Origin of the sequence: Pseudomonas sp. LB-090624 (genome assembly GCF_003205205.1) — a bacterium.
Lineage (GTDB): Bacteria > Pseudomonadota > Gammaproteobacteria > Pseudomonadales > Pseudomonadaceae > Aquipseudomonas.
This window is the reverse complement of sequence record NZ_QJRL01000001.1, coordinates 226126-283239: the sequence shown is the minus strand read 5'-3', so window position 1 is coordinate 283239 and position 57114 is coordinate 226126. Positions and strand designations below refer to the sequence as shown.

Annotated in this window: 50 protein-coding genes, 1 tRNA gene and 1 pseudogene (2 of these 52 cut by a window edge); 31 read left to right on the top strand and 21 right to left on the bottom strand. The window is 63.1% G+C overall.

Annotated features, from left to right (window positions below; genetic code table 11):
- The 4 genes from DMX11_RS01365 to rpoE form a co-directional block, all read right to left on the bottom strand.
- Positions 1-1330, bottom strand: the 5' portion of a protein-coding gene (locus DMX11_RS01365; protein WP_371921780.1) for a DegQ family serine endoprotease. It extends 71 nt beyond the left edge of the window; only the first 1330 of its 1401 coding nucleotides appear in the window; the start codon lies at positions 1328-1330; the stop codon falls past the left edge of the window.
- A 209-nt stretch (positions 1331-1539) separates the two neighbouring features.
- Complete coding sequence (locus DMX11_RS01360) at positions 1540-2505, bottom strand: MucB/RseB C-terminal domain-containing protein (protein ID WP_110742719.1); 966 nt, start codon at positions 2503-2505, stop codon at positions 1540-1542.
- 12 nt (positions 2506-2517) lie between these two features.
- Entirely contained in the window at positions 2518-3108 is a 591-nt protein-coding gene (locus DMX11_RS01355) for an RseA family anti-sigma factor (protein ID WP_110742718.1), read from the bottom strand.
- Positions 3109-3139: 31 nt separating this feature from the next.
- Positions 3140-3721 (bottom strand): RNA polymerase sigma factor RpoE, encoded by a 582-nt coding sequence (gene rpoE, locus DMX11_RS01350; RefSeq protein WP_003252049.1) that lies wholly within the window; start codon positions 3719-3721, stop codon positions 3140-3142.
- A 435-nt stretch (positions 3722-4156) separates the two neighbouring features.
- On the opposite strand from rpoE, the gene nadB reads away from it, so the two are divergent.
- Positions 4157-5761, top strand: coding sequence for an L-aspartate oxidase (nadB, locus tag DMX11_RS01345; RefSeq protein WP_110742717.1), 1605 nt, complete (start codon positions 4157-4159; stop codon positions 5759-5761).
- A 178-nt stretch (positions 5762-5939) separates the two neighbouring features.
- Here the strand turns inward: nadB and DMX11_RS01340 are convergent, their stop codons facing one another.
- Together DMX11_RS01340 and DMX11_RS01335 are read right to left on the bottom strand one after the other, a co-directional pair.
- Complete coding sequence (locus tag DMX11_RS01340) at positions 5940-6398, bottom strand: protein YgfX (RefSeq protein ID WP_110742716.1); 459 nt, start codon at positions 6396-6398, stop codon at positions 5940-5942.
- Entirely contained in the window at positions 6382-6636 is a 255-nt protein-coding gene (locus DMX11_RS01335; protein WP_110742715.1) for a succinate dehydrogenase assembly factor 2, read from the bottom strand. The genes DMX11_RS01340 and DMX11_RS01335 overlap by 17 nt, the downstream gene beginning before the upstream one ends.
- Positions 6637-6769: 133 nt before the next feature.
- On the opposite strand from DMX11_RS01335, the gene DMX11_RS01330 reads away from it, so the two are divergent.
- Entirely contained in the window at positions 6770-7711 is a 942-nt protein-coding gene (locus DMX11_RS01330) for a folate-binding protein YgfZ (RefSeq protein WP_110742714.1), read from the top strand.
- 54 nt (positions 7712-7765) lie between these two features.
- Positions 7766-8572 (top strand): HDOD domain-containing protein, encoded by an 807-nt coding sequence (locus DMX11_RS01325; protein WP_110742713.1) that lies wholly within the window; start codon positions 7766-7768, stop codon positions 8570-8572.
- A gap of 46 nt (positions 8573-8618) precedes the next feature.
- Here the strand turns inward: DMX11_RS01325 and DMX11_RS01320 are convergent, their stop codons facing one another.
- Positions 8619-9998 carry a sensor histidine kinase gene (locus tag DMX11_RS01320; RefSeq protein ID WP_110742712.1) on the bottom strand — a complete coding sequence of 460 codons (1380 nt, stop codon included), beginning with the start codon at positions 9996-9998 and terminating at the stop codon, positions 8619-8621.
- On the bottom strand, positions 9991-10662 hold the full coding sequence (locus DMX11_RS01315; protein ID WP_110742711.1) for a response regulator: 672 nt from the start codon (positions 10660-10662) through the stop codon (positions 9991-9993). Before DMX11_RS01315 ends, DMX11_RS01320 begins: the two co-directional genes overlap by 8 nt.
- A 200-nt stretch (positions 10663-10862) precedes the next feature.
- On the opposite strand from DMX11_RS01315, the gene DMX11_RS01310 reads away from it, so the two are divergent.
- The 5 genes from DMX11_RS01310 to DMX11_RS01290 all read left to right on the top strand — a co-directional run bounded on the left by DMX11_RS01310 (position 10863) and on the right by DMX11_RS01290 (position 16274).
- A complete protein-coding gene (locus DMX11_RS01310) occupies positions 10863-12152 on the top strand; it encodes an OprD family porin (RefSeq protein WP_110742710.1) in 1290 nt (429 codons plus the stop codon).
- A gap of 44 nt (positions 12153-12196) precedes the next feature.
- The gene (locus DMX11_RS01305; protein ID WP_110742709.1) at positions 12197-13177 is read left to right on the top strand and encodes a tripartite tricarboxylate transporter substrate binding protein; all 981 of its coding nucleotides are present in this window, start codon (positions 12197-12199) and stop codon (positions 13175-13177) included.
- A gap of 96 nt (positions 13178-13273) precedes the next feature.
- A complete protein-coding gene (locus DMX11_RS01300) occupies positions 13274-13732 on the top strand; it encodes a tripartite tricarboxylate transporter TctB family protein (protein ID WP_110742708.1) in 459 nt (152 codons plus the stop codon).
- A gap of 3 nt (positions 13733-13735) precedes the next feature.
- Complete coding sequence (locus DMX11_RS01295; RefSeq protein WP_110742707.1) at positions 13736-15250, top strand: tripartite tricarboxylate transporter permease; 1515 nt, start codon at positions 13736-13738, stop codon at positions 15248-15250.
- Positions 15243-16274 carry an AbrB family transcriptional regulator gene (locus DMX11_RS01290; protein ID WP_110742706.1) on the top strand — a complete coding sequence of 344 codons (1032 nt, stop codon included), beginning with the start codon at positions 15243-15245 and terminating at the stop codon, positions 16272-16274. Before DMX11_RS01295 ends, DMX11_RS01290 begins: the two co-directional genes overlap by 8 nt.
- Before the next feature lie 120 nt (positions 16275-16394).
- Here the strand turns inward: DMX11_RS01290 and ung are convergent, their stop codons facing one another.
- Positions 16395-17087 carry a uracil-DNA glycosylase gene (ung, locus tag DMX11_RS01285; RefSeq protein ID WP_110742705.1) on the bottom strand — a complete coding sequence of 231 codons (693 nt, stop codon included), beginning with the start codon at positions 17085-17087 and terminating at the stop codon, positions 16395-16397.
- Between the two features lie 126 nt (positions 17088-17213).
- Here ung and DMX11_RS01280 point away from each other — a divergent pair, with 126 nt between their 5' ends.
- Entirely contained in the window at positions 17214-18320 is a 1107-nt protein-coding gene (locus tag DMX11_RS01280) for an enoyl-CoA hydratase/isomerase family protein (protein WP_110742704.1), read from the top strand.
- A gap of 41 nt (positions 18321-18361) precedes the next feature.
- On the opposite strand, the gene DMX11_RS01275 is transcribed toward DMX11_RS01280, so the two are convergent.
- A complete protein-coding gene (locus DMX11_RS01275; protein WP_110742703.1) occupies positions 18362-18808 on the bottom strand; it encodes a hypothetical protein in 447 nt (148 codons plus the stop codon).
- Between the two features lie 212 nt (positions 18809-19020).
- Between DMX11_RS01275 and DMX11_RS01270 the strand changes: the two genes are divergently transcribed.
- The 7 genes from DMX11_RS01270 to DMX11_RS01240 all read left to right on the top strand — a co-directional run bounded on the left by DMX11_RS01270 (position 19021) and on the right by DMX11_RS01240 (position 25902).
- Positions 19021-20502 (top strand): diguanylate cyclase, encoded by a 1482-nt coding sequence (locus DMX11_RS01270; RefSeq protein WP_110742702.1) that lies wholly within the window; start codon positions 19021-19023, stop codon positions 20500-20502.
- Positions 20495-20707: a cysteine-rich CWC family protein gene (locus tag DMX11_RS01265; RefSeq protein ID WP_110742701.1), complete on the top strand. Its 213-nt coding sequence runs from the start codon at positions 20495-20497 to the stop codon at positions 20705-20707. Before DMX11_RS01270 ends, DMX11_RS01265 begins: the two co-directional genes overlap by 8 nt.
- 8 nt (positions 20708-20715) lie before the next feature.
- A complete protein-coding gene (locus DMX11_RS01260; protein ID WP_110742700.1) occupies positions 20716-21408 on the top strand; it encodes a pseudouridine synthase in 693 nt (230 codons plus the stop codon).
- Between the two features lie 357 nt (positions 21409-21765).
- Positions 21766-22653, top strand: coding sequence for a (R)-3-hydroxydecanoyl-ACP:CoA transacylase (gene phaG, locus DMX11_RS01255; protein WP_110742699.1), 888 nt, complete (start codon positions 21766-21768; stop codon positions 22651-22653).
- 112 nt (positions 22654-22765) lie between these two features.
- A tRNA-Gly gene (locus DMX11_RS01250) sits at positions 22766-22839 on the top strand.
- 211 nt (positions 22840-23050) lie between these two features.
- Positions 23051-24757, top strand: a complete 1707-nt coding sequence (locus DMX11_RS01245; RefSeq protein ID WP_110742698.1) for a SulP family inorganic anion transporter — start codon at positions 23051-23053, stop codon at positions 24755-24757.
- Positions 24758-24891: 134 nt separating this feature from the next.
- Positions 24892-25902, top strand: coding sequence for a DUF4917 family protein (locus DMX11_RS01240; protein ID WP_110742697.1), 1011 nt, complete (start codon positions 24892-24894; stop codon positions 25900-25902).
- Between the two features lie 32 nt (positions 25903-25934).
- Here the strand turns inward: DMX11_RS01240 and DMX11_RS01235 are convergent, their stop codons facing one another.
- Both DMX11_RS01235 and DMX11_RS01230 read right to left on the bottom strand, forming a co-directional pair.
- Complete coding sequence (locus DMX11_RS01235; protein ID WP_110742903.1) at positions 25935-27149, bottom strand: SAM-dependent methyltransferase; 1215 nt, start codon at positions 27147-27149, stop codon at positions 25935-25937.
- 214 nt (positions 27150-27363) lie between these two features.
- A complete protein-coding gene (locus DMX11_RS01230) occupies positions 27364-27963 on the bottom strand; it encodes a TPM domain-containing protein (protein WP_110742696.1) in 600 nt (199 codons plus the stop codon).
- A 186-nt stretch (positions 27964-28149) separates the two neighbouring features.
- Here DMX11_RS01230 and bglX point away from each other — a divergent pair, with 186 nt between their 5' ends.
- From bglX to DMX11_RS01200, 6 genes are all read left to right on the top strand, one after another.
- Positions 28150-30441: a beta-glucosidase BglX gene (bglX, locus tag DMX11_RS01225; RefSeq protein WP_110742695.1), complete on the top strand. Its 2292-nt coding sequence runs from the start codon at positions 28150-28152 to the stop codon at positions 30439-30441.
- Between the two features lie 140 nt (positions 30442-30581).
- Positions 30582-32339 (top strand): ATP-binding protein, encoded by a 1758-nt coding sequence (locus DMX11_RS01220; RefSeq protein ID WP_110742694.1) that lies wholly within the window; start codon positions 30582-30584, stop codon positions 32337-32339.
- A complete protein-coding gene (locus tag DMX11_RS01215; RefSeq protein ID WP_110742693.1) occupies positions 32333-33667 on the top strand; it encodes a sigma-54 dependent transcriptional regulator in 1335 nt (444 codons plus the stop codon). Before DMX11_RS01220 ends, DMX11_RS01215 begins: the two co-directional genes overlap by 7 nt.
- Positions 33668-33945: 278 nt before the next feature.
- Complete coding sequence (locus DMX11_RS01210; protein ID WP_110742901.1) at positions 33946-35265, top strand: MFS transporter; 1320 nt, start codon at positions 33946-33948, stop codon at positions 35263-35265.
- A 495-nt stretch (positions 35266-35760) separates the two neighbouring features.
- Positions 35761-36126, top strand: coding sequence for a heme utilization protein (locus DMX11_RS01205; protein WP_110742692.1), 366 nt, complete (start codon positions 35761-35763; stop codon positions 36124-36126).
- Between the two features lie 118 nt (positions 36127-36244).
- Complete coding sequence (locus tag DMX11_RS01200; RefSeq protein ID WP_110742691.1) at positions 36245-36850, top strand: flavin reductase family protein; 606 nt, start codon at positions 36245-36247, stop codon at positions 36848-36850.
- On the opposite strand, the gene DMX11_RS01195 is transcribed toward DMX11_RS01200, so the two are convergent.
- Positions 36851-37084 carry a hypothetical protein gene (locus tag DMX11_RS01195; protein ID WP_110742690.1) on the bottom strand — a complete coding sequence of 78 codons (234 nt, stop codon included), beginning with the start codon at positions 37082-37084 and terminating at the stop codon, positions 36851-36853.
- A 134-nt stretch (positions 37085-37218) separates the two neighbouring features.
- Positions 37219-37512, bottom strand: coding sequence for a putative quinol monooxygenase (locus tag DMX11_RS01190; RefSeq protein WP_110742689.1), 294 nt, complete (start codon positions 37510-37512; stop codon positions 37219-37221).
- Positions 37513-37714: 202 nt separating this feature from the next.
- On the opposite strand from DMX11_RS01190, the gene DMX11_RS01185 reads away from it, so the two are divergent.
- Positions 37715-38635, top strand: a complete 921-nt coding sequence (locus tag DMX11_RS01185) for an AraC family transcriptional regulator (RefSeq protein WP_110742688.1) — start codon at positions 37715-37717, stop codon at positions 38633-38635.
- A 58-nt stretch (positions 38636-38693) separates the two neighbouring features.
- On the opposite strand, the gene DMX11_RS01180 is transcribed toward DMX11_RS01185, so the two are convergent.
- Positions 38694-40331, bottom strand: a complete 1638-nt coding sequence (locus DMX11_RS01180; RefSeq protein WP_110742899.1) for a 5-guanidino-2-oxopentanoate decarboxylase — start codon at positions 40329-40331, stop codon at positions 38694-38696.
- A gap of 113 nt (positions 40332-40444) precedes the next feature.
- On the opposite strand from DMX11_RS01180, the gene DMX11_RS01175 reads away from it, so the two are divergent.
- The gene (locus DMX11_RS01175; RefSeq protein WP_110742687.1) at positions 40445-41320 is read left to right on the top strand and encodes a LysR substrate-binding domain-containing protein; all 876 of its coding nucleotides are present in this window, start codon (positions 40445-40447) and stop codon (positions 41318-41320) included.
- Between the two features lie 34 nt (positions 41321-41354).
- On the opposite strand, the pseudogene DMX11_RS01170 reads toward DMX11_RS01175, so the two are convergent.
- Positions 41355-41520 (bottom strand): annotated as a pseudogene (locus tag DMX11_RS01170) (NAD(P)-dependent oxidoreductase); the annotation flags it as partial.
- A gap of 303 nt (positions 41521-41823) precedes the next feature.
- On the bottom strand, positions 41824-42693 hold the full coding sequence (locus DMX11_RS01165; RefSeq protein WP_110742686.1) for an oxaloacetate decarboxylase: 870 nt from the start codon (positions 42691-42693) through the stop codon (positions 41824-41826).
- A gap of 439 nt (positions 42694-43132) precedes the next feature.
- On the opposite strand from DMX11_RS01165, the gene DMX11_RS01160 reads away from it, so the two are divergent.
- Positions 43133-44584: an MDR family MFS transporter gene (locus DMX11_RS01160; RefSeq protein WP_110742685.1), complete on the top strand. Its 1452-nt coding sequence runs from the start codon at positions 43133-43135 to the stop codon at positions 44582-44584.
- Positions 44585-44767: 183 nt separating this feature from the next.
- On the opposite strand, the gene ttgR is transcribed toward DMX11_RS01160, so the two are convergent.
- Positions 44768-45400: an efflux transport transcriptional regulator TtgR gene (gene ttgR / locus DMX11_RS01155; RefSeq protein WP_110742684.1), complete on the bottom strand. Its 633-nt coding sequence runs from the start codon at positions 45398-45400 to the stop codon at positions 44768-44770.
- 259 nt (positions 45401-45659) lie between these two features.
- Here ttgR and ttgA point away from each other — a divergent pair, with 259 nt between their 5' ends.
- The 6 genes from ttgA (at position 45660) to DMX11_RS01125 (ending at position 54703) form a co-directional block, all read left to right on the top strand.
- Positions 45660-46814, top strand: coding sequence for a toluene efflux RND transporter periplasmic adaptor subunit TtgA (gene ttgA, locus DMX11_RS01150; RefSeq protein ID WP_110742683.1), 1155 nt, complete (start codon positions 45660-45662; stop codon positions 46812-46814).
- 3 nt (positions 46815-46817) lie between these two features.
- Positions 46818-49970, top strand: coding sequence for a multidrug efflux RND transporter permease subunit TtgB (ttgB, locus tag DMX11_RS01145; protein WP_110742682.1), 3153 nt, complete (start codon positions 46818-46820; stop codon positions 49968-49970).
- Positions 49967-51421 carry an AdeC/AdeK/OprM family multidrug efflux complex outer membrane factor gene (locus tag DMX11_RS01140; RefSeq protein WP_110742681.1) on the top strand — a complete coding sequence of 485 codons (1455 nt, stop codon included), beginning with the start codon at positions 49967-49969 and terminating at the stop codon, positions 51419-51421. The genes ttgB and DMX11_RS01140 overlap by 4 nt, the downstream gene beginning before the upstream one ends.
- A gap of 278 nt (positions 51422-51699) precedes the next feature.
- Positions 51700-52956 carry an OprD family porin gene (locus tag DMX11_RS01135; protein WP_110742680.1) on the top strand — a complete coding sequence of 419 codons (1257 nt, stop codon included), beginning with the start codon at positions 51700-51702 and terminating at the stop codon, positions 52954-52956.
- Positions 52957-53155: 199 nt separating this feature from the next.
- Complete coding sequence (locus DMX11_RS01130; RefSeq protein WP_110742679.1) at positions 53156-54079, top strand: LysR family transcriptional regulator; 924 nt, start codon at positions 53156-53158, stop codon at positions 54077-54079.
- Between the two features lie 111 nt (positions 54080-54190).
- The gene (locus DMX11_RS01125; RefSeq protein WP_110742678.1) at positions 54191-54703 is read left to right on the top strand and encodes a DUF962 domain-containing protein; all 513 of its coding nucleotides are present in this window, start codon (positions 54191-54193) and stop codon (positions 54701-54703) included.
- A 64-nt stretch (positions 54704-54767) separates the two neighbouring features.
- Here DMX11_RS01125 and pcaC read toward each other — a convergent pair whose 3' ends face one another.
- The 3 genes in view from pcaC to DMX11_RS01110 are tightly spaced (at most 11 nt apart) and all read right to left on the bottom strand, a layout consistent with a single transcriptional unit that may run on beyond the window.
- Positions 54768-55160 carry a 4-carboxymuconolactone decarboxylase gene (gene pcaC, locus DMX11_RS01120; RefSeq protein ID WP_012273983.1) on the bottom strand — a complete coding sequence of 131 codons (393 nt, stop codon included), beginning with the start codon at positions 55158-55160 and terminating at the stop codon, positions 54768-54770.
- A gap of 10 nt (positions 55161-55170) precedes the next feature.
- Positions 55171-55962, bottom strand: coding sequence for a 3-oxoadipate enol-lactonase (gene pcaD, locus DMX11_RS01115; RefSeq protein ID WP_110742677.1), 792 nt, complete (start codon positions 55960-55962; stop codon positions 55171-55173).
- A gap of 11 nt (positions 55963-55973) precedes the next feature.
- Positions 55974-57114, bottom strand: partial view of a 3-carboxy-cis,cis-muconate cycloisomerase gene (locus DMX11_RS01110; RefSeq protein WP_110742676.1) — the 3' portion only. The gene runs 212 nt beyond the window's last position; 1141 of the gene's 1353 nt are visible here — the last part of the coding sequence; the start codon falls outside the window, past its right edge — the gene reads right to left on this strand; the stop codon is at positions 55974-55976.

Here is a 57114-nt window from a genome sequence, read left to right as displayed (position 1 = left end):
TTTTCGGCAGTTCCTTGGCGATTTCGGTGAACTCCTTGGCCGAACCGATGGCCTGGTTGTTCAGGTGGCTGATGACGTCGCCCGGGCGCAGGCCAATCAGCGCAGCCGGGCCATCCTGGACTTCCTTGATGACCACGCCGCCCTTGAGCTCAAGGGATTTCTTCTGCTCGGCGGTCAGGTCGGCTACCGATACCCCCAGGCGGTTGCTGCTGCGCTCGGCGGTGCCTTCGGCGCCGGTACCGATCTCGGCATCGTCATCCGGCATTGCACCCACGGCAACTTCCAGGTTCTGGCGCTTGCCGTTGCGGATGATTTCCAGCTTGGCCTTCTCACCGTCCTTGAGGCTACCGACCAGATGCGGCAGGTCCGCCGACATGACGATCGGCTGGCCGTTCATGCTCAGGATCACGTCACCCACCTGCAGGCCGCCCTTGGCTGCGGGGCCGTCTTCCAGCACCTGCGCCACCAGGGCACCAGCCGGTTTGTCCAGGCCGAAGGATTCAGCCAAGTCCTTGTTGACCTCCTGAATCACCACGCCCAGCCAGCCGCGGCTGACCTTGCCGTCCTTCTTGAGCTGGTTGGAAACGTCGATTGCCACGTCGATCGGGATAGCGAACGACAGGCCCATGAAGCCGCCGGAACGGGTGAAGATCTGCGAGTTGATACCCACCACTTCGCCCTTCATGTTGAACAGCGGGCCGCCGGAGTTACCCGGATTGATGGCCACGTCGGTCTGGATGAACGGTACGTAGGTGTCATTCGGCAAGGTACGGCCCTTGGCACTGACGATACCTTTGGTCACGGAATGGTCGAAGCCGAACGGCGAACCGATGGCCAGTACCCACTCGCCTACCTTGAGCTTTTCGGAATCACCCAGCTTCACGGTAGGCAGGTTCTTGCCCTCGACCTTCAGCAAGGCCACGTCGGTACGTGGATCGGTGCCGATCAGCTTGGCCTGCAGCTCACTGCGGTCCGACAGGCGAACGATGATCTCGTCGGCGTCGGCCACCACGTGATTGTTGGTCAACACGTAGCCATCGCTGGAAATGATGAAGCCCGAGCCCAGCGACATCGCCTCACGCTGACGGTCACCGCGCGGCGAGCGAGGCTGCTGGGGCATGTTGCGCTCGAAGAACTCGCGGAACATTGGCGGCAGGCCTTCCAGGTCCGGCATCTGGCCCTGGGCGACACGGCGGTCCGGTAGCTTCTGCTTGGTACTGATGTTGACCACCGCCGGCGAGGCTTGCTCGACCAAGGTGGTGAAGTCCGGCAGGGCTTCCTCGGCCTGGGCGCTGAGCACCTGGCCGAGCATCAGCACGGCGGCGAACATCGTTAGGTAGGATTTCAAGCGTGGTATTGACATACGGCTCCCGTCACAACGAGCGGTAGTTTAGAAAGGCCCCTGCACAAAGCAGGAAAGGCCAGGCTCCTGAGAGCCTGACCTATAGGAAATTTACCGATGGATTGCAAATGACAATGCTTTAATTTCATTTCAGCCGCATGTCCGCCTGCCTTGGCACAGCCCGCAAAGGCCCGCCTTTACTGGCGTGCCTGAGCGTCCTGAGGGCGCATCGAGAGGGCGACGCGTTCTGCCGTACCCAGCGGAATTTCGCCGACCACGGTCACCATCACCTTACCCTTGGGGGTGTTAAGGCGACGTGAAACCGCCGAAGTCGGGCCCAACTGGGTGCGCACGTCGGTACCGCCATCATCATTTACCGGCTCGAGAAACACCGAGAAACGCGCCAGGCCGTCGTCATACATCAAGCTGCTGACCGAACTGTTGCGCTTGGGGTCGCTGCGCATGGAGCTGTTGACCAACTCGAAACCCGGGGGCAGCCAGTCCGAACGCCAGCCGGCGACGCTATCGTTGCCGGCAGCCGTGACTTGCCGCACTGGCTTGCACCCTGCCCCGGGACGCATGTCGGCATCAGTGGGCAGTTCGTCAGTATCAAGGCGGGTCATCTGGAAGCGCTCCAGCAACTGCCCTTTGTCGTTGAGCATCAACGAGCGTAGCGGCAGGCCGGTCTTTCGATCCAGGTGCAATTCGAAAGCATAGCGATGCTGGTCCCGCGGGGTCAGGGTGACAATCACGGCGTCGCGCCCGGCGACCCGTGACTTGCCCGCCACGCTCAAGTCGTACCAGCTCATCAGTTTGAGCGGATCAAGCACACGTGAGGCGGTGTCCGGGGGTGCCGAGACACTGCTGGCCAAGGCCCCGCTGACGCATTCCACCTTGCCATCCACGCGCACGATTTCCTGGGCGGCGCCATCGAGCTGCAACAGCCGCTCACTGACCTTGCCGCCTTCGACCCTGTGCCAGATGTCGTGGGAGGAGAAGCTGCCGTTACGTTCGTAGACAAAAGAGCCTTGATAGCTCTGTTTTTGCTCGGCCTGTGCCAGCTTGTTCAGCCACTCGCTCGCCTCGGGCGAAGAATTGGCCGCCAACGCTGGCACCGTCATGCAGCTGCCAATCAGCAGCGACAAGAGAGGTAGCGCGCGCATGATCCTCCTTACTTAACGGTTTTCCAGGCTAGCGGCGCGAGCGTAGGGCAATGCGGTTTCAGTGCCCTTCAGCGCAGACTCCTGGGCATGCTGGCGCAGGTAGCCTGGCAGACGCTGATCCCAGCCGGCCTGGTTCTGCAGCACGCCGTTGGCCATCGGCCCGGTCGGTTGCTCACTGCTTTCACTATAGCCTGCCAAAACGGCTGGGCCCTGTGCTTGTGGCACGCTCAGGCCCTGCTGAGCAGGTTGCTGGGCAGCCAGCTCGGCGCCAGTGATCTCGTCCTGGTTGTACATACGTACGCCAGCCAGCACGGCCACGGTAACCGAAGCAGCAACCGCCAGACGGGCAATGCTGCGCCAAGGCCCTTTATTGACCTTGGCCGGCACGGCTTCGTCAGCCAGCGCGGCAGATACCGCCGAAGCGAGATCCAGGTTAGGCAGCAGCAGCTCCTTGTGCATGGCTGCGCGGGCAACCTGGTAACGCGACCAGGTAGCACGGGTTTCGGCATCGTCGACGGCATTCAACACCCGACGCAATTCCAGTTCGTCCGCTTCGTTATCCATCACCGCGGACAGCGATTCCTGCAAAGCTTCACGACTCATGGCGGTTCCTCTCTTGGCTGTCGCCGCTGTCTCAGGTTTCCTGCAACAACGGCTGCAGGGCTTTGTCTATGGCCTCCCGAGCGCGGAAGATTCGAGAGCGCACGGTACCCACCGGGCATTGCATGACACTGGCAATGTCCTCGTAACTCAGTCCGTCGAACTCGCGCAGGGTCAATGCCGTGCGCAGGTCCTCTGGCAGTTGCTGGATGGTCCGATGGACGGTGCCTTCGATTTCATCCCGCAACAACGAGCGCTCTGGGGACTCGAGATCCTTGAGGCCATGATCGCCGTCGTAAAACTCCGCATCCTCGGAGCTCACATCACTGTCTGGCGGCCGTCTTCCACGGGACACCAGGTAATTCTTCGCCGTGTTGATGGCGATGCGGTACAGCCACGTATAAAACGCACTGTCGCCGCGGAAGTTGCCAAGCGCACGGTAGGCCTTGATGAAGGCTTCCTGTGCTACATCCTGGGCCTCGTGGGTATCGTGAACGAACCGCACGATCAACCCGAGAATCTTGTGCTGATACTTCAGCACCAACAGATCGAACGCTCGCCTGTCACCACGCTGCACGCGCTCGACAAGCTGCTGATCCTCTTCCTGGGTTAGCATGAACACTCCTCAGTGAACTCGAAGGAGCGTTGCATCAGCCATCGTTCAGGCTTGCAACCATAGACTCGGGCTTTGCGCAAAAGTTCTCCCCTCCAAGCAAGTTTCCTGCTGCCCTTGGTCGGCTAGCACGGAAGACGCGGCGCGGTCACGGCCGGCTACGTCGATAATCAGGTTTCGAATACGCAGGGGTCAGCCCGGTTAGGCCTGCCGCCCTGCGTCGCCGCGGCAAATTGTGGCGTGCGGGCAGCCTTCATAGGATTTCCGGCCATGTCGGAAAGTTCCCACAAAGGTTGACGCAACCTGGCAAGTGGCATGGAAATTGGCCACCCGGGGCTGCTATAAAGGCAACCCGGCCCAGTTTAACGATAGTTTCACAATGCCATCGGCGCGTGACTATTGTGCCGTGCCCCTTCCAAAGATTACTAGTGTCCCGACATGAGCCAACAATTCCAACATGATGTCCTGGTGATCGGCAGCGGTGCCGCCGGTCTCAGCCTGGCACTTAACCTCCCCAGCCACCTGCGCGTAGCCGTGCTGAGCAAGGGCGACCTGGCCAATGGCTCGACGTTCTGGGCCCAAGGCGGTGTCGCCGCCGTGCTGGACAATACCGATACCGTGCAGTCGCATGTCGAGGACACCCTCAATGCCGGCGGTGGCCTGTGCCATGAAGACGCGGTGCGTTTTACCGTCGAACACAGCCGCGAAGCCATCCAGTGGCTGATCGAGCAAGGTGTACCCTTTACCCGCGATGAGCACTACAGCGTCGACGATGGCGGCTTCGAGTTCCACCTCACCCGTGAGGGCGGCCATAGCCACCGACGCATCATCCATGCTGCCGACGCTACCGGTGCGGCAATCTTTACCACGCTGCTGGAACAGGCTCGCCTGCGCCCGAATATCCAGTTGCTGGAACAGCGCGTAGCAGTCGACCTGATCACCGAACGGCGCCTTGGGCTGCCCGGCGAGCGCTGCCTGGGTGCCTACGTGCTCGACCGCAACACCGGTGAGGTGGACACCTTCGGCGCGCGATTCACCGTACTGGCCACGGGTGGCGCGGCCAAAGTCTACCTCTATACCAGCAACCCCGACGGTGCTTGCGGCGACGGCATCGCCATGGCCTGGCGGGCCGGTTGCCGGGTGGCGAACCTGGAGTTCAATCAGTTCCACCCGACCTGCCTGTACCACCCGCAGGCGAAAAGCTTCCTGATCACCGAAGCCCTGCGTGGCGAGGGCGCCCTGCTGCGCCTGCCCAACGGTGAACGCTTCATGCCGCGCTTCGACCCACGCGAAGAGCTGGCTCCGCGAGACATCGTCGCCCGCGCCATCGACCACGAGATGAAGCGCCTGGGCGTGGACTGCGTGTACCTGGACATCACCCACAAGCCGGCCGACTTCATCAAGAGCCACTTCCCCACCGTTTACGAGCGTTGCCTGGGATTCGGTATCGATATCACCCGCCAGCCGATCCCGGTGGTGCCAGCGGCGCACTACACCTGCGGCGGGGTGATGGTCGACGAGCGTGGCCACACCGACGTGGCGGGCCTGTATGCCATTGGCGAAACCAGCTTCACCGGCCTGCACGGTGCCAACCGCATGGCCAGCAACTCGCTGTTGGAGTGCTTCGTCTATGGCCGCGCCGCTGCTGCCGACATCGAGGCGAACCTGGAGCAAGTGGCCATGCCCAAGGCCCTGCCCGGCTGGGACGCCAGCCAGGTTACCGATTCGGACGAGGATGTGATCATTGCGCACAACTGGGACGAGCTGCGGCGTTTCATGTGGGACTACGTGGGCATCGTGCGCACCAGCAAGCGGTTGCAGCGGGCGCAGCATCGCATTCGTTTGCTGCTGGATGAAATCGACGAGTTCTACAGCAACTACAAGGTCAGCCGCGACCTGATCGAGTTGCGCAACTTGGCGCAGGTGGCCGAATTGATGATCTTGTCGGCGATGCAGCGCAAGGAAAGCCGCGGACTGCACTACACCCTGGATTACCCAGGGATGCTGGACGAGGCCAAGGACACCATCCTCAGCCCGCGCTGAAAACCGCGTCGCGGCCTTCGCGGGCCTGTCCCGCGAAGGGGGCCGTGCGGTGCATGGCACCCGCCTCGCCGGTGTTCGCGGGGCAAGCCCGCTCCCACAGAGCCCCTGCCAAATCATTAAGGTATGTTTTGTTCGATGAACGCGGGCGTGCCCGCGATGAAGCTAAGCCGAGGTCGATCTAGGCCCGGCTCACCGCAGCCCAGCGCCGCCGGCTGAACTTCAACCGTACCCGCAAGCGCCGATGCTCGTCAGCCCCTAGCGCATCCTGCGGTATGCACTGGCTCTCCCCCACCCTTCGGCCCACCCGCTCAAAGCGCAGAACCACCAACCGTGGCAACGCTACGCTATCCCGGCACAACCGCACCGGCTGCCAGCCACAACCACGGCTGAACACCTGCCAGCCGCGCGCATCACGGCGCAGGCCGACAATGGCATGCTCATGGGTCAGAAGAATTCGTCGAGGAATCGCCCAGCCAGCGTGGGCGATACAGATGCCAACAACAGACAAAGCCAGCCAGGCCGGCAACGGGCTCGTCCATACAGCAAGCCAGGCGAGCACCTGGCAAGCCATGTAGGCCGCCAGCAACAGGCGCGAGCCTTGCCAGCGGCATTCAAAGCAATCACTTGGGCTGGACACGGTCCAGAATGATGCGGACCATGCGTTGCAGCTCCGGGTCCTCGGACTCGGTGCGCTCCATGAACCAGCCGAACATGTCCTGATCCTCGCAGCTCAACAGACGCACATAGAGTTCGCGGTCGGTTTCGTTGAGGCTGGGGTAGACTTCCTGGGTGAAAGGCACCAGCAGCACGTCCAGTTCCAGCATGCCGCGGCGGCTGTGCCAGAAAAGCCGGTTGAGTTCAGTTTGTTCGACCATGGGGCCCTCCTCGAATGGCCCGCCAGTATACAGCCAGCCGAGCGAAGCGACACCGGGCGTTGGTCTAGTCACCTACCTATTTTGTTACCGGCGTTCTATGATGGCCGCCAGTCTTTAGCCACCGCGATGACCCATGGCCGATTCCGCTTTCTTCTGCCCCCTGTCCCACGAGGGCATTCTCGCCGTCCGCGGCTCCGATGCAGGCAAGTTCCTGCAAGGCCAGCTGACCTGCAACATCAACTACCTCAGCCAGGAATATGCCAGCCTTGGCGCCCGCTGCATGGTCAAGGGGCGCATGCAGTCGAGCTTCCGCATCTTGCCCGAAGGCAATGGCTACCTGCTGGCCATGGCCAGCGAACTGCTGGACGCGCAACTGGCCGACCTGAAGAAGTACGCCGTGTTCTCCAAGGCCACGCTGACCGACGAGAGCCCCGCCTGGGTGCGCTTCGGCCTGCAGGGTGGCGCAGCGGCACTTCAGGCCCTGGGGCTCGATGTGCCTGCTGCCGCTGGCAGTACCGTACGCCATGAAGGGCTGATCGCCATTACCGTGTCCCCTGGCCGCGTAGAGCTGTGGGCACCGGCAGACAACGCCGAGCCGGTGCGCCAGGCGCTTGCTGCCGCCCTGCCCGAAGGCAGCCTCAACGACTGGCTGCTGGGCCAGGTTCGCGCCGGGATCGGCCAGGTCATGGGGCCAACCCGTGAGCTGTTCATCCCCCAGATGATCAACCTGCAAGCGGTCGATGGTGTCAGCTTCAAGAAGGGCTGCTACACCGGCCAGGAAATCGTCGCGCGCATGCAGTACCTTGGCAAGCTCAAGCGTCGTCAGTATCGCCTGGCCCTGGACCAGCAGGCCATCCCTGCCCCAGGGGCCGAAATTTTCTCGCCCACCCATGGTTCGTCAGTCGGTGAAGTGGTGATTGCTGCCGGCAACGGCGCAGGCTGCGAACTGCTCGCGGTACTCAGTGCCGAGGCTGTCGAAGACGACAACCTGCACCTGGGCAGCCTGGAAGGCCCTCGCCTGCAAGTGCTGACCCTGCCTTACGAACTGGACCGCGACCGAGAAATCCAGCGCTGACCAGCCTGCCCCGCCCTGCGGCGGGGCCGCACCACCACTGCGGTAGACACGCCCATGAACAAGCTGGCCGAGATGGTTCAAGCACAATTGCTCGACGCCATCGAAAAGGATGACCTGGTCCTGCCAACCCTGCCCGAGGTCGCCTTGAGCATCCGCGAGGCGGCAGAAGACAGCGAGATCAGCGTAGCGGCCCTGAGCAAGGTGATAGGTCGCGACGCGGCCCTTTCAGCGCGCCTGATCAAAGTCGTCAACAGCCCGCTGCTGCGCGCGGCGGTCGAGGTTACCGACCTGCACACTGCGATCACGCGGCTGGGCATCAACTACAGCTGCAACCTGGCCATTGGCCTGGTAATCGAGCAGATCTTCCACGCACGCTCGCCGGCAGTTGAACAGAAATTGCGGGATATCTGGGTCAACAGCTTGGAAGTGGCAGGTATCAGCTACGAAATATGCCGCCGCTACACCCACCTCAAGCCGGACCAGGCCACCCTGGGCGGGTTGGTCAACCAGATTGGCGCCTTACCGGTGCTGATCTATGCCGAAGAGCACAATGAGCTGTTGTCCGACCCGGTATGCCTGCATTACGTGATCGAGCAGATCCAGCCAGTGCTGGGTGACAAAATCCTCAAGCTGTGGGAGTTTCCGGAGCAGTTGGTCAACTTGCCAAGCCAGATGCAGGACCTGGACCGGCAGACCGACAAGGTCGATTACATCGACATCGTGCAGATCGCCCGCTGCATCAGCCAACGCGGCCGCAACCGGCCGTTGGCAGCACTGCCGGCCTACCGCCACCTTGGCCTGCCGTTCGGTACCGAGCTGGAGGTAGATGAGTTACTCGAGGCGCGGAGCATGTTGCGCTGAGCCGTGTAAGCCGATGCTGGCGCCAGGGCCCAGCACAGGCAACCCGTCAATCAGCGATAAAGCTCACCCGCACCCGCAATCCACCCTTGGCCCCATCATGCAGGCTCACCTGCGCCAGGTGCGCCCGGCAGATCTCACCAACGATCGCCAGCCCCAACCCGCTGCCCTGCGCACTCTTGCGGTAGAAGCGCTCGAACACCCGCTCGCGCTCGGCCTCGGGAATCCCCGGCCCGTCATCCTCCACCTCCAGCACGGCCGGCGCCAAAACCCGCAAAATCACGTTACCGCCCGCGGGCGTATGCGCCAAGGCATTGTCCACCAGGTTGCTCAACAATTCGTTGAGCAACGTCGGCTCCCCTTTCAGCCACACCGGCGCCTCGGCCTCCAGCGCCAGCGCCACCCCGCGCTTGTGCGCCAGTGGTGCCATGGCCATGCCCAGTTCCCGTGCCAGCTGGCTCAGGTCCAGACGCTGGGCACCGCCTTCGGCTATCGCCCGGGCGCCGTTCTCGACCCGCGCCAACGACAGCAACTGATTGGCCAGGTGGGTCAGGCGATCGGTTCCCTGGGCCGCAGACTCCAGGGTCTGCCGCCACTCCTGCGGCTCGGACGAGCGCAAGCCCAGTTCGACCCGCGCCTTGAGGGCCGCCAGCGGTGTACGCAGTTCGTGGGCCGCATCGGCGATGAACTGCGCCTGGCGCTCGAACTGGCCGCGCAAGCGTTCGGTAAAGTGGTTCAAGGCCCGCACCAGCGGGCTCAACTCCCGTTGCACCTGCACCACCGGCAACGACCGCAGGTCGTCCGGCTGGCGCTCTTCCACTGCCGTACGCAGGCGCTCCAGCGGCCGCAATGCAGCACTTACGGCAAACCACACCATCACCAGCGCGCCCAACGCCAGCATTCCCAGGCGCAGCAGGGTGTCAGCCATCAACCCACGGGCCATGCGCACCCGTGCTTCCTCGGTCTCGGCTACGCGAATTTCCGCCATGCCGTTCATGTTCGGCTCGCTCACCGGCTTCAGCAAGCTGACCACGCGGACGTCCTGGCCCAGATAAGTGGCGTTGTAGAACCGCGCCAGCGCCGGGTAGTCGTCGGTACGCGGTGTGCCCGGCGGCGGCGGCGGCAGGTTCTCGTAGCCGGAAATCAGCCGCTGCTTGATATCCAGCACGGTGTAGTAAATGCGCCCGGCGCTGTCGTAGGCAAAGGTGTCCAGGGCCACATAGGGCACGTCCGCGCTCAACGACCCATCGCGCTGCGAAAGGCCGGCGGCGATGGTCCGCGCCGAGGCGAGCAAGGTGCGGTCATACGCCGTGTCGGCGGCCTCACGGCCGTTCCAGTAGGCACTCAGGCCGCTGGCCAGCATCAGCACCACCAGCAGCAACGCCAGGTTGCCGAGCAGGCGCCCGCGCAGGCTGCCATTGTCACGCATCACGGTGCTCGAGCAGGTAACCCAGGCCGCGGAAGGTGACGATGGCCACGGGTTGGCCATCAAGCTTCTTGCGCAGGCGGTGGATGTAGATTTCGATGGCGTCGGGGCTGGCCTCTTCGTCCAGGCCGAATACCTGGGCAGCCAACTGTTCCTTGCTCATCACCCGGCCCGGGCGGGCGATCAGCGCTTCCAGCACACTCTGCTCCCGCGAGGTCAGGGTCAGGTTTTCTGCGCCCAGGGAAAAGCGCCGGGTGTCCAGGTCATACACCAGCGGACCACAGCGCTGCTGGCGCTCGCCACCCAGCACGCTGCGCCGCAGCAGAGCCTTGACCCGGGCTTCAAGTTCGGTCAGCTCGAACGGTTTGGCCAGGTAATCGTCCGCGCCCAGGTTCAAACCATGGACCCGGTCCTTGACGTCGCTGCGTGCGGTCAGCATCAGCACCGGCAAGGTCTTGCCACGGCCCCGCAGACGCGCCAGCACCTCGAAACCGTCCATGCGCGGCAGGCCGACATCCAGCACGGCCACCGCATATTCCTCGCTGGCCAGGGCCAGGTCGGCAGCCACGCCGTCATGCAGCACATCCACGGTCAGGCCGTGGCTTTTCAAGGCTTGAGCAACGCTTTCGGCCAGTTGCAGGTGGTCTTCGACCAGCAGCACACGCATCGGATTCTCCTGCTCGGGTGGGGCGGTGGCGCGGAGTGTACCGCTGTCATGAAGCCTGTGAAGCCCCTTGTAACAAACCTTTCACGCTGAAAGGTTAGCGAAAGGTTCGTTGCCTAGCATCGCACCACGGTCGCGCTTCGCGCCGAAAAAAGCACCAGCAAGGTGCAACGAATAAGAACAATAAAACGGAGTCATCGACGATGCTGTCATCGCAGCCGCAGGCGTTCGCGCCTACCCGTTCGTTTGCCACACGCCCCTCCGCCATCGCCAGCGCCCTTGCGCTTGCCGGTGTCGCCCCAATGAGCCAGGCCGCCTTCTTCGAAGACAGCACGGCCACCTTCGAAACCCGCAACATGTACTTCAACCGCGACTTTCGCGACGGCACAAGCGCGCAACAATCCAAGCGCGACGAATGGGCCCAGGGCTTCATGCTCAATTTCGAGTCGGGCTACACCGATGGCACCGTAGGCTTCGGCCTGGACGCACTGGGCATGCTCGGCATCAAGCTCGACTCCAGCCCCGACCGCACCGACACCGGCCTGCTGCCGACCCACGATGACGGCAAGGCTGCCGACGAATACTCCAAACTTGGCCTGACCGGCAAGGTGAAGATCTCGCAGACCGAACTGAAGATCGGCACGCTGATCCCGGAACTGCCGACCTTGCAGCCCAACGATGGGCGCATCCTGCCGCAAACCTTCGAAGGCGGCCTGCTGACCTCGAAGGAAATCAAGGGCCTGACCTTCACCGGCGGGCGCCTGGACAAAGCCAAGGACCGCAACGACACCAACTGGGAAGACCTGGCCCTGAACAACAAGAACGGCCGCTTCGGTGGCTCGTTCAGCGCCGACAACCTGGCCCTGGGTGGCCTCGATTACCAGTTCACCGACCGCATCACCGGCAGCTACCACTTCGCCCAGCTCGACGATATCTACCGCCAGCACTTCATCGGCATGGTCGCCACCCAGCCGTGGGGCCCGGGCACCTTTGGCGCCGACCTGCGCCTGGCGCTCAGCGACGACGCTGGCGCCGCCAAGGCCGGCGACATCGACAACACCACGGTCAACGGCATGCTCAGCTACACCCTGGGCGGGCACAAGGTCAGTGCCGCCTGGCAGCAACTGTCCGGCGACAGCGCCTTCCCGTATGTCGATGGCGCCGACCCGTACCTGGTCAACTTCGTCCAGATCAACGACTTCGCCGGTGCCGACGAGCGCTCCTGGCAGGCGCGCTACGACTACAACTTTGCCGCCCTCGGTGTACCGGGCCTGACTTTCATGACGCGGTATATCAGCGGCGACAACGTCAGCCGTGCCGCCGGTGGTGAAGGCAAGGAGTGGGAGCGCAACACCGAACTGAAGTACGTGGTACAAAGCGGCCCGTTGAAGAACGTCGCCGTGCGTTTGCGCAATGCCACCTTCCGCTCCAACTTCGCCCGCGATGCCGACGAAGTGCGGCTGCTGGTGAGCTACAGCGTGGCCCTTTGGTAAGCCAATAGCAGTAACCCGATAACAACAACTCACGGAGATCGACGATGACCTTTTCACTGCGCCGCCTCGTCCTCGCTACCGGCTGCCTGCTGTTGGCCGGCAACGCCCTCGCTGCCGAACCGAAACGCCCCGAATGCATCGCCCCTGCCTCGCCTGGCGGTGGTTTCGACCTGACCTGCAAGCTGGTGCAAAGCGCGCTGGTGCAGGAAAAGATCCTCAGCAAGCCGATGCGTGTCACGTACATGCCCGGCGGTGTCGGCGCGGTGGCCTACAACGCCGTGGTCGCCCAACGCCCGGCCGACGCCGGCACCTTGGTGGCGTGGTCCAGCGGCTCGCTGCTGAACCTGGCCCAGGGCAAGTTCGGCCGCTTCGACGAGAACGCAGTGAAATGGCTGGCGGCCGTCGGCACCAGCTACGGCGCCATCGCCGTGAAAAGCGATTCACCCTACAAGACCCTCGATGACCTGGTCGCGGCGCTGAAAAAAGACCCGAGCAAGGTCGTGATCGGCTCCGGCGGCACCGTCGGCAGCCAGGACTGGATGCAGACCGCATTGATCGCCAAGGCTGCCGGTATCAACCCGCGCGACCTGCGTTATGTGGCCCTGGAGGGCGGTGGCGAAATCGCCACGGCACTGCTGGGCGGGCATATCCAGGTCGGCTCTACCGATATTTCCGACTCCATGCCGCACATCCAGGCCGGCAACATGCGCATCCTCGCGGTGTTCTCGGAAAACCGCCTGGACGAGCCGGAGATGAAAGACATCCCCACCGCCAAGGAACAGGGCTACGACATCGTATGGCCAGTGGTACGTGGTTTCTACCTGGGGCCAAAGGTCAGCGACGAGGACTACGCCTGGTGGAAGCAGTCGTTCGACAAGATGCTGGCCTCGGAAGACTTCGCCAAGTTGCGTGACCAGCGCGAGCTGTTCCCGTTCGCCATGACCGGCGAAGAACTGGACGGCTATGTGAAGAAGCAAGTGGCTGACTACAAGGCGCTGGCCAAGGAATTTGGCCTGATCCAGTAAGCCTGCCGGATTCACCACGATCCCTGTGAGAGCGGCCTTGCAGCCGCTCTCACAGGATTTGCATCTCGCTTGCGCGTTCCCAACGAGGATTTCTTCATGATCCTGCAACGCATCTTCGCCCTGGCCCTGCTGGCGGTGTGTGCCGCCTTGGCCGTCATGGCCTGGCCCTACCAGGCAGCATTCTCCTACGAACCAGTAGGCCCGCGCGCCTACCCACTGCTGATGCTCGGGCTGATGGGCCTGGGCCTGCTGTACCTGGTGTTCCGCCCCACGCCAATCGTGCGCAAGGACGACGAACCGGAGCTGGACCGCGAGACCCTGATCAAGATCGCCGCCTGTGTCGGCTTGCTGGTCATCTTCGCAGCCACCTTCGAGCTCCTCGGCTTCATCCTCAGCGCCATCCTCGTTGGCCTGCCCATGGCGCGCCTGTATGGCGGCCGCTGGCTGTCAAGCGCCGTCGTGGTGGTGTGCATGAGCGTCTTCCTCTACTGGCTGTTCGACCGCGTGATGGACGTGCCCCTGCCCCTTGGCCTGCTGAGCGTACTGGAGAACTGACACATGGATACCTTGAGCTACCTGGGCCAGGGCTTCGGCGTCGCCTTGTCCCCCTACAACCTGGTCACCGCCCTTTCCGGCACCCTGATCGGCACCGTGGTTGGCCTGCTGCCCGGTCTGGGCCCGATCAACGGCGTGGCACTGCTGATTCCCATCGCCTTCGCCCTGGGCCTGCCGCCTGAGTCGGCGCTGATCCTGCTGGCCGCAGTCTACCTGGGCTGCGAATACGGCGGGCGCATCAGCTCGATCCTGCTGAACATCCCGGGCGAAGCCTCGACTGTGATGACCACCCTCGACGGTTACCCCATGGCCCGCCAGGGCCTGGCTGGCGTGGCACTGTCGCTGTCGGCCTGGAGTTCGTTCATCGGCGCCTTCATCGCCACCTGCGGCATGGTGCTGTTTGCCCCGCTGCTGGCGAAATGGGCCATCGCCTTCGGCCCGGCGGAATACTTCGTGCTGATGGTGTTCGCCATTGTCGCCCTTGGCGGCATGGCCGGTGACAAGCCGCTGAAAACCTTCATCGCCGCACTGATCGGCCTGTTCCTGTCGGCAGTCGGCATCGATGCCAACAGCGGCGTGTACCGGTTCACCGGTGACAGCGTACACCTGGCCGATGGCATCCAGTTCGTGGTGCTGGTGCTGGGCCTGTTCTCGATCAGCGAAATCCTCCTGCTGCTGGAAAAGACCCACCACGGTCACCAAGCGGTCAAGGCTACCGGGCGCATGCTGTTCAACTTCAAGGAAGCTGCGTCGGTGTTCGCGGTCAACATCCGCTGCGGGCTGCTGGGCTTCGTCATGGGTGTTCTGCCAGGTGCCGGGGCAACACTGGCGAGTGCCGTGGCCTACATGACCGAAAAGCGCATGGCCGGTGAAAAAGGCACTTTCGGAAAAGGCGATGCCCGTGGCCTGGCTGCCCCGGAAACCGCCATTGGTGCATCCTGCTGTGGCGCACTGGTGCCCATGCTGACCCTCGGGGTACCGGGCTCCGGCACCACAGCGGTGATGATCGGTGCACTGACCCTGTACAACATCACCCCCGGACCGCTGCTGTTCGAACAACAGCCAGACATCGTCTGGGGCCTGATCGCCTCGCTGTTCATCGCCAATATCATGCTGGTGATCCTCAACATCCCGATGATCCGCATCTTCACCCGCATCCTCGCCGTGCCGAACTGGGCGCTGGTGCCGGTAATCGCCATCATCACCGCGATCGGCGTTTATGCCGTGCATGCCACCACCTTCGACCTGTTCCTCATGGTCGGCATCGGCATCATGGGCTATATCCTGCGCAAGCTGGACTTCCCGCTGTCGCCGATCCTGCTGGGTTTCATCCTCGGCGGGCTGATGGAGCAGAACCTGCGCCGGGCGCTGTCGATTTCCAACGGTGAGCTGGGCATCCTCTGGTCCAGCCCGATCAGCATGTCGGTCTGGGTGCTGACCCTCTGCATGCTGACCCTGCCGCTGCTGCGCACCTGGCGTAAACGCGCCCAGCAGCGTCGGGCCATGGCCGATGCCTGATCGGTCTTTCCCGCTGTTCGTTGCGACCGGGCTGGTCGGCCTTGCTGGCGGTCTTGCCGCCAGCAAGGTCGGCTGGCCTTTGCCATGGATGGTCGGTTCGCTGCTGACGATCATCCTCGTGCGCTGCCTGACGCCCTGGCAACTCCCGGAAATCCCCAATGGCCGCAAATGCGGTCAGTGGATCATCGGTGTCGGCATCGGCCTGCACTTCACCCCGGCGGTGATCGAGCAGGTGGCCAGCCACTTCGCGCTGATCTTCTTCGGTGCGCTGTTCACCACCCTGTCCAGCGTGATCAGCGTGTGGCTGCTGCGGCGTACCGGTGAAGACCGCGCCACGGCGTTCTTCGCCAGCATGCCCGGCGGCTCGGGGGAAATGGTCAACCTTGGCGCACGCAACGGCGCGGTGCTCAGCCAGGTCGCAGCGGCGCAAAGCCTGCGGGTGCTGGCCGTGGTGCTGTGCATACCGGCGTTGTTCAAGTTCCTGCTGGGTGATGGGGTACCGCTGAACCACGCAGGTAGCGTGAGCTGGGGCTGGCTGGCACTCATTGCTCCGCTGGGTGTTGCGGTGGCATTGCTCTGGCAGCGCTTGCGCCAGCCCAACCCATGGCTGTTCGGGCCATTGCTGGTGGCGGCCACGGTCAGCCTGGCGGGCAACCTGCAAATTGCGCTGCCCAATGGCGCCAGCCAGCTTGGCCAATGGTTGATCGGCAGTGGCCTGGCCTGTCACTTCAACCGTGCGTTCTTCCGCCGCGCCCCCTCGTTCCTGGGGCGTACGCTGGTGGCAACCGCGTTGTGCATGGCGATTGCCGGCTGTGCGGCCTGGGTGTTGAGCGTGATGACTTCACTGGACTTGCGTTCGCTGACGCTGGGAATGATGCCAGGCGGGATTGCCGAGATGAGCCTGACGGCAGAGACCCTGCAGTTGTCGGTGCCACTGGTGACGGCGCTGCAGGTGATGCGGCTGCTGTTCGTACTGTTTCTGGCGGAGCCTTTGTTCCGCGCATGGAACGCCAAAGCGCGATGACTGTGCCGGCCTTTTCGCGGCTAACCACGCGCCCACAGGGACCGCATAACGCCTGAGCCCTGCGCAGTACCTGTGGAAGCGGGCTCACCCACGATAAAGCGGCCCGCTATGGCAGGGCCATCACAGCGGCGGCAGTGCCCAGTTGATCGGCGCCAGCCCTCGCTGTTCGAGGAAACTGTTGGTCCGGCTGAAATGCCCACACCCCAGGAACCCGCGGTAAGCCGACAACGGCGACGGGTGCACCGACTTCAGCACCAGGTGCTTGGTGCCATCGATCAGCTTCTGCTTGCTCTGGGCATGCGCGCCCCACAGCAAGAACACCACATTCGGGCAGTGCTCGCTGACTACCTGGATAATGCGGTCGGTAAAGAACTCCCAACCCTTCTTGGCATGCGACGCCGCATTCGCACGCTCCACCGTCATGGTGGTGTTGAGCAGCAACACGCCCTGCTCGGCCCAGCTCTGCAGGTAGCCATGGTTGGGTATCGGAATATTCAGGTCGCGGTGCAACTCCTTGTAGATATTGACCAGCGACGGCGGCGTGGCAACGCCCGGTTGCACCGAGAAGCACAGGCCATGTGCCTGGCCTGGCCCGTGGTAAGGGTCCTGGCCAAGGATCACCACCTTGACTTGGTCCAGCGGTGTCGAGTTGAGCGCGTTGAAGATCAGCGGCCCTGGTGGGTAGATCTCCTTGCCGGCAGCGTACTCGCCACGCAGGAACTCGCGCAGCTGATGCATATAGGGCTGGTCGAATTCGCCGCGCAACGCAGCCTTCCAGCTCGGTTCGAGTTTGATGCGATCGTCGTCAGTCATGGGGCCTTCCATAAACAATGGCGCGACACTAGGTAAGCCCTACCCGCTTGTCAAACGATCCGACCGACGACCGGCATGATCGGCCAGGCAAGCCATACTTGGGCCATGACTTGCGCGAGGTAGTTCATGGCCATTCATTGCGAGGTACTCACCGGCGCCGATGGCGCCCGCATCGGCATCGCGACCCTGGATGCACCCAAGGCGCTCAATGCCCTGAACCTGCCGATGATCGAGGTGCTGGGCGAGCAACTGCACAGCTGGGCCCGCGATCCCGGCATCGTCTGCGTACTGCTGCGCGGCAACGGGGCCAAGGCCTTTTGTGCAGGGGGTGATGTGCGCGCCCTGGTACAGGCCTGCCGCGACCACCCCGGCAGCGTGCCACCGCTGGCGGCTACCTTCTTCGCTGCCGAATACCGGCTGGATCATGCCTTGCACACCTACCCCAAGCCGCTGCTGTGCTGGGGCCACGGGCATGTGCTGGGCGGTGGCATGGGCCTGCTGCAGGGCGCCAATGTGCGCATCGTCACCCCCAGCAGTCGATTGGCCATGCCGGAAATCAGCATCGGCCTTTATCCGGACGTAGGCGCCAGCTGGTTCCTGGCCCGGCTACCGGGCAAGCTTGGGCTGTTCCTCGGCCTGACCGGGGCACCGATCAATGCCCGCGACGCCCTTGACCTGGGCCTGGCTGACCGCTTTCTGGGTGAATATCAGCAGGAAGCACTGATCGAGGAACTGTTGCAACTCAACTGGCAGGAACAGACCGCCCTGCAACTGAACAGCCTGCTCAAGGCCGAACAGCATCGTGCCTGGGCCGAGTTGCCGGCAGCCCAGTGGCTGCCGCGCCGACAAATAATCGACTCATTGCTCGATGTGGCCGATGCAGCAGCGGCGTGGCGCGCACTGGAAGCGCTCAAGCAGCATGACGATCCGCTGCTGGCGGAGGCCGGCCAGCGGCTGCATGAGGGTTGCCCGCTCACGGCGCACCTGGTGTGGGAGCAGATCCGCCGAGCGCGCCATTTGTCATTGGCGCAGGTGTTCCAGATGGAATACAGCATGACTTTGAACTGCTGCCGCCACCCGGAGTTCAGCGAAGGCGTGCGCGCCCGCTTGCTGGACAAGGACAACCGGCCGCGCTGGCATTGGCCGGATGTGGCGCAAGTGCCGGCAGCGGTGGTGGAGGCGCACTTTGCCAAGGCATGGGAGGGGCGGCATCCGCTGGCGGACATGGGGTGAAGTTGGCCAAAAAGGGGCGCGGAGCGCGCCCCTTCATTCACCTAGCGCTGCCAGTTGCCACCCCGCCCCTGGCCACGCCGCCCGTCCCAGCGCCCGTCACCATTGCGCTGCCCATTGGAATGCCACTCACCATGCTGGTACCGCTGGCTGCCGTCGCGATAATCGTGCCGGTCCCGGCCACCCCGGTAGTCATTGCGCTGGCGGTTACCGTAGTCGTTGCGCGGGTTACCGTGCCACTGGTTGATTCCCGGCTGCGGATGCGAGCGGTAATAAGGCGCCGGCGCCGAACGGTAGTAGCGCGGCGCCGGCTGATAGTAATAACGCGGTTGTGGCGCCACGTAGTAACGGTCATAGCGGTAATAACCCGGCGCGACATAGCGGTCGGTGGAGTAATAGTCCGAACGGTAATAGCCCCCGCTCTCGTAATAGGGAGCGCAGGCGGCAGTCATCAGCCCCAATAGGGCTATCAACAGGATTCGATAGGACATGGCGGCCTCCTGGACCGCTGGAGTGCCCGAACAGCGGCGCTGGCGAGCGTCGACGCGAAACGCGTTCATCGACACTGAATAAGACAGTCCCGCCGGGGTGCAGTGCCATTTACGCAACAAATTGATACAGGTGCGATGGTCCCGAAAAACTTGCAGTCATTTCCCGGTCATCTCACTAGAATGAGCGGCTTGGCACATATCATGGGAAGATCATGCCCTCACGTTCCGCTCTGTTCTCGCAGCGCTCGCTGATTCTTACCCTGTTGCTGCTGTTGGCCTGCGGCTTTCTGGCCACGTCACTGATCAGCTACTTCGCTTCGCGCAGCGCCATCCGCGACGGCATCATCAATACCGAACTGCCGCTGACCTCCGACACGGTCTATTCGGAAATCCAGAAGGACCTGATCCGCCCGGTGCTGATCGCCTCGATGATGGCCCAGGACACCTTCCTGCGCGACTGGGTGTTGTCCGGTGAACAGGATACCGCGCGCATGACCCGCTACCTGGGGGAGGTCATGGGCAAACAGGACACCTTTACCTCGTTCTTCGTATCTGACCGTACCCTCACCTATTACCAGGCCAAGGGCGTGCTCAAGCAGGTCGAACCGGGTGCCTGGCGCGATGCCTGGTACTTCCGCCTGCGCGATCTCAAGGCGCCCTATGAAATCAACGTCGACCTGGACATGGCCAACCATGACAGCCTCACCGTATTCATCAACTACCAGGTGCATGACTACCAGCACCGCTTCATCGGCGCCGCCGGGGTCGGGCTCAGCGTATCCTCAGTGGTCAAGCTGATCGACCAGTACCAACGCCGCTACCAGCGCTCGGTGCTGTTCACCGATGCCAAAGGCAAGGTCCTGCTGACCGGTTCCGAAGGTGGCCCGCATGGGTTGAGGGTGGGCCAGGCGCTCAGCGACAACACCGAATTGAATGACCTGCTGGCCGAGCAGCCGGTGCCCGGCGAAGGCAGCCACGAGTACCGCGACAGCGGTAACCGCAGCCACTTCCTCAATGTGCGCCAACTGCCCGAGCTGAACTGGTACCTGCTGGTGGACAAGCGTGAAACCGGCGCCCTCGACCGCATCCGCCACTCCCTGTACCTGAACCTTGCGATCTGCGCGATGATCACCTTGGTGGTGCTGGCGCTGGTGCATGCCATGGTCCGCCGCCACCAGGCCGCCACCGAAGCCCTGGCAACCCTCGACAGCCTGACCGGCCTGCCCAATCGGCGCAGCTTCGACCTGCTCGCCGCACAGGCCCTGCTCGAGGCCCAGCGCGACAGCGGCCCGCTGGTGGCCTTGCTGATCGACCTGGACCACTTCAAGGCGCTCAACGACAACCACGGCCACCTGGCAGGCGACGAAGTGCTGCGCCAATTCGCCAATGTGCTGCAAGGCAGCCTGCGCCAGTCAGATATACTGTGCCGCTGGGGCGGTGAGGAATTCATCGTGCTGCTGCGTGAAACCGAAGGGCGGCAGGCCATCGAGGTGGCGGAAAAGATTCGTCGGCGCACCGAACAGCTGACCTTCAGTTACGACGACAGGCCGCTGCGCCTGACCACCAGCATTGGCCTTAGCAGCCTGCAACCCGGGGATACCCTGCACGCCCTGCTAACCCGCGCCGACCGCGCGCTTTATCGTGCCAAGCAGGCCGGTCGCAACCGTGTCTGCAGTGAAACCCGCCATGACTGACCAGCAACACTGCCCCGCTTGCGGAGCCCTTAACCAATGCAACCTGGCCGACCCACGTCGCGCCACCCAGGCCTGCTGGTGCTACAGCGTCAGCATTGACCCGGCCGTGCTCCAGGCCCTGCCTGCCGAATTGCGCGACAAGGCTTGCCTGTGCCCGCGCTGCGCCGCTGTTGAAGACCAACTCCGCCCGTCCGCCAACCACTGACCATTTCAATGCGCCTCGACCGTTTCCTCGCCAACCTGCCCAGCCACAATCGCCAGCAAGCCCGTTTGATGCTGGCGCAGCGCCGTGTGCGGGTGGATGGCCAAGTGGTCAGCGACCCACTGACCGAAGTGCGCGAATTCAGCCGTATCGAACTGGACGACAAGCTGTTGCAGCTCGGCCGCCCGGCCCGCTACCTGATGCTGCACAAGCCGGCAGGCTGCGTCAGCGCCACCCATGACCTGCAACACCGTACCGTGCTCGACTTGCTGCCGGCGGCGTTACGTGATGATCTGCACATCGCCGGGCGCCTGGACTTCAACACGACCGGCCTGATGATCCTGACCAACGATGGGCAGTGGTCGCGACGCCTGACCCAGCCGGCCACCAAGCTGCCCAAGCATTACCTGGTCGAGACCGAGGACGAGATTGGCGAGCACTATGTCGCCAGCTTCCGTGAAGGGTTCTACTTCGCGTTTGAGGGGCTCACCACCCAACCCGCCCAGCTGGATATTCTTGGCCCGCGTCAGGCGCGGCTGGCGATCGTCGAGGGCCGTTACCATCAGGTCAAACGCATGTTCGGGCATTTCAACAACAAGGTGGTGCGGTTGCATCGCGAAAGCATGGGGGCGATCCGGCTCGACCCTGCGTTGGTGCCTGGGGCTTTTCGCGAACTTACAGTCGGCGAAATAGCGACTGTCTAGGTCCGCGAACGGGCAGGAACAGACTGCACGCGCTCGTCGTACGACCGCTCAGCGACAAAAGTCACATTTTCCCCCGAACGGCACTTGCGGGATCCGCGACCCACTGCTTGAATCCAAATCGTCAGTCCGCATGTGACCACCAAGTCACAGTCACGGATCTGCACACTTTTTGCCGGCCACCCAGGGCCTTGATGCCTTGGGGCACGGCGAATTGCCCGCCAAAAACAATACCGTCGACGCATGTGCCAAGGATCGACACAGGGCCCCCCGGTTACTCTTCAGGCGAATGCCTACCTGTCATAAAGAACGTGCACCCTAGGTGACGCGAATGCCCTTTTTGCGCCAGGAGTCGATGACATGAGGCCAGAAATCGCTGTACTTGATATCCAAGGTCAGTATCGGGTTTACACGGAGTTCTATCGCGCGGATGCGGCCGAGAATACGATTATCCTGATCAACGGCTCGCTGGCCACCACCGCCTCGTTCGCCCAAACGGTACGTAACCTGCACCCGCAGTTCAACGTTGTACTGTTCGACCAGCCCTATGCGGGCAAATCCAAGCCGCACAACCGCCAGGAAAGGCTGATCAGCAAGGAAACCGAGGCGCATATCCTCCTCGAGCTGATCGAGCACTTCCGGGCCGACCACGTGTTGTCGTTCTCGTGGGGTGGTGCAAGCACACTGCTGGCGCTGGCGCACCAGCCGCAGTGCGTGAAGAAAGCCGTGGTGAGTTCGTTCTCGCCGGTGATCAACGAACCGATGCGCGACTACCTGGATCGCGGTTGCCAATACCTGGCCGCATGCGATCGCTACCAGGTGGGCAACCTGGTCAACGACACCATCGGCAAGCACTTGCCATCACTGTTCAAGCGCTTCAACTACCGCCACGTCAGCAGCCTGGACAGCCACGAGTATGCGCAGATGCTCTTCCACATCAACCAGGTGCTGCAACATGACCTGGAGCGGGCGCTGGAGGGTGCGCGCAATATCAACATCCCGGTGCTGTTCATCAATGGTGACCGCGATGAATACACCACGGTCGAGGACGCGCGGCAGTTCGGCAAGCATGTGGGGCGCAGTCAATTCAGCGTGATCCGCGATGCGGGCCACTTCCTGGATATGGAGAACAAGGCCGCCTGCGAGAACACCCGCAATGTCATGCTGGGGTTCCTCAAGCCGACTGTGCGTGAAACCCGTCAACGCTATCAGCCGATACAACAGGGGCAGCATGCATTGGCCATCTGAGCACCTCGGCACTCTGTAGCTGATACCCGCAGGTTATGGGGTGCCGACAAGCTTTTTTTATAACGTGGGCTTCTAATTCGTGGAGAGTTCTGGTAAAAAGTGACGCGCAGACGCGGGTATAGTTTAGTGGTAAAACGAAAGCTTCCCAAGCTTTAGTTGAGGGTTCGATTCCCTCTACCCGCTCCACATCGCATTCAAGCATGACGTTCCAGCAACGTCATCGCAGTCAAAAGGAGCCTTCGCTCCTTTTTTCGTTTCTCATCCCCACCTTGACCTGGCCCATGGCCATTTTCCTGCCGTTCCGCTTCAATGCGCAGCGGGTGTTTACGCGCACAAGCGAAACAGCTTGTGGCGGGTATGCTCAATGGATTTATGAAACATTTCGAAAGGATGACGCATGTTTCTTTCCCGCTGGCTACCGGGCCTTGCCAACCTGCTGCACTACCGGCGCGAATGGCTGCAGGCCGACCTGCAGGCCGGCCTCTCGGTCGCGGCGATCCAGATCCCCATTGCCATCGCCTATGCGCAAATCGTCGGCCTGCCGCCACAGTATGGCCTGTATGCCTGCGTTCTTCCGATGATGGTCTATGCCCTGGTCGGCAGCTCGCGCCAACTGATGGTCGGCCCCGATGCTGCCACTTGCGCGATGATCGCAGGTGCGGTGGCACCACTGGCCATGGGCGACCCGCAGCGCATCGTCGAATTGTCAGTGATCGTCACGGTGTTGGTGGGCGTGATGCTGATTGCCGCCGGCATTGCCCGTGCCGGCTTCATCGCCAGCTTCTTCTCGCGGCCAATCCTCATCGGTTACCTCAACGGCATCGGCCTGAGCCTGATCGCCGGGCAGCTGTCCAAGGTGGTAGGGTTCAAGATCGAAGGCGACGGTTTCATCCTCAGCCTGATCAATTTCTTCCAGCGCCTGGGAGAGATTCACTGGGTCACGTTGCTGATCGGCCTGGCCGCTCTGGGCCTGCTGATCTGGCTGCCGCGACGCTACCCGCGCCTGCCCGCAGCCCTCACCGTAGTGGCGCTGTTCATGCTGCTGGTCGGCCTGTTCGGCCTTGACCGCTTCGGCGTTGCCATTCTCGGCCCGGTACCTGCCGGCATCCCGCAGCTGGCCTGGCCGCACAGCAACCTGGAGGAGATGAAAAGCCTGTTGCGCGACGCTCTGGGTATTGCCACCGTCAGCTTCTGCAGTGCCATGCTGACTGCGCGCAGCTTTGCCGCCCGGCATGGCTATGCGATCAACGCCAACCACGAATTCGTTGCACTGGGCGTCAGCAACCTGGCGGCCGGGGTTTCTCAAGGCTTTGCCATCAGCGGCGCCGACTCGCGTACGGCAGTCAACGACATGGTCGGTGGCAAAAGCCAGCTGGTGGGCATCATCGCTGCGCTGGTCATCGCCCTGATCCTGCTGTTTTTCACCGCACCCATGGCATGGATCCCGCAGGCTGCACTGGGCGCAGTACTGCTGATGGCCGGCTGGGGACTGATCGATGTCAAGTCGCTGGGGCACATCCGCCGCCTCAGCCGCTTCGAGTTCTGGCTGTGCCTGCTGACCACGGTCAGCGTGCTAGGCCTGGGCGTGCTGCCCGGTATCGTGTTTGCCGTAACCCTGGCGATACTGCGCCTGCTGTACAGCATCTATCAACCGACTGACGCCGTGCTGGGCTGGCTACCCGGTACCGAAGGCCAGGTCGACATCCGCAAGTTCAAGGACGCCCGTACCGTGCCCGGCCTGGTGGTTTACCGCTTCGACGATGCGATCCTGTTCTTCAACGCCGACTACTTCAAGATGCGCCTGCTCGAAGCGGTACAGAGCCAGGCCGAACCCAAGGCGGTGCTGTTCGATGCCGAGGCAGTGACCAGCATAGACGTCAGCGGCATGGCCGCCCTGCGCGAAGTACGCGACACCCTGGCCGCCCAGGGCATCTTCTTCGCCATCGCCCGCGCCCGCGGCACCTTCCTGCGGATGCTGGTGCGCTCGGGCATGGCGCGGGAAATGGAAGACAAACTGCTGTTTGCCTCAGTGCGGGCGGGGATTCGGGCGTACCGGGTGTGGCGTAACCGGCACCGCAGCGTGCAAGCGGCCGAACAGGGCTGAAGCGGGTTGCTTTGCTAGCGGCGATACGGCCAGCGCACGCCACACAATGCGTTTGCCAGGACACCAACCCTCGCACGCCTTGCATGACATGCTAAAGTCGCCCCCGTTCCCCGCTCCACCCAACGGACTCCAGCATGCCCGCACTCGACGTCACCCTCACTCCCTGGCCAGAACTCGTCGCCCGCCACCCCTGTGACGCCCTGCTGCTGGGCAACGGCGCCAGTCGCGCAGTGTGGAAGCCGTTCGGCTACTTCTCGCTGTACGAGGAAGCGCAACGCGCCGGCCGCAAGAAAGGCTTGGCCATCAGCGACCAGGCCTTGTTCAAGTCCCTGTCCACAGAGCTGTTCGAGCCGGTGCTCAGCGCCCTCAACACCACCGTGCGCACCAATGCGGCGCTGGCCATCAACTCCACCGCGCCGCTGAACCGCTATTACTCGATCAAGGAAGCGTTGATTCACGCCGTGCGCACCGTGCACCTGCCCTGGACACTGATGCCCAGTGCGACGCTGGAAGCGATCAACCAGGCCTTGCGCGGATACCGCAGCGTTTACACCAGCAATTACGACCTGCTGCTGCCATGGGCCGTGCACCACGCCCCGCACGGCTTTGCAGAGCTGTTCGACGAGCAAGGCTTCTTCGACGTACGCCGCAACAGCTGCGAAGGTATCCGCGTCATGCACCTGCATGGTGGCCTGCACTTGCTCAAGCTGCCCGACGGCACCACCCGCCAACGCAGCGCCGACAACGCCGAGTTGCTCGATGGCTTCGCGGTGAACATTCCGGGAGAGGTGCCGCTGTTCGTCAACGAAGACCGCAGCGACGAAAAACTGCGCGCCATACGCAACTCTGACTACCTGGGCTGGTGCCTGGGACAGCTGGCACGGGAGAGCCAAGGCCTATGCCTGTTCGGGCAGCACCTGGACAGCAGCGACCAACACCTGCTCGAAGCTATCCGCCAGGCGCGACCAAAGCATCTGTCTATTGCCATAAGGCCACTGAGCGAGGCCTCGGTGATCAACCAGAAGCAACATCATCTGGACCGGTTTGGGGATCTGGCGGGGACGCAGGTGCATTTCTTTGATGCCAGTACGCATCCGTTGGGGCTGGCAGATCTGGCGATCGAGCAACCCGCAGCGCGACGCTAGATTGCACCCGGCAGGCCTGCTGGTGGTTGCCGTCAGAGCAACCCATCCGCCCGCAACAGCGTCTCCAGGCAATGCTCCTGCACCCCATAGAACGCCTTGAGCTGGGCAATCTTCTCCATCAACGCGCTGTCATCCGCCGGCTGCCGCCGCTTCACCGCAAGAATCATCTTGTTCTTGTTGGTGTGCTCCAGCGAGATGAACTCGAACACCTTGGTCTCGTAACCGCAGGCTTCCAGGTATAGCGCGCGCAGGCTGTCGGTCAGCATTTCGGCCTGCTGGCCCAAGTGCAGGCCGTACTGCAGCATAGGCTGCAGCAGGCCTGGACTGTGCAGTTGCGGGCGGATCTGTTTGTGGCAGCACGGCGAACACATGATGATCGCGGCGTTGCAGCGGATGCCGGTGTGGATGGCGTAGTCGGTGGCGATATCACACGCATGCAAGGCGATCATCACCTCGATGGCCTCAGGCACCACGCTGCGCACGTCACCACACTGGAACGCCAGGCCAGGGTGCTCGAGGCGTGCGGCAGCGCTGTTGCACAGGTCGACCATGTCCTGGCGCAGTTCCACACCCGTCACCTGTGCGTCGCGGCCCAGGCTGTTGCGCAGGTAATCGTGCATGGCGAAGGTCAGGTAGCCCTTGCCCGAGCCGAAGTCGGCCACCCGCAGTGCCTGCTCGGCCGGCACCGGGGCACTGGCCAAGGCGTGGTCGAAGACCTCGATGAACTTGTTGATCTGCTTCCATTTACGCGACATCGACGGAATCAGCGCGCCTTGGGCATCGGTTACACCCAGGTCTCGCAAAAACGGGCGCGACAACTCCAGGTATCGCTTCTTCTCACGGTCATGGCCACTGCTCGCAGTGACCTCACGCGGTGCCTGTGCGCCATGACGCTGCAGCATCGGTTTGCCCTTCTTGCTGAAGGTCAGTTGCACTTCGCCGTCAGCATCGAACAGATGAGCGTTGCGGAAGCTGTCTGGCAGCAGCTCGGCAACCAGCGCCTGGGCCTGGTCCAGTGGCAGGTTTCGAGTGATGTCGCGGGTCTGGTGGCGGTACACCAGCGATAGGCACGGCTGGCCCTTGACCAGCAGCGGCTTGGCAATGATCCGTTGCAAGGTCTGGTCGGCACCGACATGGCGCGCCAGCACCAGTTTGACCAGGGTATCGCCGTGCAGGGCGGCGTCGAGCAGGTCGAGAAACTGAGCGCGCGCATCCGGCGCGGAGGGGGCGGAAGTACTGGCGGACATGGAGAAACGGTGCCTCGAATAGCGGGAAGCGCATTCTACAGTGCGCCGGTTGACCTGTGGGCGCCGGATGTTCATGGCTTGCCAGAGGTGGGGGCGCCGGATGTTCATGGCTTGCCAGAGGTGGGGGCGCCGGATGTTCATGGTTTGCCAGAGGTGGCGGCGCTCGATCACCCAGGCGCAGAAGATGTTGTGACAAACCGCCACCACCGGCCCCTCAATCGAGAATTACCAGCCGGTTAGGCAGTTCGTTACGCGCATGGGTAGCCGGCACATGCTCACTGAGCAGCTCACCGCAGGCCTCGATGCACTCGACAAAGCCCTGCAAGGTCCGGCCCTGGCGCACCTGCTCGGCAAAGCGGGCACCGATGGTCGCGCGGGCTTCAGCATCCAGGCAGTGTTCGATACCCCGATCGACCAGTATCTCCACATGCCGCTCCGCTTCACTGACGAAAATCAGCACACCCGTGGCGCCTGCGGTGCGCTGCAGGTTCTGCTCGCGGAATTGCTGGCGCGCCAGGCGTGAGGCACGGGGGATCAGCCTGTCGGCCAGGCGCGGGTTACGCAGCAGCAGGCACAGGCCGACGAACAGCAGCACGTTGCCCATCAGCACCCCACGCACGCTGGGCCAAGCCAGCAGCCAGTGCAACAGCCCTGGGACGGCCAGTGCCAGCACGGCGGCCCAGAGCAACGGCCAATAGGCATAATCGTCGGCACGGCGGGCCAGCACGGTCACCAGTTCGGCATCGGTGCGCCGCTCGGCACGGGCAATGGCTTCGGCAATCTGCCGCTGATGGTATTCGTCGAAAGGGGTCATGCCGTCGGTCTCTTGAACGTTCTTATAGTTGTTGTCCCGGCATACGGGGCTTCGTCCGCGGGGGACATATTCAGGCATAATCCGCCGCTGGAAGAATCGCCTGCGAATCGTACAACAATAGCCGCCTGAAAACTTCGGCCGCGCGCGTATCACCGTGGATACGGCACAGGCCCCAAAACGGAATTGATGATGAAACTGTCCTTGCTGGGCCTGGCCATGGGCCTTGCCAGTCAGGCGGCCCTTGCCGCCCCCTCCGCTCCGCCCCTGCAAGACAAGCAGGCATTCATCGACCATCTGATCAGCCAGATGACCGAAGCCGAGAAAATAGGGCAACTGCGCCTGATCAGCATCGGCCCGGAAATGCCCCACGAAAAGATCCGTGAAGAAATCGCAGCCGGGCGCATTGGCGGTACCTTCAACTCGCGCACCGCGCCGGAAAACCGGCCAATGCAGGATGCGGCCATGCGCAGCCGCCTGAAGATCCCGATGTTCTTCGCCTACGACACCATCCACGGCGAACGCACGATCTTCCCGATTGGCCTGGGCATGGCCGCCACCTGGGACATGGACGCCGTCGCCAAGGTCGGTCGCACCGCCGCCATCGAAGCCTCGGCCGACGCCCTCGACATGACCTTCGCGCCCATGGTCGACATCGCCCGTGACCCACGCTGGGGCCGTACCAGTGAAGGCTTCGGCGAGGATACCTACCTGACCTCGAAAATCGGCCAGGTAATGGTGCGTTCGTTCCAGGGCAGCAGCCCGGCCAACCCCGACAGCATCATGGCCATCGTCAAGCACTTCGCCCTGTACGGCGCGGTGGAGGGCGGGCGCGACTACAACACAGTCGATATGAGCCTGCCAAAAATGTACAACGACTACCTGCCGCCCTATCGCGCCGCGCTCGATGCCGGTGCCGGCGGGGTGATGGTGGCGCTGAACTCGATCAACGGCGTGCCGGCCACCTCCAACACCTGGCTGATGAACGACCTGCTGCGCAAGGAGTGGGGCTTCAAGGGCGTGACCATCAGCGACCACGGTGCCATCCAGGAGCTGATCCGCCATGGCGTCGCCCGCGATGGCCGCGAAGCGGCCAAGCTGGCGATCAAGGCCGGCATCGACATGAGCATGAACGACACCCTGTACGGCGAAGAACTGCCGGGCCTGCTGAAGTCCGGCGAGGTGACCCAGGGCGAGCTGGACCAGGCCGTCCGCGAAGTGCTCGGTGCGAAGTACGACATGGGCCTGTTCAAGGACCCGTACGTGCGCATCGGCAAGGCCGAAACCGACCTGAAGGACTACTACGGCAACGACCGCCTGCACCGCGAGGCCGCACGGGATGTGGCGCGTCGCAGCCTGGTGCTGCTGGAAAACCACAACCAGACCCTGCCGCTGAAAAAGGCCGGTACCATCGCCCTGGTCGGCCCGCTGGCGGATGCCCCGATCGACATGATGGGCAGTTGGGCTGCCGACGGTAAGCCAGTGCATTCGGTAACCGTGCGCGAAGGCCTGCGCCGCGCTGTGGAAGGCAAGGCCAAGCTGGTCTATGCCAAAGGCTCCAATGTCACCGGCGACAAAGCCATTCTCGACTACCTGAACTTCCTCAACTTCGACGCCCCGGAAATCGTCGACGACCCACGCCCTGCAGCCGTGCTGATCGACGAAGCGGTCAAGGCAGCGAAGCAGTCCGACGTGGTAGTGGCAGTGGTTGGCGAGTCGCGCGGCATGTCCCACGAGTCGTCGAGCCGCACCACCCTGGAGATTCCGGCCAGCCAGCGCGAGCTGATCAAGGCGCTGAAGGCCACCGGCAAACCGCTGGTGCTGGTGCTGATGAACGGCCGACCGTTGTCGATCGCCTGGGAGCGTGAACAGGCCGATGCCATCCTCGAAACCTGGTTCGCCGGTACCGAAGGCGGCAATGCGATTGCCGACGTGCTGTTCGGTGACTACAACCCGTCTGGCAAGCTGGCCATCACCTTCCCGCGCTCGGTCGGGCAAATCCCGATGTACTACAACCACACCCGCATCGGCCGGCCGTTCACGCCGGGCAAGCCGGGCAACTACACCTCGCAGTACTTCGAAGAGCCCAACGGCCCGCTGTACCCGTTCGGCTACGGCCTGAGCTACAGCAGCTTCGAGCTGTCGGGCCTGGCCCTATCGAGCAAGGACCTCAAACGCGGCGGTACGCTGGAAGCCAAGGTCACAGTGAAGAACACCGGGAAGGTGGCAGGCGAGACCGTGGTGCAGCTGTACCTGCAGGATGTGTCAGCGTCGATGAGCCGCCCGGTGAAGGAACTGAAGAACTTCCAGAAACTGATGCTCAAGCCGGGTGAGACGCGCACCTTGGCCTTCCGCATCAGCGAGGAAGACCTGAAGTTCTACAATGGCCAGCTGCAGCGAGTTGCCGAGCCAGGTGAGTTCAATGTCCAGGTCGGGCTCGACTCCCAGGCGGTGCAGCAGCAGAGCTTTGAATTGCTGTAAGTAGTCTGTACCCAGTACCTGCCTTATCGCCGGCAAGCCAGCCCAATGGGCCGTCACAGTCTGATGGACCTGTGCAACCTGTGGGGGTTGGCTTGCCGGCGATAGGGCCCTGACAGGCACACCACTTTCGGATCCGCCCCATGCCCTTTTCCGTTCGCGCCCTGCGTCTGGGGCTGATCACCCTGCTCATTCTGCTGGGCACCGCCCTCAGTGCCGGCTGGGCCATGCACCAGGCCAAGCGCCAGGCCATGGAAGACGACGCCCAGCGTGCCAATCAGCAACTGGGCCTTTATGCCAACACCCTGCACACCCTGATCGACCGCTACCGTGCCCTGCCCGCCGTACTGGCACTGGACCCGGAACTGATCGCCGCCCTGCGCGGCCCGGTCAGCGAGCCGGTGCAGGACGCCCTGAACCGCAAGCTTGAACGCATCAACGGCGCGGCAAACTCCTCCACCCTCGAACTGCTCGACCGCACCGGCCTGGCCATCGCCGCCAGCAACTGGCGGCTACCTAGCAGCTACGTCGGCTCCAACTACGGCTTTCGCCCCTACTTCAAGCAAACCCGCAGCCAAGGCAGTGGCCGCTTCTACGCCGTTGGCGTGACCAGTGGCGTGCCAGGCTACTTCCTCGCCAGCGCAGTAAACGACGAGCATGGCCGTTTCCTCGGTGCCATGGTGGTAAAGCTGGAGTTCCCCGAACTGGAACGCGAATGGCGCCAAGGCAGCGATATCCTGCTGGTCAGCGATGCACGCGGCATCACCTTCATCGCCAACCAGGACGGCTGGCGCTACCGCGAATTGCAGCCACTCAGCGGCGCCGACCGTGCCGAGCTGGCCGAAACCCGACAGTACGACAAGCAACCGCTGGTGCCGCTGCAGCATCAGGTCCTCACCCGCTTTGCCGCCAACAGCACCCTGAGCCGCGTGCAGGGGCCGGAAGGCAGTGCCGAGTACCTGTGGGAAAGCCTGCCGCTGGAAGGCGAGAACTGGACCTTGCACCTGCTGCGTAAGCCGCAGGTCGCCGCAGACGGCCGCAATGCCGCACTCGGCGCCGCCGCCGTGTGGCTGAGCCTGGTGTTCGCCGGGCTGTTCGTCAGCCAGCGCCTGCGCCTGGCCCGCCTGCGCCAGCGCAGCCGGCAAGAGCTCAAGCGCCAGGTCGAGGAGCGCACCCGCGAGCTGCGCACCGCCCAGGAGGGCCTGGTGCAATCGGCCAAGCTGGCCGCCCTGGGGCAAATGTCGGCGGCCATGGCCCACGAAATCAACCAGCCACTGACCACCCAGCGCATGCAGCTGGAAACCCTGCGGCTGCTGCTCGACCATGGCCGTCATGACGAAGCGCGCCAAGCCCTTGAGCCGCTGGAGCAGATGCTCACGCGCATGGCCGCACTCACCAGCCACCTGAAGACCTTCGCCCGCAACAGCCCGGTGGGCCTGCGCGAGCGCCTCGATCTGGCCACCGTAGTTGACCAGGCCCTGCACTTGCTGGAAGCACGCATCCGCAGCGAACAGGTGGAGGTCGCCCAGTACCTGGCACGCCCGGCTTGGGTGCGCGGCGATGCCATTCGCCTGGAACAGGTACTGATCAACCTGCTGCACAATGCCCTCGACGCCATGGCCGACAAGCGCTACAAACGCTTGGAGCTTCGTATCGAGCCTGACGGCGAGCTGTGGCGCCTGAGCGTGCTCGACTCGGGTGGCGGTATTGCCGAAGCCGACCTGGCCAAGGTCTTCGACCCGTTCTTCACCACCAAGCCGGTGGGCGAAGGCCTGGGCCTGGGCCTGGCGATTTCCTACGGCATCGTCCATGAGGCCGGCGGCCAGCTCCAGGCCGAAAACCTGCCCGGTGGTGCACGCCTGAGCCTTACCCTGCCCCGAGACCTGGAGCCTGTATGTTGAATTCAGTGATCGTCGTCGATGATGAAGCCAGTATCCGCACGGCGGTGGAGCAATGGCTAAGCCTGTCCGGTTTCAGCGTGCAGCTATTCCCCCGCGCCGAAGACTGCCTGGCCCAGCTGCCGAAGCACTTCCCCGGGGTGATCATCAGCGATGTGCGCATGCCGGGCATGGATGGCCTGCAGTTGCTCGAGCGGTTGCAGGGGGACGACCCTGACCTGCCAGTGATCCTGCTGACCGGCCACGGTGATGTGCCCATGGCGGTAGAGGCCATGCGCAACGGGGCCTATGACTTCCTTGAAAAGCCCTTTACCCCGCAACACTTGCTGGGCAGCCTGCGCCGGGCACTGGAAAAACGCCAGCTGGTGCTGGAAAACCGCCGCTTGCACGAGCAGGCCGACCTCAAGTCACGCCTGGAGGGCACGCTGCTCGGCATGTCCCAGGGCCTGCAACAGCTACGTCGCCAAGTGCTGGACCTGGCCAGCCTGCCGGTCAATGTGCTGATCCGTGGCGAGACTGGCAGCGGCAAAGAGCGGGTGGCGCGCTGCCTGCACGATTTTGGGCCGCGCGCGGCCAGGCCGTTCGTTGCCCTCAACTGCGCGGCTATCCCCGAAGCACTGTTCGAAGCCGAACTGTTCGGCCATGAGAGCGGCGCCTTTACCGGTGCCCAGGGCAAACGCATCGGCAAACTGGAGTACGCCAACGGTGGCACGGTGTTTCTCGATGAGATCGAAAGCATGCCACTGGTCCAGCAGGCCAAGCTGCTGCGGGTAATCCAGGAACAGAAGCTTGAGCGTCTGGGGGCCAATCAGAGTATCAACGTCGATTTGCGCATCATTGCCGCGACCAAGCCTGACTTGCTTGAAGAGGCCCGCGCCGGGCGCTTCCGCGAAGACCTGGCCTACCGCCTGAACGTAGCCGAACTGCGCTTGGCCCCGTTGCGTGAACGGCGTGAAGACATTCCGCTGCTGTTTGAGCATTTCGCCCGGGTCGCTACCGAAAAGCTTGGCCGTGTTGCCCCACCGCTGTCGGGTGCACAACTGGCGCAACTGCTGTCGCACGACTGGCCGGGCAATGTGCGTGAGCTGGCCAATGCGGCGGAGCGGCATGCCTTGGGGCTGGGCTCGCCGAATATCGAGGTGGCACCGGCCGGGCAATCGCTAGGCGAGCAGATGGAAGCGTTCGAGGCACAATGCCTGCGCGCAGCGTTGCGCCAGCACGGGGGGGCGATCAGTGCGGTGATGGAAGCGTTGCAACTGCCGCGGCGCACGCTGAACGAAAAGATGCAGCGGCATGGGTTGGTGCGTGAGGATTTTGTGGAACGGGAATAAGCGGATATCCGCTTATCAAAAACGATCGATAAGCAGAAATCCGCTTACCCACAGGGGCGTTCTGGGGCTGCGCTGCAGCCTTTGGCGGGCAGGCCCGCTGCCACCAGGAAATCGGAAAACCCAGGCGTGACGCGGTCTCTATGGGAGCCGGCGGGGCCGCAAAAGGCGCCCAGCGCCCCCATTTGGATCATTGCGCACCCATTTGGCACACCTTCTGCAATCACCTGTGCAAGCTGCGCCACGGCGCGCTCCACAAAAACAACGAGAAGGTATCCCTGATGGATAACGCAACCTCCCTGCCCGCCGGGGCGGCCACCGCGCCTGCCGCAGAAAAAACCACCGCCAGCCGCCTGAAGTCGATCTTCAGCGGGTCCATCGGCAACATGGTCGAATGGTACGACTGGTACGTCTACGCCGCATTCTCGCTGTACTTCGCCAAGGCCTTCTTCCCGGCCGGCGACTCCACCGCACAACTGCTCAACACCGCCGCGATCTTCGCCGTGGGCTTCCTGATGCGCCCGATCGGGGGCTGGCTGATGGGTCTGTATGCCGACCGTAAAGGCCGTAAAGCGGCACTGATGGCGTCGGTACTGCTGATGTGCGCAGGCTCGCTGGTCATTGCCCTGACGCCAGGTTATGAAACCATCGGCGTTGCCGCACCGATCCTGTTGGTCATTGCCCGTCTGCTGCAAGGCTTGTCGGTAGGCGGTGAATACGGCACCTCGGCCACCTACCTCAGCGAAATGGCCAGCAAGGACCGCCGTGGCTTCTTCTCCAGCTTCCAGTACGTAACTCTGATCTCCGGCCAGCTTATCGCTTTGGCGGTACTGATCGTGCTGCAACAGACCCTGACCACCGAGCAGCTGTATGCCTGGGGCTGGCGTGTGCCGTTCGTGATCGGTGCCCTGTGCGCGGTGGTGGCCCTGTACCTGCGTCGTGGCATGGAAGAAACCGCCTCGTTCACCAAGAAGGAAAAGGCCAAGGAAAGCCTGATGCGCACCCTGCTGCGCCACCCCAAGGAACTGATGACCGTGGTCGGCCTGACCATGGGCGGTACCCTGGCGTTCTACACCTACACCACCTACATGCAGAAGTACCTGGTCAACACGGTGGGCATGAGCATCAGCGACTCAACCACCATCTCGGCCGCCACGCTGTTCCTGTTCATGTGCCTGCAGCCGGTGGTCGGTGGCCTGTCCGACAAGATCGGCCGTCGCCCGATCCTGATCGCCTTCGGTGTGCTGGGCACCCTGTTCACCGTACCGATCCTCAGCACCCTCCACACCATCCAGACCTGGTGGGGTGCGTTCTTCCTGATCATGGCCGCGCTGATCATCGTCAGCGGCTACACCTCGATCAACGCCGTGGTCAAGGCCGAGTTGTTCCCGACCGAAATCCGCGCCCTCGGCGTTGGCCTGCCCTATGCGTTGACCGTTTCGATCTTCGGCGGCACTGCCGAGTACGTGGCTCTGTGGTTCAAGAGTGCGGGCATGGAAAGCGGCTTCTACTGGTACGTCACCGCCTGCATCGCCTGCTCGCTGCTGGTTTACGCGACCATGAAGGACACCAAGCAGCACTCGCGCATCACTACTGACTGACGCTGGCCTGGCAAGACTGAAAGGGGCGCTCCATTGCATGGGGCGCCCCTTTTTTCATGACGCGAGACAACCTGTGAGACGGTTAACGGGGCGATTACGCTCACGGGATGGATCGGCAGAATCATGAACAGCCTATTGACCGGATACTGGCAGGCACATCGCAAGGCTTGCCGGGTTCGCCTGCAAGGCGGGGGCCGGAGTACCCGCTGCCGCATCAGCACTCTGGACATCAACGCCTGACGGCACGTTGAAACACATATTCCGTTCTTAACACCTCTTTAATTACTGCCCTTCAAGCTGCGACGGCTGACGAAACGACGACGCGAGGGCTTGCGGCTATTGAATGACACAGCCGCTTGACCAGCGCGAAGCTCACGCCAAAACATCGATTTATTCGATTTTTAATCGCAATTTTTTGCGCTTTTTAATCAAATTAATCGGCGTAGCATTAGACCTATAGAAACAAACAACTCACGATCCCCCGGAGCAATGGCCATGAAAAACCAACTGATCCTCACCCTGGCCCTCTCGGTTTTCGCAGCTGGCGCCTTCGCCGAAGATGGCTTCGACCGTACCAGCGCTCACACGTTTGCCGCTGCTCAAGCTCAGTCCGCTCGCTACGCTGAAGATGGCTTCGACCGCACTGGCGGCCAGCGCTTTGCTGAAGACGGCTTCGATCGCACCGGCGGCCAGCGCTTCGCCGAAGACGGCTTCGATCGCACCGGCGGCCAGCGCTTCGCCGAAGACGGCTTCGATCGCACCGGTGGCCAACGCTTCGCCGAAGACGGCTTTGATCGCACTGGCGGCCAACGCTTCGCCGAAGACGGCTTCGACCACACCAACGCTCACCGCATCAGCTGATCCCTGCTGCGCGCAACCAGCCCGGCTTTTGCCGGGCTTGATCATTTGCAGGCGGGCACAGGCTTGGCACACTAGGCACCTTGTCCACCAGGAGGTAGGGCCAGCAAGCCCAGTACAGATGTATTACTACGAACCCGCTAAAGGCCACGGCCTGCCCCACGACCCGTTCAACGCCATCGTTGGCCCCCGCCCTATCGGCTGGATCTCTTCGCAGGACCGCGAAGGTCGCTTGAATCTGGCGCCGTACAGCTTCTTCAATGCCTTCAACTACATTCCGCCGATCATCGGTTTCTGCAGCGTCGGGCGCAAAGACAGCCTGAACAACATCGAGCAGACCGGCGAATTCGTCTGGAACCTGGCCACCCGGCCGCTGGCCGAGCAGATGAACCAGAGCTGCGCACCGGTTGCCGCCGAAGTAAACGAATTCGAACTGAGCGGCCTCACCGCCACCCCCTCAAGCATCGTCAAGGTGCCGCGCGTGGGCGAAACCCCGGTAGCCTTCGAGTGCAAGGTCAGCCAGATCGTCCAGCTAAAGCGGGCTGACCAAGAGCTGGTGCCCAGCTGGCTGATTTTTGGGGAAGTGGTGGCGGTGCACATTGCCGAGCACCTGTTGAACAACGGCATCTACGATACCGCTGCCGCCGAGCCGATACTGCGGGGTGGTGGCCCGGCGGACTATTTCGAGCTGGGCACACTGTTCAAGATGGGCAGGCCGACAGCCTGATCACCAGATCAGCTCACCCTCGTCGCTGACGCCCTGCAGGCGTTGCAACTCGGCGGTGGCCGCTTCGTCAGCGGCCACGGCGCCCTTGAACACCTGCCCGTCGAGCACTTTGTGAAAACGCGGCGCACCGCCCATGCCCAAGGCCTTGACCGCGATGGCCGCGGTATAACCACCGCCTTCTACCGGCACCATCGCCGAAACCGCTTCGAACTGCGGGAACTCCCTACGTGCCATGTCGCTACCCAATTCGTTGATCGTTGGCTGGCATCTTACGCTATTCACCAGTCTGGCCCTATCGCCGGCAAGCCAACTGCTGCGGTCTTTGTGGGGGCTGGCTTGCCGACGACAGGGCCGCTACAGACAACAAATCAATCGAAGGTATGCAAGTCCAGGCTGCTGACCACCTGCGCCTGCACCAGCTCACCAAACAACTCCAGCGTCGGCGAAGCAAAATACCCACTCATCGCCTGCTGGTCCTGCCAGCTGCCACTGAGCAACCACAAGTCGGCATCCGCCTGCGAGCGCTGCACGGTGAAACTCAGGCAACCCGGCGCACGCAGCGAAGGCTCGAGCAGGTCACGCAGACGCGCCCCCAGCTCCGCCGAGCGCCCGCTGCTGGCACGGATGAACGCAAGATGGGTGACCGGTTGTTTGAGGGTCATTGCACAATCTCCTTGAAGCAGGCGGACGGAAAAGCCAGGCTGCCAAGGTTAGGGGCTCACCCGCGCGACACGTTAGGCCATTACTGCTCGCCAATTGCCTGATCCTGCAGCACGGCAGGATCAGGCAATCGACGTGCAGCTTTCGACTAGCGCCCGCCATTGCCCAAACCTATGCTGCGACGGTCAGTAGAGGAAAGCCATGATGACCACCGCCACGTCCCCCGACCAGACCCTGGAACTGCAGCGCCAGGAGCTGGCTGCGCTGATTACCCGCCACGCCGGCGAACCGCACGGCCCGGCATCGGCCATCGATGACCTGTACCTGGTGCGTTACACCGAGAACGTGCGTTCAGTGCCGACCCTGGCGCAACCCGCCCTGTGCATCCTGGCCCAGGGCAGCAAAAGCCTGTTCCTCGGCGACGAGCAATACGCCTACGACCCCCTGCATTACATGGTGGTCTCGGTCACCTTGCCACTGAGTGGGGTCAAGCTGGACGCGAGCCCGGAAAACCCCAGCCTGGGCCTGCGCATGGACCTGGACCCGGCCGAGATCAGCCAGCTGATCGCCGAGAGTGGGCCAATGCTGGTGCCCAACCGGCCTTCTGGTCGCGGCCTGTACGTGGACAAAACCGATGCTGCACTGCTCGATGCGCTGCTGCGGCTGATTCGCCTGCTGGACACCCCGCGTGATATCGCGATGCTGGCGCCGCTGTTCCGCCGCGAAATTCTCTACCGCATGTTGCGTGGCCCGCAGGGCTATCGGCTGTATGAGATTGCCTTGGCCAACAGCCAGACGCACCGGGTATGCCAGGCCATTACCTGGCTCAACAACAACTACCAGCAACCGCTGCGTATCGAGGACCTGGCCCGTGAGGTCAACCTCAGTACCTCGACCTTGCACCACCGCTTCAAGGCGGTGACGTCGATGAGCCCCTTGCAGTACCAGAAGCAACTGCGCCTGCAGGAGGCGCGCCGGTTGATGCTGAACGACGGGCTGGAGGCGGCTGTTGCAGCCTATCGGGTGGGCTATGAGAGCCCGTCGCAGTTCAGCCGAGAATACAGCCGGCTGTATGGTGCACCGCCGATTCGCGATGTGGCCAGGTTGCGCGCTACGGCTGGCTGAGTGTGCTGCTGGCTTGGCCGCGCTAGGGCCGACAAGCCAGCAACGCAAGACTCAAGGTTCAACCGATAACCATGCCCTGCCATTGGTTCTGGTCCACCTGAATCAAGGTCGGCCCCTTGCGCTCTACCGCCTGCCCCAACGCTGCCTGCAGTTGTGCCACATCCGCGACAGTCTCCGCAGCAGCGCCCAACGCCCGCGCCACCCCGATGAAATCCGGGGTATGGATATCCACCCCTACCGGCTCGATCGCCCGGTTGACCATGTACTTCTTGATTTCCTCGTACCCCTGGTTGTTCCACAGCAGCACGATCAGCGGCACCTGCGCCTCCACCGCACTGGCCAGCTCCGGCAGGGTGAACTGCAGGCCGCCATCACCAATCAGGCACACCGAGGGCGCACGCTCGCCAGGCTGCTCGGCGCTGCCCAACCAGGCGCCCATGGCCGCCGGCAAGGCATAACCCAGCGTGCCGTAACCAGTCGAGGCATTGAACCAGCGGCGTGGCTGGTCCATGTCCAGGGTCAGGTTGCCGGTGTACACCGGCTGGGTCGAGTCACCCACCAGAATGGCATTGGGCAAGCGCTGCAGAATGGCGCTCAGCAAGCGTGTCTGGCTCAAGGTCGGCTGATCCCAACCGGCCGCCAGCGCCTGGCGCAGGCTGAGCACCCGGGCCACGCCCCAGGTGCTTTCGGGCACAGGTTGCGGCTGAGCCTGCAAAGCAGCCAGTAGCGCTTCGGTAGCCAGCTCGGCATCGGCCACCAGCGCCAGCTCCGGTAGGTAGTTGCGCACGGTCTGGTCCGGGTCGATGTCGATACGCAGCAGGCTGCCCGGGATTTCGAAGCCACCCTTGAAGGTCACGTCATAATCGGTTTCGGCCAGTTCGGTGCCAATCGCCAGCACCACGTCTGCCTCGGCCACCAGCGCCCGGGTGGCCGGCAACGACTGGGTAGAGCCGATCTGCAACGGGTGGTTGGCCGGCAGCAAACCCTTGGCATTGATAGTCAGCGCGACGGGCGCCTGCAGATGTTCGGCCAGGCGCGCCAGCGCAGGGCCCGCCGCCAAGGCACCGCCACCGGCGAGGATCAATGGTCGGCGTGCACTGGCCAGGCGCTCAGCCATCTGTGCCACGGCCTGCGGGGCCGCGCCGGCCCTGCTGCTGCGTACCGGGCGCCCCGGCAGCAGTTGTCCGGCCGGTTCAACCAGCACATCCAGCGGGATCTCGATATGTACCGGGCGCGGCCGGGCACTGTCGAACACGGCAAAGGCCCGCGCCAGCACCTGCGGCAGGTCGGCAGCACTCATCAAGGTATGGGAAAACGCCGCCACACCCGCCACCAGCCCCGCCTGGTTGGGGAGCTCGTGCAGCTTCCCCCGGCCACCGCCCAACTGGTCGCGAGACTGCACGCTGGAAATCACCAGCATCGGAATCGAATCCGCGTAGGCCTGGCCCATGGCCGTGGTGATGTTGGTCATGCCCGGGCCAGTGATGATGAAGCACACACCGGGTTTGCCACGGGTGCGCGCATAGCCGTCAGCCATGAAGCCGGCGCCCTGCTCGTGGCGCGGGGTAATGTGGCGAATGGACGAGCCCGCCAAGCCTCGGTAGAGCTCCACGGTATGCACACCAGGGATGCCGAAGACATGGTCCACGCCATAGCCTTCGAGGAGTTTGACCAGTACTTCGCCGCAGGTTGCCATCAGGTTCACCATGAATCTTGTTAGGTTATGCGCTTATTGGACCCAACCCACGGCTATCGCGACAATGCAAAAAAACACATACTAGCCATGTCTTGTGATCATGGCTTACTGCAATGAAACGCCTCCCGCCCCTGCCTGCCCTGCACACGTTCCTGATCACTGCCCAATGCTGCAACTTCACCCGCGCCGGGCAGCAGTTGCACATCACCCAGGGCGCCGTCAGCCGGCAGATCGCAGCCCTTGAGGAGCACTTGGGTTATCCACTGTTCCAGCGTCAGGCCCGTGGCCTGAGCCTGACCCGAGAAGGCCAGGACTGGCTGCCACGGGTGCAACAGGTATTCGCGCTGATCGAACAAGGGGTGCGTGAAGTGGGTGAGCACAGCACCACCCTTCAGCTCAAGGCACCCACCTGCGTGATGCGTTGGCTGCTGCCGCGCCTGATGGAGTGGCAGGCATTGCGCCCGGACGTCCCCGTGGAGCTGACTACGACCGTGCAGCACGGGGTGGATTTCCGTCGCGAGGGTTTCGATGCAGCGGTGGTGTACGGCGATGCGCCCAACCACGGGCTGCAGGTACGCAAGCTGTTCGATGAGCAACTGACCCCGGTGTGCGCACCGTCACTGCGCGAAGGGCCAGTGCCGTTGCAGCAAGTGGAAGACCTGACCCGACATATGTTGCTGCACCCCTCGCGCGATGAACATGACTGGTGGTTGTGGTTGCAAGCGGCTGGAGTGACGCTGGCCACGCACGGACCTAAACAGCATTTCGAGACGTTGGACATGGCGATGGCCATGGCCTCGCAAGGGACAGGGGTGGCGATCGGTGACTGGTCGCTGATTGGCGATGACCTGCGCGGTGGGCGGTTGTGCATGCCGTTCGCACTGAAAGTGCTGACGGGCAAGGGGTATTACCTGGTGAGCCAAGCCAGGCCCTCGCCGCCGGGGTTGCTCGAGCTGCTGGACTGGCTGGAGGGCCAGGCCCGCCTTTGAAGGCGCTTTCGCGGGCATGGCCGCCAAGCAGGACTCAATAACCGACTGTGAACCGCTGCCGCGAATGCTTGGGCTTCTCCAGCTCATCCAGCTCTTGCCATCGGCACCGATCAACAGATGATCCTTGGCCAGGGTACGTGGCCTGTGCGTTCACCCTCAACGAACTCAGCGGAAGGCAAGAGAAAGGTCCAGTCCAGGTCGGCTCGCGCTGATTTTCTGGTGCAGCGGTTCAAGGACGAGCCGGAATGGGACCAGGATCTATACTGACGAGGCAGGTATCACCTAACGCTGTACAAGGAGGTGAGCACCATGGGCATCAAATCAAGAAGAGTCGCCCTCGTCATGGCCCTGACAGCGGTGGTGGGGCTTTACGGCTCAGCCTGCTGGCGCGCCGAGCTGCTACGCAGCCAGCCCAGCGCCGCCAACAGCTGCGAGCAGGCACATTGCGTGCCTCACACCGCAACGTTGAGCGCCGTCCGTTGAGTTAGACGGCGCCCTGCCGGTCACTCCTCGACGCTCATGTATTCCTTGGCCCAGCGGATGTAATCCTCGGGCTGGGTGTAGGTGTGCGAGAGTTCGGTAGCACTCAGGTTTTCTGACTTGTTCTGCCGCCCGCGCTGCAACCGCAAGCAATCGTAGGTGGCCTTGATTGCGGCAAAGTAGGCCGCATGCCCATCGACCACAATGCGCACGCCCAAGCGCGCCAGGCGCTCGTCATCGCGCAGGTTGGGGTTGCCATAGGTAACCAGCATCAGCGGCACGGTAAGGTGCTCGGCAATTTTCTCGAGCTGCTCGAAATCCTTCACACCTACCATGCAGATGCCATCGGCACCGGCCTTCTGGTAGCTCTGGGTACGCACGATGATTTCTTCAGTGGTAAGCACGCCAGCATTGGTCCGGGCAATGATCGACAGCGACGAATCGACCCGGGCCTCCAGCGCCGCGCGGATCTTGCCAACGCCCTCTTCGACCGGGATCAGGTCGGTGGACTTGCGCCCGAACTGGGCGGGCAGCAGGGTGTCCTCGATGGTCAGTGCGGCGACGCCGGCGCGCTCCAGTTCGATCACCGTGCGCATCACGTTCAGTGCGTTGCCATAGCCATGGTCGGCGTCGGCCAGTACCGGCAACTGCGCGACGCGGCCAATACGGGTGGCCTGCTCGACGAACTCGCTGAGGGTGATCAGGGCGAAGTCCGGTGCGGCCAGTACCTGCAACGAAGCGACAGAACCACCGAGGATGCCGACCTCGAAGCCCAGGTCTGCGGCAATGCGTGCTGACATCGGGTCGAACACAGAGGCGGTGTGGAAACAGGATCCTGAAGCGAGCAGCTCGCGGAAGGCAAAACGCAGATCTTGATGGGAAGCCTTGGGCATGATCACTCCGCAATTATGTAGAAATTCGAACGGTAACTACCGACCCCTGTAATCGGGTCTACCTGACCTGTTCCAACCGTCGCCATCTGGGCGGTCATGCTCGACATGCAGGCAGAGGAATAAAAGGCGTGGGAAACAGAAAGCTGAAAAACCTGCGGCATAATGTTGCACCAAGCTGGTGCAAGCCGCGGCTTTCGGCCCCTGTGGCATACCAACGATATCACGCGGCCATGCAGCACTGGATGAATGCGCCAATGCCGATCTTGCATAGGGGATGCAGATAGTACATAGGAAGCTACCTAACTCAGGTTACAATTCGGGGGCCTCCTGGCGCGCGCACCCGGCAGCACAGGCCCATCGCACCCCGTGATCCCTGTGCCGTACCTGTGGTCGCGAACCTGCCCGCGAAGCGGCCAAAACCGTTAAACAAGGTACCCCCGTGACAGCTGCCCTGCCCCCCACTACCCTGCGCAACGTGCTCACCGCCCTGATGCTGGCGATCTTCCTTGGCGCATTGGACCAGACCATCGTTGCCGTGTCGTTGCCGGCCATCTCGGCGCAGTTCAACGATGTCGGCCTGCTGGCCTGGGTCATCTCCGGCTACATGGTGGCCATGACCATCGCGGTGCCGATCTACGGCAAGCTGGGGGACCTGTACGGCCGACGGCGGATGATCCTCACCGGTATCAGCCTGTTCACCCTGGCCTCGATTGCCTGCGCACTGGCCCAGGACATGCAGCAATTGGTGCTGGCCCGCGTGCTCCAGGGTATTGGCGCGGGGGGTATGGTTTCGGTCAGCCAGGCGATCATCGGTGACTTCGTCCCGCCGCGAGAACGTGGCCGCTACCAGGGCTACTTCAGCAGCATGTATGCCGTCGCCAGCGTGGCCGGCCCGGTATTGGGCGGCTGGCTGACCGAGTACCTGTCATGGCGCTGGGTGTTCTGGATCAACCTGCCACTGGGCCTGGTCGCCTTGTGGGCGATCCGCCGGGCATTGGCTGGCATGCCAGTCCAGCGCCGAGAGGCACAGGTGGACTACCTGGGTGCCGTGCTGTTGATTCTCGGCCTGGGGAGCCTGCTGCTGGGCATTACCTTGGTCGGCCAAGGTAATGCCTGGGGGGACCCTGCCGTGCTGGTGCTGTTCGCCTGCGCCGTGCTGGGCCTGGCGCTGTTCATCGCCCACGAGCGCCGCTGCCCCGAGCCGCTACTACCGCTAAATCTGTTCGGCAACCGTGTTGCGGTACTGTGCTGGGCGGTCATCTTCTTCGCCAGCTTCCAGTCGATTTCCCTGACCATGCTGATGCCTTTGCGCTTCCAGGGCATCACCGGCGCCGGCGCCGACACCGCCGCCCTGCACCTGTTGCCGCTGGTGATGGGGCTACCCATCGGTGCCTTCACGGGTGGGCGCATGACCAGTCGTACCGGGCGCTACAAGCCGCAGATACTCGCCGGGGCGTTGCTGATGCCGCTGGCCATCCTAGGCATGGCGCTGACCCCGCCGCAGTCCGGGTGGCTCAGTGCACTGTTCATGTTGCTGACTGGCATTGCCTGCGGCTTGCAGTTCCCGACATCGCTGGTGGGCACGCAAAGCGCAGTGGCCAGCCAGGACATCGGCGTGGCCACCAGCACCACCAACCTGTTCCGCTCGTTGGGCGGGGCGATGGGCGTCGCGTGCATGTCCAGCCTGTTGCTGGCGTTGCTGCACCAGGGCGGGTTCGAATTGCTCGGTAACCCCTTGCTGGGGAGCTTGAAGGCGGGCGAAGTCGACCTGGCGACCCAGACACGGTTGCTGGAGACGTTCCGCCACCTGTTGATGGGGAGTGCGCTGATTGCACTGCTTGGTTTGCTGGCCGCAGTGGCTTTGCCGGATCGGCAACTGCGCGGCCACTGAATGCAGGGCAATCCCGTAGCAACAGCCTTGAGCTGCGATGATGCATCACTGGCGAAGAGAGCTGCTGCCCTACTGCTCCCGCAGCAGGACAGCGGTGAGCCGAGCAATGGCGCAGTTACCCGCGAGCATTAATCCTCTCTTAATACAGAGAGGAAACACTCCCTCACAATCCTTAACAAAGTGTCATTTGCGCAGAGCCGGGCTCAAGCGCAGCATATCCAGCCCGGTGTCGACCCATTTTTCGACATCCCCCAACAGGTCGACACTGTCAGGCAGCAGCAGCCAGCGCCCGATCAGGCCATCGACATAAGCGAACATGGCCACCGCCGCGCGCTCGACATCCAGCTCGCCAGGCAACTGGCCCCGGCGCACGGCATTGGCCAGCGCCAGGGTAATGCCCTTGTGGCAATCCAGCACCGCCCCCTGGCGCTGCTGGCGAATTTCACACATGTCATCGGTGAACTCGCACTTGTGATGCAGGATTTCATTGATACGCCGGGTTCGGGCATCGAGTACCAGCTCGTTGAACACCTGCAACAGCAGCTTGCGCATACAGCCAAGCGGGTCGACTTCGTCCTCGCTTTCGCTCGCCCGCGCCAAATGGTCATGCGTCTCGTGCAGGCTGTCGAGCAACGCCTGCACCAGCTCGGCCTTGTTGTTGAAGTGCCAATAGATCGCCCCGCGGGTCACGCCCGCCAGTTCGGCGATGTCGGCCAGGGCGGTTCGCGCAACCCCGCGCTTGTAGAAGGCCCTTTCCGCTGCCTCGATGATCTGGGCGCGGGTCTCCTGGGCTTCTTCTTTGGTTCGACGGACCATGGCAGTACAACCTCATCTGGCCCGGACGCGCGGTGCGTACGGGAAACGCTCCGGGGGCACCTCTGCAGGGCAACCTCGCGGATGAACTAATCAAGGGCTGTGGCAGTAATCAAGTACAACCCGGCGGTATTTACAAACAACCATGAATGTAAGTATATTCCTTAGCAAGCTATTTATCCACCGGATAGCACATTTCTTCAGATCCAGACTCTTCCATTACTCTTGAGCGTCTCCCTGCTCCAGCGACCCGAGGATCCTCATGCAATTCAAGCCAGCCGTTACCGCTCTGGTTTCCGCCGTCGCCCTGGCAACCCTGCTCAGTGGCTGTAAGAAAGAAGAAGCAGCGCCAGCGGCGCAGGCTCCTCAGGTCGGCGTCGTGACCATCCAGCCGCAAGCCTTCACCCTGACCTCGGAACTGCCGGGGCGTACCAGTGCCTTCCGCGTCGCCGAAGTGCGTCCACAGGTCAATGGCATCATTCTCAAACGCCTGTTCAAGGAAGGGAGTGACGTCAAGGAAGGCCAGCAGCTTTACCAGATCGACCCCGCCGTGTACGAAGCCACACTGGGCAATGCCCAGGCCAACCTGCAGGCTACCCGCTCGCTGGCCGAGCGTTACAAGCAGCTGATCGACGAGCAGGCCGTGTCGAAACAGGAATACGACGACGCCAATGCCAAACGATTGCAGGCAGAAGCTTCGCTCAAAAGCGCGCAGATCGACCTGCGCTACACCAAGGTCCTGGCACCGATCAGCGGCCGCATCGGCCGTTCTTCGGTCACCGAAGGTGCGCTGGTGAACAATGGCCAGACCAACGCCATGGCCACCATTCAGCAACTCGACCCGATCTACGTCGACGTTACCCAGTCTACCGCCGAACTGCTCAAGCTGCGCCGTGACCTGGAAAGCGGCCAGTTGCAGAAGGCCGGCGACAACGCCGCCTCGGTCCAGCTGGTGCTGGAAGACGGCAGCCTGTTCAAGCAGGAAGGCCGGCTGGAATTCTCCGAAGTCGCGGTCGACGAGACCACCGGCTCGGTGACCCTGCGCGCACTGTTCCCCAATCCCGATCACACCCTGCTGCCAGGCATGTTCGTACATGCGCGGCTGAAGGCCGGGGTCAACGCCAACGCCATCCTGGCGCCGCAGCAAGGCGTGACCCGCGACCTGAAAGGCGCACCGACGGCCCTGGTGGTCAACCAGGAAAACAAGGTCGAACTGCGCCAGCTCAAGGCCAACCGTACCCTGGGTAGCGACTGGCTGATCGAGGAAGGCCTCAACCCGGGTGACCGCCTGATCACCGAAGGGCTGCAGTACGTGCGCCCAGGCGTCGAGGTCAAGGTCAGCGAAGCCACCAACGTCAAGAAGCCGGCCAGCCCTGATCAGGCCAACGCGGCGAAAGCAGACGCCAAAGCGGAGTAAACCATGTCGAAGTTCTTTATCGATCGCCCGATCTTCGCCTGGGTGATCGCCTTGGTGATCATGCTGGTCGGGGCCTTGTCTATCCTGAAGCTGCCGATCAACCAATACCCCAGCATCGCGCCACCGGCCATCGCCATCGCCGTGACCTACCCGGGCGCCTCGGCGCAAACCGTGCAGGACACCGTGGTGCAGGTGATCGAGCAGCAGCTCAACGGTATCGACAACCTGCGGTATGTGTCGTCGGAAAGTAACTCCGACGGCAGCATGACCATTACCGCCACCTTCGAGCAGGGCACCAACCCCGACACCGCTCAGGTGCAGGTGCAGAACAAGCTGAACCTGGCCACCCCGCTGCTGCCGCAGGAAGTGCAGCAGCAAGGTATCCGCGTCACCAAGGCAGTGAAGAACTTCCTGCTGGTGATCGGCCTGGTCTCCGAAGACGGCAGCATGACCAAGGACGACCTGGCCAACTACATCGTCTCGAACATGCAGGACCCGATCTCGCGTACTGCAGGTGTGGGTGACTTCCAGGTGTTCGGTGCGCAGTACGCCATGCGTATCTGGCTCGATCCGGCCAAGCTGAACAAGTTCCAGCTGACTCCGGTCGACGTCAAGACCGCGGTTGCCGCGCAAAACGTGCAGGTGTCCTCCGGTCAACTCGGCGGCCTGCCAGCCATGCCGGGTACCCAGCTGAACGCCACCATCATCGGCAAGACCCGCCTGCAGACTGCCGAGCAGTTCGAGAAGATCCTGCTCAAGGTCAACAGCGACGGTTCGCAGGTAAGGCTGGGCGATGTCGCCCAGGTTGGCCTGGGCGGTGAAAACTATGCGGTCAGCGCTCAGTTCAACGGTAAGCCGGCTTCCGGCCTGGCCGTAAAACTGGCGACCGGCGCCAACGCCCTGGACACCGCCAAGGCACTGCGCGAAACCATCAAAGGCCTGGAACCGTTCTTCCCGCCTGGGGTGAAAGCGGTATTCCCGTATGACACCACTCCGGTGGTCACCGAATCGATCAGCGGGGTGATCCACACCCTGATCGAAGCCGTGGTCCTGGTGTTCCTGGTGATGTACCTGTTCCTGCAGAACTTCCGCGCTACCATCATTACCACCATGACCGTACCGGTGGTGTTGCTGGGTACATTCGGCATCCTTGCCGCCGCGGGCTTCAGCATCAACACCCTGACCATGTTCGCCATGGTCCTGGCCATCGGTTTGCTGGTGGACGATGCCATCGTGGTGGTGGAGAACGTCGAGCGGGTCATGTCCGAGGAAGGCTTGCCGCCCAAAGAGGCGACCAAGCGCTCCATGGAGCAGATCCAGGGCGCCTTGGTGGGTATCGCCCTGGTGCTGTCGGCAGTGCTGCTGCCCATGGCATTCTTCGGTGGGTCGACCGGTGTGATCTACCGGCAGTTCTCCATCACCATCGTCTCGGCCATGGGCCTGTCGGTGCTGGTGGCACTTATCTTCACCCCGGCGCTGTGCGCCACCATGCTCAAGCCACTGAAGAAAGGCGAGCATCACACGGCCAAAGGCGGTTTCTTTGGCTGGTTCAACCGCAACTTCGACCGCAGCGTCAACGGCTACGAGCGCAGCGTGGGAACTATCCTGCGCAACAAGGTGCCGTTCCTGCTGGGCTATGCCCTGATCGTGGTCGGCATGATCTGGCTGTTCGCCCGCATTCCTACCGCGTTCCTGCCGGAGGAAGACCAAGGCGTACTGTTTGCCCAGGTACAGACCCCGGCCGGTTCCAGTGCCGAGCGCACCCAGGTGGTGGTCGACCAGATGCGTGAGTACCTGCTGAAGGACGAAGCCGACACCGTGTCGTCGGTGTTCACCGTCAACGGCTTCAACTTCGCCGGCCGCGGCCAGAGCTCGGGCATGGCGTTCATCATGCTCAAGCCATGGGGCGAGCGTTCCAAGGAAAACAGCGTGTTTGCCTTGGCCCAACGCGCCCAGCAACACTTCTTCACCTTCCGCGATGCGATGGTGTTCGCCTTTGCCCCGCCAGCGGTGCTCGAACTGGGTAACGCCACCGGTTTCGACGTGTTCCTGCAGGACCGCGGCGGCGTTGGGCACGAAAAGCTGATGGAAGCGCGCAACCAGTTCCTGGCCAAGGCCGCGCAAAGCAAAGTGCTGAGCGCGGTACGCCCGAACGGCCTGAACGACGAGCCGCAATACCAGCTGACCATCGATGACGAACGTGCCAGCGCCCTGGGCGTGACCATTGCCGACATCAACAACACCCTGTCGATTGCCTTGGGTGCCAGCTACGTCAACGACTTCATCGACCGCGGCCGGGTCAAGAAGGTTTACATCCAGGGCGAGCCGAACGCGCGGATGAGCCCGGAAGACCTGCAGAAGTGGTACGTGCGCAATGGCGCTGGCGAGATGGTGCCGTTCTCCTCCTTCGCCAAAGGCGAATGGACTTATGGTTCACCGAAGCTGTCGCGTTACAACGGCGTTGAAGCCATGGAGATCCTGGGTGCACCGGCCCCTGGCCACAGTACCGGTGAAGCCATGGCCGAGGTCGAGCGCATCGCTGGCGAATTGCCGGACGGCATCGGCTTCTCCTGGACCGGCATGTCCTACGAGGAAAAACTCTCCGGGTCGCAGATGCCGGCGCTGTTCGCCCTTTCGGTACTGTTCGTGTTCCTGTGCCTGGCAGCCCTGTACGAAAGCTGGTCGATCCCGATCGCCGTAGTGCTGGTAGTACCTCTGGGTATCATCGGTGCACTGATCGCCACCAGCCTGCGCGGCTTGTCCAACGACGTGTACTTCCTGGTCGGCCTGCTGACCACCATCGGTCTGGCGGCGAAGAACGCCATTCTGATCGTCGAATTCGCCAAGGAACTGCACGAGCAGGGCCGCAGCTTGTACGACGCGGCGATCGAAGCCTGCCGCATGCGACTGCGCCCGATCATCATGACCTCGCTGGCGTTCATCCTCGGCGTGGTACCGTTGACCATCGCCAGCGGTGCCGGTGCCGGCAGCCAGCACGCCATTGGTACGGGCGTGATCGGCGGCATGATCAGTGCGACCGTGTTGGCAATCTTCTGGGTACCACTATTCTTCGTCGCAGTGTCGTCGCTGTTCGGCAGCAAAGAGCCGGAAAAGGACGCCACCCCTGAAACTCCACGTTATGAGGCTGGGCAATGACCAAGTCTTTATTGTCCCTGGCGGTAACCGCTTTCATCCTTGGCGGCTGCTCGCTGATCCCTGACTACCAGACCCCGGAATCGCCGGTGGCAGCGCAGTGGCCGCAAGGCCCTGCGTACTCCCCGACCCAGTCGGCAGACGTTGCCGCCGCCGAACAGGGCTGGCGCCAGTTCTTCCACGACCCGGCACTGCAGCAACTGATCCAGACCTCGCTGGTCAACAACCGCGACCTGCGCGTCGCCGCGTTGAACCTTGACGCCTACCGCGCGCAGTACCGCATCCAGCGGGCTGACCTGTTCCCGGCGGTTTCAGCCACCGGCAGCGGCAGCCGCCAGCGAGTGCCGGCGAACATGTCGCAAACCGGGGAGTCGGGCATTACCAGCCAATACTCGGCCACCCTCGGCGTCAGCGCCTATGAGCTGGACCTGTTCGGCCGGGTCCGTAGCCTGACCGAGCAGGCCCTGGAGACCTACCTGTCCAGTGAGCAGGCGCGCCGCTCCACGCAAATTGCCCTGGTGGCCAGCGTGGCCAACGCCTATTACACCTGGCAGGCCGACCAGGCGCTGTTCAAGCTGACCGAAGAAACGCTGAAGACCTACGAGGAAAGCTACAACCTCACCCGTCGCAGCAACGAAGTCGGCGTGGCTTCGGCACTCGACGTCAGCCAGGCGCGTACCGCCGTGGAAGGCGCCCGGGTCAAGTACTCGCAGTACCAGCGCCTGGTCGCCCAGGACGTCAACAGCCTGACCGTGCTGCTGGGTACCGGTATTCCGGCGAACCTGGCCAAGCCGCTGGAGCTCAACGCCGACCAGCTGGCTGAAGTACCAGCCGGCCTGCCGTCGGACATCCTCCAGCGTCGTCCGGACATCCAGGAAGCCGAGCACCTGCTGAAGGCCGCCAACGCCAACATCGGCGCCGCCCGCGCAGCGTTCTTCCCGAGCATCAGCCTGACGGCGAACGCCGGCAGCCTGAGCCCCGACATGGGCCACCTGTTCGCGGGTGGTCAGGGCACCTGGCTGTTCCAGCCGCAGATCAACCTGCCGATTTTCAACGCCGGCAGCCTGAAGGCGAGCCTGGACTATTCGAAGATCCAGAAGGACATCAACGTCGCCAAGTACGAAAAAACCATCCAGACCGCCTTCCAGGAAGTCTCCGATGGCTTGGCTGCGCGCAAAACCTTCGAAGAGCAATTGCAGGCCCAGCGTGACTTGGTGCAGGCCAACCAGGACTACTACCGCCTGGCTGAACGCCGCTACCGGATCGGCATCGACAGCAACCTGACGTTCCTTGACGCCCAGCGCAACCTGTTCAGCGCCCAGCAGGCGCTGATCGGCGACCGTCTGTCGCAGCTGACCAGCGAGGTCAACCTGTACAAGGCGCTCGGCGGTGGCTGGTACGAGCAAACCGGTCAGGCGAACCAGCAGGCATCGGTGGATACACCGAAAAGCTGATTGCAGCTGTTGCCCATCAAGCCCACCCTCGCGGTGGGCTTTTTGTTTTCTGGCGCCTGCACAGACGCTAGGGCCAGCACTGCAGAATTATTAACTAACCGGAACATTCCGTTCGATTATCGCCCCGTTCCGTTTGCGGCGAATTGCCTCACCCCTGTACAACCCCGCACCATCCACCCACGCAACGTTGCCCAAGTTCATCAAGAAAAGACCCGCACCTGCCGGCCCGACCCCGCAGTGCACCGGCTCGCCCCATAAAAACAAGAGATCCACGACAGATGAGCACTTTGCAACCCGCACGCCAGCTGCTGCCCGGCCTGTTGGCCATGTCCTGCGCCCTCCCCGTGTTCGCCGCCGACCAAGGTGGTTTCCTGGAGGACGCCAAGGCCACCCTCAACCTGCGCAACTTCTACATCAACCGCAACTTCGTCGACCCGGCTCACCCACAGGGCAAGGCCGAAGAATGGACGCAAAGCTTCATCCTCGATGCCCGCTCTGGCTTCACCCAGGGCACCATCGGTTTCGGAGTGGACGTACTTGGCCTGTACTCGGTCAAGCTCGACGGCGGCAAAGGCACCACCAACACCCACCTTCTGCCCGTACACGGCGATGGTCGCCCCGCCGATGACTTCGGCCGCCTGGGTGTGGCGCTGAAAGCCAAGTTGTCCGAAACCGAGCTGAAAGTCGGGGAATGGATGCCGGTCCTACCGATCCTGCGCTCGGACGACGGTCGTTCGCTGCCGCAAACCTTCCGCGGCGGCCAGCTGACGTCGAAGGAAATCGCCGGCCTGACCCTGTACGCCGGCCAGTTCCGCGGCAACAGCCCGCGCAACGACGCCAGCATGGAAGACATGTCGCTGAACGGTAGAGCGGCGTTCACCTCCGACCGCTTCAACTTCGGTGGCGGCGAGTACACCTTCAACGACAAGCGCACCATGATTGGCCTGTGGGATGCCCAGCTCAAGGACATCTACCGCCAGCAGTACCTCAACCTGACGCACAGCCAGCCGCTGGGCGACTGGACCCTGGGCGCCAACCTGGGCTACTTCATCGGCAAGGAAGATGGCGCCGAACGTGCCGGCAAGCTGGACAACCGCACTGCCTCGGCGCTGCTCTCTGCACGCTACCAGGGCCACACATTCTACGTCGGCCTGCAGAAAGTCAGCGGCGACGATGCCTGGATGCGGGTCAACGGCACCAGCGGCGGCACCCTCGCCAACGACAGTTACAACTCCAGCTTCGACAATGCCAAGGAGCGGTCCTGGCAGGTGCGTCATGACTTCAACTTCGCCAGCGTCGGCGTCCCGGGCCTGACCCTGATGAACCGCTACATCAAGGGTGACAACGTTACCGCTGGTGGCGTGGATGACGGCAAGGAATGGGCGCGCGAGACCGAGCTGGCCTACGTGGTGCAGTCGGGCAGCTTCAAGGACCTGTCGGTGAAGTGGCGCAACTCCACCATGCGCCGCGACTTCAGCACCAACGCGTTCGATGAAAACCGGCTGATCGTGAGCTACCCGCTGAATCTGCTCTAAATCAACTGGCCTCTCGCGGGTAAACCGGCTCTTACGGGATGGCCACAGTTTCAAAAGCTGTGGCCACCCTGTGGGAGCAGGTTATATACGCGAGGCGCTCAAGGATAACTTTCGGCTATAACCAAATCCATAAACCTTCTTTGACGACATAAGAAGTAACCGCTTGAATAGGGCCCTGACCTCGCACTAGAGCCGTGAAATGGACCTCCGCCAGCTGCGCTACTTCATCGCCCTCACCGAATACCGCAGTTTCGTCCGCGCCGCCGAAGCCATGGGCATCACCCAGCCCGCCTTCAGCCGCGCCATCCAGGGCCTGGAACACACATTCGGCTGCCCGCTGGTCGACCGCGCCAGCAAGGCCCTGCCGCCTACCCCGGAAGGCCAAGTGGTGCTGCAACACGCTCGCCGTCTGGTGCAAGGCGCGGTGCAGTTGAGCAACGAAGTGCTGCAAATGACCAAGCTCGACGCCGGCGAGCTGCACTTCGGCAGCGGCCCAACGCTGGCCGTGCGCCTGGTGCCTGATGCCCTGCGTCACTTCATCGAACGCCACCCTGGCATCCATACCTCGCTGCTGGTGGACAATGCCGAACGCCTGGGACAGGCACTGCGCCGTGAACAGATCGAGTTTTTCGTCGACGATATCCGCCCGTTCGAAGCAGACCCCAGCTTTCATACCGAACCTTTGTCGCCCCGCCCAGGCCTGTTTTTCTGTCGCCCAAGCCACCCGCTGCTGGCCAAGGAAAGCCTGTCGACCAACGACCTGTTCAGCTATCCGCTGGCCAGCGGGCTGCTCGCGCCTGGGGTACGCAAACGCCTGGCCAACCTGAGCGGGCGCAACGACTTCACCCCGCATTTGCAGACCGAACACCTGGCTATCCTGCGCAGCGTGGTACAGGCCAGCGATGCCATCGGGATTGCCAGCGAAGAGGCCCTGGCCGATGACCTGGCCACCGGCACGCTGGTGCGCCTGCACTGGCGTAATCTGCCGCCGGCGCTGGAGGTGCTGAACGTGTATTGCGGCGTGGTCAGCCGCAGCGGCTACCGGCTGTCGCCAGCGGCGCGGGCGATGATCGAGACCTTGGTCGGGCTGGATATGCCAGTGCGGGCCGCCGCCATTCGCTGAGCTGATGATGGTGGTGGCTGCGGGCTATCCTGAGCTATATCGGTTGCCAGTTCAGGCCCTATCGCCGGAACCGGCAACACCCCCGACCAGGCAAACCAGGGAGGCACAACAATGAAAACCCTCGTCGACCACCTGAGCCAGTACGCCAGCTATCACCGCGACCCTCGCAACATCGTCACCCACTTCATCGGTATCCCCATGATCGTGCTGGCGGTCACCATCCTGCTGTCGCGCCCCGGCTGGCAAGTCGCGGGCATGTGGCTATCCCCCGCCCTGCTGGCAGCGGCCGCCTCGGTATGGTTCTACCTGCGCTTGGACCTGCGCTTCGGCCTGGTGATGGGGTTGCTGCTGGGCTTGTGCCTGTGGGTCGGCCAGGCTCTGGCGGTTCAGGCAACCGGGCTGTGGCTTGGCGCCGGGGTGGGAGGATTCGTGGTGGGCTGGATCATCCAGTTCGTCGGCCACTACTACGAAGGCCGCAAGCCCGCCTTTGTCGACGATGTCAGCGGGTTGATCATCGGGCCACTGTTCGTGGTGGCCGAAGCGGCATTCATGCTAGGGCTGTGCCCGGTCCTGAAACAGGCCGTGGAGAGCCATGCAGGGCCGGTGGCCGTGCGGCCCATGTAAAAACTTACGCGGACTGTGCGGGAGCGGCCTTGTGTCGCTCCCACAGTCGGGGACTGCGCAGCGATCAGCTACGCGACTCCACCCCCAGTTCATCCCACACCGACTCTGCCATGTGGAAGGTGGCATTGGCCGCTGGAATGCCGCAGTAGATCGCGCTCTGCATCAGCACTTCCTTGATCTCGTCGCGGGTCACGCCATTGTTGGCCGCTGCACGCAGGTGCAACTTCAGTTCATCGTTGCGGTTCATGCCGATCAGCATGGCAATGGTGATCAGGCTGCGGGTATGGCGGGGCAGGCCCGGGCGGGTCCAGATGTCACCCCAGGCGTGGCGAGTGATCATTTCCTGGAACTCGCCGTTGAAGTCGTTGAGCTTCTCCAGGCTGCGGTCCACGTGGGCATCGCCAAGTACCGCGCGGCGCACTTGCATGCCGGCGTCGTAACGTTGTTTCTCGTCCATGGCAGTGTCCTCAGTGAGCCAGCAGGAAGTCGAGCACGCGACGGCTGAATGCCTCGCCAATCTCGACGTTTGACAGGTGTGCCGCCGGGAAGTCGACGTACTCGGCACCGGCAATACCGGCTTGCATGAAACGGCCATGCTCCGGGGTCGTCACCACGTCCTCGGTCCCCGACACGATCAGTGCAGGCACCTGGATACGGCCCAGTTGCTCACGATAATCGGCGTCACGCACTGCCGCGCAGTTGCCGGCATAGCCCTGCGGGCTGGTTTGCGCCAGCATCTGACAGATGCGCTGGGCCTCTTCAGCCTGCGCCTGGGCGAAGCCTGGGGTGAACCAGCGGGCGATCGAGGCATCGCGCAGGTCGACCATGGCCTGCTGGCCGCCCTTGAGCACAGTGTCGATACGGGTGTTCCAGACCTCGTCGTTGGCGATCTTGGCGGCAGTGTTGCACAGGGTCAGGCTGTGCAGGCGGTCGCCGGCATTGATGCCCAGCCACTGGCCGATCAGGCCGCCCATCGACAGGCCGACGAAGTGGGCCTTCTGAATGTCCAGGCCGTCGAGCAGTGCCAGCACGTCGCGGCCAAGTTGTTCGATGCTGTAAGGGCCTTCAGTGACCAGCGATTCGCCGTGGCCTCGGGTGTCGTAGCGCAGCACACGGAAGTGCTGGCTCCATAGCGGTAGCTGGGTGTCCCACATGCCCAGGTCGGTACCCAGCGAGTTGGACAGGACCAGCACCGGGGCGTTTTCCGGGCCATCGATCTGGTAATTCAAAACGCCATCAGCCAGTTGCAAATGCGCCACAGCGGTCTCCTTCAGGCAGTGAAACGTTGATGTTCGGACACGGCACGCGCCACCCAGACGCGGGCCTGGCCCAGGTAATGGGCTGGGTCGAGCAGGCGATCGAGTTCCTCAGCGGACAGTTCGGCACTGACCTGGGGTTCGTCACCCAGCACAGCACGCAGGTGACGCTGCTCGGCCACCGCGCGCTGACAGCACTGCTCCAGCAGGTGGTGGGCCCGGTCGCGCCCCAGGCGCTGGGCGAGGACAATGCTCACGGCTTCGGCCAGCACCAGGCCCTGGGTCAGGTCGAGGTTGCGGCGCATGCGCGCGGCATCCACCTCCATACCCTCGGCAATCACCTGAGCCTGGCGCAGGGCGCCGGAGACCAGGCAGCAGATATCAGGCAGGGTTTCCCATTCGGCATGCCACAGGCCCAGGCTGCGCTCATGCTCCTGAGGCATGGCACTGAACAGCGTCGAAACCAGCCCTGGCACGCGGGTCGCAGCGCCGATCAGCACCGCAGCGCCGACCGGGTTGCGCTTGTGCGGCATGGTCGAAGAACCACCCTTACCCGGCGCAGACGGTTCGAACACCTCCCCTGCCTCGGTTTGCATCAGCAGGCTGATATCGCGGCCAAACTTGCCCAGGCTGCCGGCAACCAGGCCCAGTACCGAGGCAAACTCGACCAATCGATCGCGCTGGGTATGCCAGGGTTGCTCGGGCAGGGTCAGCTTGAGTTGCCCGGCCAACGCCTCGGCCACTGGCATCGCTTTGCTACCCAAGGCGGCCAGGCTGCCCGAGGCACCGCCGAACTGCAGCACCAGCAAGCGCGGGCGCAGCTCCTGCAGGCGCTGGCGGTGGCGGGTCAAGGCGCCCAACACCCCGGCCAGCTTCATGCCCAGGGTCACCGGGGTGGCGTGTTGCAGCCAGGTGCGGCCCACCAGCGGTGTATCGGCATGCTTCAAGGATTGCTGCGCCAGCGTCTCGGCCAGCCTGCCAAGGTCGGCTTCGATCAGGTCGAGGGCATCGCGCAACTGCAGGACCAGCCCGGTATCCATCGCATCCTGGCTGGTAGCACCCAAGTGCACGTAGCGCTCGGCTTCCGGCACGCCAGTGGCGATTACCTTGCCCAACGCCTTCACCAGCGGGATCGCCGAGTTGCCCGCGGTCGCG

Bases quoted from the DNA above. Each gene is read 5' to 3' on its own strand.
- DMX11_RS01360 (WP_110742719.1), bottom strand. From the start codon at position 2,505: ATGCGCGCGCTACCTCTCTTGTCGCTGCTGATTGGCAGCTGCATGACG.
- DMX11_RS01355 (WP_110742718.1), bottom strand. From the start codon at position 3,108: ATGAGTCGTGAAGCTTTGCAGGAATCGCTGTCCGCGGTGATGGATAAC.
- rpoE (WP_003252049.1), bottom strand. From the start codon at position 3,721: ATGCTAACCCAGGAAGAGGATCAGCAGCTTGTCGAGCGCGTGCAGCGT.
- nadB (WP_110742717.1), top strand. From the start codon at position 4,157: ATGAGCCAACAATTCCAACATGATGTCCTGGTGATCGGCAGCGGTGCC.
- DMX11_RS01335 (WP_110742715.1), bottom strand. From the start codon at position 6,636: ATGGTCGAACAAACTGAACTCAACCGGCTTTTCTGGCACAGCCGCCGC.
- DMX11_RS01330 (WP_110742714.1), top strand. From the start codon at position 6,770: ATGGCCGATTCCGCTTTCTTCTGCCCCCTGTCCCACGAGGGCATTCTC.
- DMX11_RS01325 (WP_110742713.1), top strand. From the start codon at position 7,766: ATGAACAAGCTGGCCGAGATGGTTCAAGCACAATTGCTCGACGCCATC.
- DMX11_RS01320 (WP_110742712.1), bottom strand. From the start codon at position 9,998: ATGCGTGACAATGGCAGCCTGCGCGGGCGCCTGCTCGGCAACCTGGCG.
- DMX11_RS01315 (WP_110742711.1), bottom strand. From the start codon at position 10,662: ATGCGTGTGCTGCTGGTCGAAGACCACCTGCAACTGGCCGAAAGCGTT.
- DMX11_RS01310 (WP_110742710.1), top strand. From the start codon at position 10,863: ATGCTGTCATCGCAGCCGCAGGCGTTCGCGCCTACCCGTTCGTTTGCC.
- DMX11_RS01305 (WP_110742709.1), top strand. From the start codon at position 12,197: ATGACCTTTTCACTGCGCCGCCTCGTCCTCGCTACCGGCTGCCTGCTG.
- DMX11_RS01300 (WP_110742708.1), top strand. From the start codon at position 13,274: ATGATCCTGCAACGCATCTTCGCCCTGGCCCTGCTGGCGGTGTGTGCC.
- DMX11_RS01295 (WP_110742707.1), top strand. From the start codon at position 13,736: ATGGATACCTTGAGCTACCTGGGCCAGGGCTTCGGCGTCGCCTTGTCC.
- DMX11_RS01290 (WP_110742706.1), top strand. From the start codon at position 15,243: ATGCCTGATCGGTCTTTCCCGCTGTTCGTTGCGACCGGGCTGGTCGGC.
- ung (WP_110742705.1), bottom strand. From the start codon at position 17,087: ATGACTGACGACGATCGCATCAAACTCGAACCGAGCTGGAAGGCTGCG.
- DMX11_RS01280 (WP_110742704.1), top strand. From the start codon at position 17,214: ATGGCCATTCATTGCGAGGTACTCACCGGCGCCGATGGCGCCCGCATC.
- DMX11_RS01275 (WP_110742703.1), bottom strand. From the start codon at position 18,808: ATGTCCTATCGAATCCTGTTGATAGCCCTATTGGGGCTGATGACTGCC.
- DMX11_RS01270 (WP_110742702.1), top strand. From the start codon at position 19,021: ATGCCCTCACGTTCCGCTCTGTTCTCGCAGCGCTCGCTGATTCTTACC.
- DMX11_RS01265 (WP_110742701.1), top strand. From the start codon at position 20,495: ATGACTGACCAGCAACACTGCCCCGCTTGCGGAGCCCTTAACCAATGC.
- DMX11_RS01260 (WP_110742700.1), top strand. From the start codon at position 20,716: ATGCGCCTCGACCGTTTCCTCGCCAACCTGCCCAGCCACAATCGCCAG.
- phaG (WP_110742699.1), top strand. From the start codon at position 21,766: ATGAGGCCAGAAATCGCTGTACTTGATATCCAAGGTCAGTATCGGGTT.
- DMX11_RS01245 (WP_110742698.1), top strand. From the start codon at position 23,051: ATGTTTCTTTCCCGCTGGCTACCGGGCCTTGCCAACCTGCTGCACTAC.
- DMX11_RS01240 (WP_110742697.1), top strand. From the start codon at position 24,892: ATGCCCGCACTCGACGTCACCCTCACTCCCTGGCCAGAACTCGTCGCC.
- DMX11_RS01235 (WP_110742903.1), bottom strand. From the start codon at position 27,149: ATGTCCGCCAGTACTTCCGCCCCCTCCGCGCCGGATGCGCGCGCTCAG.
- DMX11_RS01230 (WP_110742696.1), bottom strand. From the start codon at position 27,963: ATGACCCCTTTCGACGAATACCATCAGCGGCAGATTGCCGAAGCCATT.
- bglX (WP_110742695.1), top strand. From the start codon at position 28,150: ATGATGAAACTGTCCTTGCTGGGCCTGGCCATGGGCCTTGCCAGTCAG.
- DMX11_RS01220 (WP_110742694.1), top strand. From the start codon at position 30,582: ATGCCCTTTTCCGTTCGCGCCCTGCGTCTGGGGCTGATCACCCTGCTC.
- DMX11_RS01215 (WP_110742693.1), top strand. From the start codon at position 32,333: ATGTTGAATTCAGTGATCGTCGTCGATGATGAAGCCAGTATCCGCACG.
- DMX11_RS01210 (WP_110742901.1), top strand. From the start codon at position 33,946: ATGGATAACGCAACCTCCCTGCCCGCCGGGGCGGCCACCGCGCCTGCC.
- DMX11_RS01205 (WP_110742692.1), top strand. From the start codon at position 35,761: ATGAAAAACCAACTGATCCTCACCCTGGCCCTCTCGGTTTTCGCAGCT.
- DMX11_RS01200 (WP_110742691.1), top strand. From the start codon at position 36,245: ATGTATTACTACGAACCCGCTAAAGGCCACGGCCTGCCCCACGACCCG.
- DMX11_RS01195 (WP_110742690.1), bottom strand. From the start codon at position 37,084: ATGGCACGTAGGGAGTTCCCGCAGTTCGAAGCGGTTTCGGCGATGGTG.
- DMX11_RS01190 (WP_110742689.1), bottom strand. From the start codon at position 37,512: ATGACCCTCAAACAACCGGTCACCCATCTTGCGTTCATCCGTGCCAGC.
- DMX11_RS01185 (WP_110742688.1), top strand. From the start codon at position 37,715: ATGACCACCGCCACGTCCCCCGACCAGACCCTGGAACTGCAGCGCCAG.
- DMX11_RS01180 (WP_110742899.1), bottom strand. From the start codon at position 40,331: ATGGCAACCTGCGGCGAAGTACTGGTCAAACTCCTCGAAGGCTATGGC.
- DMX11_RS01175 (WP_110742687.1), top strand. From the start codon at position 40,445: ATGAAACGCCTCCCGCCCCTGCCTGCCCTGCACACGTTCCTGATCACT.
- DMX11_RS01165 (WP_110742686.1), bottom strand. From the start codon at position 42,693: ATGCCCAAGGCTTCCCATCAAGATCTGCGTTTTGCCTTCCGCGAGCTG.
- ttgR (WP_110742684.1), bottom strand. From the start codon at position 45,400: ATGGTCCGTCGAACCAAAGAAGAAGCCCAGGAGACCCGCGCCCAGATC.
- ttgA (WP_110742683.1), top strand. From the start codon at position 45,660: ATGCAATTCAAGCCAGCCGTTACCGCTCTGGTTTCCGCCGTCGCCCTG.
- ttgB (WP_110742682.1), top strand. From the start codon at position 46,818: ATGTCGAAGTTCTTTATCGATCGCCCGATCTTCGCCTGGGTGATCGCC.
- DMX11_RS01140 (WP_110742681.1), top strand. From the start codon at position 49,967: ATGACCAAGTCTTTATTGTCCCTGGCGGTAACCGCTTTCATCCTTGGC.
- DMX11_RS01135 (WP_110742680.1), top strand. From the start codon at position 51,700: ATGAGCACTTTGCAACCCGCACGCCAGCTGCTGCCCGGCCTGTTGGCC.
- DMX11_RS01130 (WP_110742679.1), top strand. From the start codon at position 53,156: ATGGACCTCCGCCAGCTGCGCTACTTCATCGCCCTCACCGAATACCGC.
- DMX11_RS01125 (WP_110742678.1), top strand. From the start codon at position 54,191: ATGAAAACCCTCGTCGACCACCTGAGCCAGTACGCCAGCTATCACCGC.
- pcaC (WP_012273983.1), bottom strand. From the start codon at position 55,160: ATGGACGAGAAACAACGTTACGACGCCGGCATGCAAGTGCGCCGCGCG.